The organism is Haemophilus haemolyticus, assembly GCF_001008205.1.
Lineage (GTDB): Bacteria > Pseudomonadota > Gammaproteobacteria > Enterobacterales > Pasteurellaceae > Haemophilus > Haemophilus haemolyticus_Q.
Map to the genome: position 1 here is coordinate 1 of NZ_LCTK01000029.1, position 57,016 is coordinate 57,016.

Here is a 57,016-nt window from a genome sequence, read left to right on the forward strand (position 1 = left end):
AGTAGAGTGCTTTTTTGTATAAATTAAAAAGAAAAATTAAGCAACGATACCAAATTGTTCTTTCATTAATGCTTCAAAATCAGTGCAACCACCAATTGGTTTTTCATCAATAAAGATTTGTGGTACGGTTTCTACTGGTTTGCCGACAGATTTTGATAAATCTTCTTTGGTAATGCCTTCTGCGTGAATATCCACATAACGATAGTCAAAATCAGCAACTTCGCCTTTTAATTTTTCAGCAAGATTTTTTGCACGCACACAGTAAGGGCAGCCAGGACGACCAAAAATAACAACGAACATAAGATTTCCTTTTTTGAGTTAAAAATTCTAGGCAATTCTACCTGATTTTTATCGTCTACATAAAGTGTTTTTATTCGTGTAATATACGGAACATCGTAGACAGTGAGTTAAATATTATGAAATTACTAATGCTTTGCCGCGAACCTCGTCTTTACAGTTGCCAACGCTTAAAAGAAGCTGCTGAACATCAAGGGCATGAGATGGATATTTTAGATCCGAATCGTTGCCTCTTAAAACTCTCGCAAAATACACCGCACTTTCAGATTTTTTATCAAGAAACTTCAGAATCGGATCCTTATTTATTGCCTGATTATGATGCTGTTTTGCCTCGATTTGGTACAACAAGTACACAAATTGGATGCTCAGTCTTACAGCATTTTGAAGGCAAAGGGACTTTTTGTTTAAATTCATCCCAGGCATTTTTAAATGCACGTGATAAGTGGAAAAGTTTGCAACTTTTGCTGAAGGCTGGTGTTCCTGTTCCCAATTCACTTTTAAGTGGCGGTGAAGTACAAGCTCAGACGACGATACCTCATATCAGTTCGCCGACAATTTTAAAAACACTAAATGGTTCACAAGGAATTGGGGTGATTTTGGCTGAAAAACCACAAAGTGCGGTGAGCATTATGGAAGCTTTTAAGCAAACCAATATATCTATGCTACAGCAAGATTTTATTGAAGAAGCGGGCAATGCGGATATTCGTTGTTTTGTAATTGCTGATCAAGTTGTAGCAACGATGCAGAGAATTGGTCAAGATGGTGAGTTTCGGGCGAATTGCCATCGTGGTGGAAAAACCGAAAAAATTACCCTAAGCGATGAAGAAAAGCAGCTAGCCATTCAAGCAACAAAAGCTATCGGTTTAGATGTGGCTGGCGTGGATTTAATTCGTTCGAAAAATGGATTATTGGTTTTAGAGGTAAATGCAAGTCCAGGTTTAGAAATGATTGAAAAAACAAGCGGGATTGATATTGCGTTACAGATGATAAATTATGTTGAAAAGCAGATTCATTTGAATAAGAAAAATAAATAAAATTTGATATTTTTATAGCCTTATTATTCATACCAATTTTTATACACATCTTCTAATAACCTCACTATCAAAAGTTCGGTCATTTTTCTTTGAGTTTTCTCAGAATATTAAAAAATTATCTAAAACCTGTTTTATATCAAAAAATCCACAGAATTTATAAGCCTATGTTCTTTATTTAGGCGTATTATATTACTCGGAATGAGTAATTCATTCTGGTTATCTAAAATAAGGACATTACTATGGCAATTAAAAAAGTGATTACTGTCTGTCCGTATTGTGCTTCAGGTTGTAAGATCAATCTATTGGTTGAGAACAACAAAATTGTGGGTGCTGAAGGTGCAAACGGTAAAACAAACGAACGGGAGCTTTGCCTGAAAGGATATTATGGCTGGGATTTCGTGCATGACACAAAAATCCTCACTCCTCGCCTAACTCAACCGATGATTCGCTACAAACGTGGCGAGCCGTTCACGCCTGTGAGCTGGGAAGAAGCAATTTCCTATTCTGCAAAACGTTTACAAGAAATTAGAGAAAAATATGGCAACGAGTCAATTATGGTAACGGGTTCTTCTCGTGGACCAGGTAACGAAGTGAATTTCGTTATGCAAAAATTTGCTCGTGCGGTATTAGGCAATAACAACATTGACTGTTGTGCACGTGTCTGACATGGCCCATCTGTAGCAGGTCTGCTCAAATCAGTGGGTAATGGCGCGATGTCTAACTCAATCGTTGAGATTGAAGACACTAAATGCGTATTTATCTTTGGCTATAATGCCTCAACGTCTCATCCTATTGTGGCGCGTCGTATTAACCACGCGAAAGCAAAAGGGGCGAAGATTATTGTTTGTGACCCTCGTAAAATTGAAACCGCTCGTATTGCTGATATTTATGCGCCACTTGCCAATGGTAGTAACGTCGCATTTTTGAATGCAATGATGAACGTGATTCTTGAAGAAGGATTACAAGATCAAAAATTTATTGATGAACATACCGAAAATTTCGATGCGTTCTATGAAACTGTAAAAGCTTATACACCTGAATCAACTCAACATATCACTGGCATTGAGCCTGAAATGTTGAGAGAAATTGCCCGCACTTATGCGAAAGCGGAAACTGCTACTATCTTATGGGGTATGGGCGTTTGCCAATTCCGTCAAGGTGTAGAAACTGTACGTGCGTTGGCAAGTTTAGCAATGCTTACTGGTAACTTAGGTAAACCAAATGTTGGTGTAAATCCTGTGCGTGGTCAAAACAACGTACAAGGCGCATGTGACATGGGGGCTTTATATAATACTTTACCTGGTTATCAAAGCTATGCGGATCCAGAAATCAACGCTAAATTTGCGAAAGCATGGGGCGTACCATCTATTCCAACCAAACCAGGTGTACCATTGAGTGAAGTGCCACATGCTGTGGCAGAAGGTAAACTCAAAGCATTCTATATTATGGGTGAAGATACTTTACAAACTGAACCTGATTTGAATGCCATGAAACAAACATTTAAAGATCTTGAGTTTATTATTGTTCAAGATATCTTTATGACTCAAACGGCAGCGGAAGCGGATGTGATTTTACCAGCAACATCTTGTGCAGAACACGAAGGTGTTTATAGTGCGGCTGACCGTGGTTTCCAACGTTTCTATAAAGCGGTGGATCCTGTTGGTGATGTGAAAGACGACTGGGAAATCATTAGTCTTATGGCACAAGCTTTGGGTTATCCAATGCATTACAACAACACCAAAGAAATTTGGGATGAGTTGCGTGAGCTTTGCCCAATTTATAAAGGTGCAACTTACGAAAAAATGGAAGGCTTGGGTTATATTCAATGGCCATGTACAGATGAAGGCCCTGAAGATCAAGGCACTACATACTTGTATAAAGGTCAAATTTTTGACCGTCCAAATGGTAAAGCAGAGTTCTTTGCTTGCGACTGGGAACCACCTATGGAAGAAGTCTCTGAAGAATATCCATTAGTGCTTTCTACCGTGCGTGAAGTTGGTCATTATTCTTGCCGTTCAATGACGGGTAACTGCCGTGCACTTGCTGCGTTGGCAGACGAACCAGGATTTGTTCAAATGAACGACCAAGATGCGAAAGCGTTAGGCATTAAGAATAATGAGCTTGTTTGGATTTCTTCATCTCGTGGTAAAGTTATATCTCGTGCGGATGTAAGTTCTCGTACTAATAAAGGTGCGTGTTATATGACTTACCAATGGTGGATCGGAAAATGTAACGAACTCACGGCTGAACATTTAAATCCGGGATCTCGTACTCCGGAATATAAATACAGCGCGGTGCGTATCGAAAAAATTGAAGATCAACGTTGGGCTGAGCACTATGTTGTAACTGAATATACTAAGCTTAAATCACGCTTAAAAGAAACCGCACTTGTGGCTTAATTATAATATTTATCATGATTAGGACAGGCTTTATGCCTGTCCTTTTTTGTGTCTAATGAAATATAATATTGGTAAGAATATTTGAAATGTTAAAAAGAGCGGTTTATTCAAAGGCAATTTCTTTAATACGCAATTCATCACCGCTTTGTCGTTGCAAGTGTATGCTGCCACAGTTTGGGCAAGAATCATGGGGAGCTTGTATCTCAACTAATTTTTGGCACTGCCAACACCAGGCTTGCGCTGCAATAGGAATGAGATGAAGTTTACAGCCTTCAGCAGCGGTACCTTGAAAGGTTATATCAAAACAAAATTCCAATGCGTCAGGTTCTACACAAGAGAGCGCGCCAATTTCCAGCCAAAGATCCGTGACTTTTTTTATATCGTGACTTTTACATTGTTGTTCTACTATTTCCAGCATATTTTGACAAAGAGACAATTCGTGCATAGTTTTTCCTTTTGTTTTTCTTCCTTAAAATAAATGCCTTTATCAATTCAAGATAAAGGCATTTCTCTAAAACATTGTCAATTTCAACCGCACTTTACGCGAGCATATTTACTACAGCAAATGAGACTTTTAATAGCGCAGCGTTGATTAAGTCGATAAAGAATGCACCGACCATAGGAACGATTAAAAATGCTTTGTGTGATGGCCCAAAACGGCTGGTAATGGCTTGCATATTTGCAACGGCTGTTGGCGTTGCACCTAAACCGAAACCACAGTGACCAGAGCTTAATACAACCGCATCATAATCTTTACCCATTGCGCGATAAGTAACATAGATAGCAAATATCGCCATAAAGATAACTTGTACTGCAAGGATGATTAATACATCTACCGCTAAGCCTGCAAGTTCCCAAAGTTTTAACGACATTAAGGCGATAGCTAAGAAGATTGATAAACCAACGCTACCTAATACATCAATAGCTGAATCAGCCACTTGGAAACGGAAGATATTGGTTAAAATATTGCGGATAATTACACCAGTAAATAAACACCATACGAATGTTGGTAATTGGAATGCGGTGCCTTTTGTTTGTGCATCTAAATATTGACCGATAAGCAAACAGATAGACATCATTGCAATAGTTTCAATTAACGAACGTGAAGTAATTTTACGTTTGTAAGTTGGATGTTCAAAAGCCTCTTGAATATCGTCTACTTCATCATTTTGAGGATTTTCACCTTGTTTTTGACGATTTAATAAGAAACGTGCAACAGGGCCACCGATGATACCACCAAAGACTAACCCAAAGGTTGCACAAGCCATCGCTATTTCAGTTGCACCTTGTAGATTAAATTGATGAACGAATGTATCAGCCCAAGCTGCACCCGTACCATGACCGCCAGTTAATGTGACAGAACCCGCTAATAAACCGTATGCTGGGTGGATACCTAATGCTAATGAACCTACGACACCAATAACATTTTGGCAAATAATTAGTAAACCAGCGACGAACAAAAATACGATAAGTGGTTTTCCGCCTTTAATTAAACGGGAAAAGTTTGCGCTTAAACCAATAGAAGTGAAGAACACTAACATCATGGTAGCTTGCAAATTCTTATCGAAGTTAAAGGATGTCCCGTCAACTTTATTCCAAATCAAAAGACCAATGGCAACAATAAAACCACCAACAACCGGCTCAGGAATGTTGAATGTTTTTAAGATGCTGATTCGTTTAACTAGAAAAAAGCCCAAAAGCAAGACTAAGCTTGCCAGTGCAAGGGTTTCATACGTGCTAAATGTATAGCTCATAAATTGGATCTCCCTATGTTATGTTTAAGTTATATGTTGTGTTGCGGTTCGATTACCACAATTTCAATATTGGTATGTAATCCGCGTGGTAATGTCGAACCTTTTCTGCCTCGTTCCGCACGGAACTTCTGCAGATCTTCCAGTTTTAATACAATTTTTCGTTTTCCGGAATGAAATTCAAGACTTGCTTGATCTGAAATGAGCAATAATTTCACTAACAATTCACTGCGCTCTTTTGCATTTGCTGCAGGAATTGTCACAATTTTATTGCCCTTACCTTTTGATAATGCCGGTAAATCTTTTGCCGGGAAAATCAACATTTTGCCAGCGGATGTCATAGCAACAACAAGTGCGGTAGCATTCGCCAGCGTCTTAGGCTCCATCACTTTGGCATTTTCCGGTAAAGAAATCAAGGCTTTTCCTGCTTTATTGCGTGCAATTAAATCTTCAAATTTACAAATAAAACCATAACCCGCATCAGAAGCCATCAATAATTCTTGCTGTTCACTCGCCATTATGACATATTCAATGGTCGCACCTGCTGGTAAATTTAGTTTACCTGTGAGTGGTTCACCTTGCGAACGCGCGGAAGGTAATGAAAGCGGATCAAGTGCATAACTCCGCCCCGTACTGTCAATGAATACAACGGCTTGATTACTCTTGCCACAAGCATGAGCTCGATAATTATCACCCGCTTTGTAGCTTAATGATTTAGGATCGATATCGTGTCCTTTTGCACAACGTACCCAGCCCATTTCTGATAAGATGACAGTGACAGGCTCTGCTGGCGTCATGTCACTTTCAGAGATCATTTTGGCTTCTTCACGTTCGACCAGTTGAGACATCCGTGGACTGGCATATTTTTTCGCATCTTCTTGAATTTCTTTTTTGATAAGCGTATTCAAACGGCGTTCTGATCCTAAAATTGCTTCTAAATTTAACCGCTCTTTTTCAAGTTCGTCTTGTTCAGCTTTGAGTTGGTTTTCCTCTAATTTCGCTAAATGACGTAAGCGTAAATTTAAAATTGCATCGGCTTGTTCATCGCTTAAATTAAAGCGTGCCATAAGCTCTGCTTTTGGATCATCTTCATTACGTATAATGTCGATAACCTCATCAATATTTAAAAAGGCTATCATCAAGCCTTCTAAAATATGCAAGCGAGAGAGTACTTTATCTAGGCGATATTGAAGGCGACGAGTTACGGTTGTGCGACGGAAAGTAAGCCATTCATTTAAGATTTCTAATAAGCCTTTTACCGCAGGTTTATGATCAAGCCCGATCATATTCATATTTACACGGTAGCTTTTTTCAAGATCTGTCGTCGCAAATAAATGTGCCATTAACGCATCAGTATCGACGCGATTTGAGCGAGGAACTAGCACAATTCGAATTGGATTTTCGTGATCGGCTTCATCACGAATATCTTCTAGCATTGGCAGTTTTTTTGCCGTCATTTGTTCGGCTATTTGTGCAATAACTTTGGATGGCGAAGATTGATGTGGAAGCGCTGAAATAATAATTTCACCCTCTTCTTTTTTCCAAGTTGCACGCATTTTTATTGAGCCACGACCTTGCTCATAAATTTTACGAATTTCTGATTTTGGCGAAATAATTTCCGCTTCTGTTGGAAAATCTGGGCCTTGAACAATTTCAAGTACATCATCTAATCCCGCTTTAGGATTATCTAGCAACATTACTGCCGCATCAGCAATTTCATTAATATTGTGTGGTGGAATATCTGTTGCCATACCCACTGCAATACCTGTTGTGCCGTTCAATAAAATATGAGGTAAACGAGCAGGTAAATATTGTGGTTCGGCCAAGGTTCCATCAAAGTTTGGTTGATAATCTACTGTTCCTTGTCCGAGTTCACTTAACAAGATTTCAGAGATTTTAGATAGGCGAGATTCTGTATAACGCATGGCAGCGAAGGATTTTGGATCATCTGGCGCCCCCCAGTTGCCTTGACCATCTACAAGCGGATAACGATAAGAGAAGGGTTGTGCCATTAACACCATCGCTTCATAACAAGCGCTGTCACCATGTGGATGGAATTTACCGAGTACATCACCGACGGTACGGGCAGATTTTTTGTATTTTGCCGTGGCATTTAAGCCAAGTTCAGACATTGCATATACAATACGGCGTTGAACGGGTTTTAAACCATCGCCGATAAAAGGCAGCGCACGATCCATGATGACATACATGGAATAGTTGAGATAAGCCCTTTCGGTGAAGGTGCGTAGAGGCATTTGCTCAATGCCCTCATAATTGATATTTGTCATTTTGGTTTCTGTTAATTGAATAGATTCTTAATTTATTAAAATTCGGATTTGCTGAGATTAATTTAGTCTAAACAGATAAATCAACCTGATCGCCTTTCGCTTGTAACCAATTTTTACGGTCTTCGGAACGTTTTTTCGCTAATAACATATCCATCAGTTCTAATGTATCCGCGCTTTGGTCTTCCTCTAAATCATAAGTTAATTGAACAAGGCGACGAGTATTAGGATCCATTGTTGTTTCACGTAATTGTGATGGATTCATTTCACCTAAACCTTTAAAACGTTGAACATTCGGTTTGCCTTTTTTATTTTTCAACCGATCTAAAATCGCCTCTTTTTCACTTTCATCTAATGCGTAGAAGACTTCTTTATTTAAGTCAATCCGATAAAGTGGTGGCATAGCCACATAAACGTGACCGTCTTGTACCAATTTTGGAAAATGACGTAAGAACAGGGCACAGAGTAGGGTGGCAATGTGAAGACCATCGGAATCAGCATCCGCTAGAATACATACTTTACCATAGCGAAGTTGTGATAAATCATTGCTGTCAGGATCGATCCCTAGGGCCACAGCGATATCGTGAATTTCTGTTGAACCTAATACTTGATCAGGTGAAACTTCCCATGTATTTAAGATTTTTCCACGTAACGGCAAAATCGCTTGATACTCGCGATCACGCGCTTGTTTTGCTGAGCCGCCCGCAGAGTCGCCCTCTACTAAAAATAATTCTGTTTTTTCTAAATCTTGTGAGCCACAATCAGCTAATTTTCCTGGTAATGCAGGGCCGCTAACGAGTTTTTTTCGTACCACTTTTTTTGCTGCGCGTAATCGGCGTTGTGCAGAACTAATGGCAATTTCTGCTAATTTTTCAGCATCTTGTACATTTTGATTTAGCCATAGACTGAACGCATCTTTTAAAACACCGCTGACAAACACCGCACTTTGGCGTGATGATAAGCGTTCTTTAGTCTGCCCTGCGAATTGCGCATCTTGCATTTTAAGGGAAAGAATGTAAGAACAACGATCCCAAATATCATCAGCGGTAAGTTTTACGCCGCGTGGTAATAGATTTCTAAATTCGCAAAATTCTCGAATGGCATCTAGTAAACCTTGACGTAAGCCATTCACATGTGTTCCACCTTGAATAGTCGGAATTAAGTTTACGTAGCTTTCGCCAATCAGTTCGCCACCTTCTGGCAACCAAAGTAATGCCCAGCTAACCGCTTCATTTGTTCCTTTAAATTCACCAACGAATGGTTTTTCCGGAAGGGTTTCAAAACCGTTAACTGCTTCGATAAGGTAATCGGAAAGACCATCTTCATATAACCAAATATCTTGAGTATTGTTTACTTTATCAATGAATTTGATTTCAAGCCCTGAGCAGAGGACTGCTTTCGCTCTTAATAAATGGCGTAGGCGGCTAACAGAAAATTTTGCGCTGTCAAAATATTTTGGATTCGGTTTGAAGTGAACTGTTGTTCCCGTTGTGCGTCTACCACAAGTCCCAATAACTTCCAATTCTTCTACTTTATTGCCGTTTTCAAAGGCAATTTTATACACTTCACCATTACGTTTGACTTGAATATCCACGCGTTCAGAAAGCGCATTCACCACAGAAATCCCCACACCGTGTAAACCACCGGCAAATTCATAATTTTTATTGGAGAATTTACCACCCGCATGTAGTTTAGTCAGGATTACTTCTACGCCAGAAACGCCTTCCGTAGGATGAATATCCACAGGCATACCGCGACCATTATCTGTGACTTCAATAGATTGATCTGGGTGTAAAATTACTTCAATTTTTGTGGCAAAACCCGCGAGGGCTTCATCCACGCTGTTATCAATAACTTCTTGTGCGAGGTGATTCGGACGAGTGGTGTCTGTATACATACCGGGGCGAATTTGCACCGGTTCGAGATCTTTAAGAACGGTAATTTCTTGAGCTGAATAATTGCTTGTCATGGTTAGAAGTCGTTAATTTTTTAAATTTGAGAAAATTCTATCAAAAAGTGCGGTGATATTCGACCGCACTTTTAATCGTATAAACTAGGCGTATTTTCATCTGGACGCGTTTTAAAACGGCGATGTAGCCACATGTATATTGTTATGTCCTTCATTATTTCCTTTTCAACGATTTGATTCATTCGCGCAGCAATCGTCGTTTCATCTTGTAAATCTGTAAAATCAACAGGCGCTGAAATACTCACGGTATAGCCTGAGCCATCTTTATTGCGTAATGGCGCAAATGGAATTACTTTGCTATTTGGTGAGGATTTCAATAAATAATAACTACCAGTGGTTGTGCAAGCATCGGGCACCGCAAAAAAGGGTACAAAAATGGCATTTTTTCTGCCGTAATCGTGATCAGGTGCATACCAAATCGTTTCTTCATTGCGTAAAGCTTTGATCATTCCGCGTAAATCTTTACGATCAAGCATATCTTTATTAGAACGTAAACGGCCTTGTGTTTGTAGCCAATCAAGCAAAGGATTATCATTTGGACGATAAACACCAATGCCGGGATGATGCAAACCAAGAATGCGTGCGCCAAGTTCTAGCGTTAGGAAATGAACACCGACGAGAACAATTCCATCTTTTTGATTTTCTTTTAGGTAATGTAACCCTTCAACTTTTGACCATTTTTTGATACGTGAATCCGACCAAAACCAAGCTATGCCAGTTTCGATAATTGCTATTCCTACTGAGCGGAGATTTTCTTGCAAAATTGCCTCACGCTCGTTTTCAGGCATATCAGGGAAACAAAGTTCAAGATTACGGCGTGCAATGGCAGCTCGACGTTTACCCACTTTTAAATGTGAAAACAGCCACCCGAGACCATTACCAATATGGCGCAAAATAGGGTAGGGAAGACATAAAATACTTCGCCAAATTGCCACGCCTAACCAAAACAGCCAGTATTTTGGGGCTAAAAAGTGCGGTTGAAATTGAGGGAGTTTTTCGTTTTTCATTGTTCTTTCCACGTAAGTTAGGGGCGTAGTTTATCGTAAATTTGAGTTGTGGTAAAATCACCACAATTTTGGTTATTCAAATAGAGAGATTTTAAAATGGCTCAATATTCAGCAGAATTTAAGCAAGCAAAAGTACTCGTATTAGGCGATGTGATGCTTGATCGTTATTGGTTCGGCGCAACCAATCGTATTTCACCAGAAGCACCAGTACCAGTGGTTCGTGTACAGGAAAATGAAGAGCGCGCGGGTGGTGCAGCAAATGTGGCGATGAATATTGCTTCACTTAATGTACCTGTTCAGTTAATGGGATTGATTGGACAAGATGAAACAGGTTCTGCACTTTCCCTCTTATTAGAAAAACAAAAAATCGATTGTAATTTTGTTGCATTAGAGACCCATCCAACCATTACTAAATTACGTATTTTATCTCGTCACCAACAGTTACTTCGCCTTGATTTTGAAGAAGATTTTAATAATGTAGATTGCAAGGATTTATTAGCGAAGTTAGAAAGTGCGGTGAAAAATTACGGTGCTTTGATTCTTTCTGATTACGGCAAAGGCACGCTTAAAGATGTTCAGAAAATGATTCAAATTGCACGCAAAGCGAATGTGCCTGTGTTAATTGATCCAAAGGGAACTGATTTTGAACGCTATCGTGGTGCGACATTATTGACACCAAATATGTCTGAATTTGAAGCTGTCGTGGGCAAATGCAATACAGAAGGGGAGATTATTGAGAAAGGTTTAAAATTAATTTCTGATATTGAATTAACTGCACTTTTGGTGACGCGTTCTGAAAAAGGGATGACATTATTACGCCCAAATCAAGAACCCTATCATTTGCCAACCGTTGCAAAAGAAGTATTTGATGTGACGGGAGCCGGTGACACTGTCATTAGCGTATTAGCAACTGCATTAGCAGATGGACGTTCTTTCGAAGAATCTTGTTACCTAGCCAATGTGGCCGCTGGGATCGTGGTGGGTAAATTGGGGACTTCAACGGTTTCGACCGTGGAACTTGAAAATGCGATTCATGCTCGTCCTGAAACAGGATTTGGCATTATGAGTGAAGCTGAATTAAAAGATGCTGTCACACAAGCTAAAGCGCGCGGTGAAAAAATTGTGATGACTAATGGCTGTTTCGATATTTTGCATCCAGGGCATGTTTCTTATTTAGAAAATGCACGAAAATTAGGCGATCGTCTAATTGTTGCAGTAAACAGCGACGATTCAGTTAAACGCTTAAAAGGTGATAGTCGCCCAATTAACAACCTTGAAACTCGTATGGCGGTACTGGCTGGTTTGGCATCCGTGGACTGGTTGGTGCCATTCACTGAAGATACACCACAACGTTTAATCGGCGATATTTTACCGGATTTATTGGTAAAAGGCGGCGATTACAAACCAGAAGAGATTGCAGGCAGTAAAGAAGTTTGGGCAAACGGCGGTGATGTTAAAGTGCTAAACTTTGAAAATGGTTGTTCAACAACAAATGTGATTGAAAAAATTAGGACATTAAAAGAGTAGACTGTAGGAAATAGAATTTTCTGTAAATATTGCATCTACGATTTTTTATGTTGTTATATAAATATAATTAGACATATTTTTACTGAATACTACTTTTTTAGAGATGTACATGGCTGAAATTTTAGAACAGCAAAATATAATTGAAGAACCTGAAGCACAATATCATTTGTTTTCAGAAAATAAGCACCTAGTGCAGAATACAGTAAGTTTTACCTTTATTGATCTTTTTGCTGGAATTGGTGGCTTTAGATTAGCAATGCAAAATTTGGGTGGAAAATGTGTTTTTTCTAGTGAATGGGATGAGCAAGCTCAAAAAACGTATGCTGCAAATTTTGGAGATATTCCTTACGGTGATATTACTTTAGAAGAAACAAAGGCTAGAATTCCTAAAGAATTCGATATCCTTTGTGCAGGCTTTCCTTGTCAGGCTTTTTCTATTGCAGGGAAAAGAGGCGGATTTGAAGATACCAGAGGAACGTTATTTTTTGATGTTGCTGAGATTATTCGTCGTCATCAACCGAAAGCCTTTTTTTTAGAAAATGTAAAAGGATTAATTAATCACGATAAAGGACATACGCTTAAAACTATTTTAAACACATTGAGAGAGGATTTAGGTTATTTTGTACCAGATCCTGAAATTGTAAATGCTAAAGATTTCGGTGTGCCACAAAATAGAGAACGAATCTATATTGTGGGATTTCATAAAGATACAGGGGTGAATTCATTTAATTATCCAAAGCCGACCAATCAGCCAGTGCGTTTTATTGATATTCGTGAAGATAAACCAGTTGCAACGAAATATTATTTATCAACCCAATATATTAATACATTACGGAATCATAAAGCTCGTCATGAAAGTAAAGGTAACGGCTTTGGATATGAAATTATTTCTGATAATGGAATAGCGAATGCAATTGTTGTTGGCGGCATGGGAAGAGAGCGTAATTTGATTATTGATCATCGAATTACTGATTTTACCCCAACAACTCGGATTAAAGGCGAAGTTAATCGAGAGGGGATTCGTAAGATGACTCCAAGAGAATGGGCCAGATTACAAGGTTTTCCTGATAGTTATGTAATTCCTGTTGCAGATGCCTCGGCATATAAACAATTTGGCAATTCTGTTGCTGTGCCAGCTATTCAAGCAACAGCAAAACAAATATTAAATGAATTAAACATAGGTAAATAATATGACTACTAAAGGACGAAAGGTTGTCACTATTATCAAACAAATAATAGAAGGATGTCCTATTAACAAAGAGTGGACTGCAAGTGAATTTATTTCTACTTATTGGGGTATTTATAAATCTGATTATAAAGAAGATAATTCGGTAAATGGGGGAGTATTTGAGCAATTACTTGTCCTTTCATTACTTAGGGAAGGAATCGGTCCCGTTTATGTTCAAGCAAAACTTGCTTTTGTACCAAATGTAATTCTTGATATTGTCCTCTATAATCGTAGAACGCCCATCACTATTAGTGCTAAAACGTCATTAAGGGAACGTTGGAAACAAGCTGATCTTGAGGCTGTTGCAACAAAATATGTTCATAGAGATGCAAAGTGTTATCTTTTAACGCTTTCCGAAAGTGAAGTCAAAACTAGACGAGCAGATAGAAATAGTTATATGGGAATTGATAAATTTATTCTTGCTCACACTACAGAGTATGATCAATTTATCAATGAGTTAAAACAAATTAAAATTTCAGAGAGTGAAACTATTAAAATTATTGAAACAGATCATCATGTTTATAATAAAGAAATAGCCAATGAAATGTATAGAATTTCACTATAGTGGTAATAATTTCTAGTTATATGCTTTCAAATTTTACAATTGATTCAAGACAAACAAATCAGAATGATGGGTTTTATCAGAATAAACCTTGCATTTAAGCCTATTCATCGCTAGAATGCAGGCTCCTTGTCATCGCTGAGTTAGAGATCGGCGAATGATGTATTAACAACACTACCTTTTAGGAGTAAAAAATGTCTCTAAGTACTGAAAAAAAAGCAGCAATCGTTGCTGAATTTGGTCGTGATGCGAAAGATACTGGTTCTTCTGAAGTTCAAATCGCATTATTAACTGCACAAATCAACCACTTACAAGCTCACTTTGCTGAGCACAAAAAAGACCACCATGGTCGTCGTGGTTTATTACGTATGGTTTCTCGTCGTCGTAAACTTTTAGACTACTTAAAACGTACTGATCTTGCTTTATATCAAAGCACTATCGCTCGTTTAGGTTTACGTCGCTAATTTTTATTACGATAGTAAAAAATCAAGCCCTCGAATATCGAGGGCTTTTTTTATAGTTTTATTTTAATTTTATAGGCGCTCTTCAGACTATCATCAAAATAAATAAAATATTTGGCTGATATATTAACTTGCCATCTTCTAATGTTCACATAATAAACATACATCTAATTTTAGTTGTTTGTTATGAAATTGCTGTAATGTACTACGGTGACTTACGCTGAGAATGATCATTTCGGGCAGATGCTCTTTAATTGTTTGGTAGAGTAAATTCTCGGTTGTTTCATCCAATGCTGAAGTCGTTTCATCGAGAAATACGACATCTGGTTTTGTGAGTAAAATACGAATAAACGCCACTCTTTGAAGTTCACTGGGCGATAAAATCGCTTACCAGTCATTTTTTACATTAAGTGCGTGTATGTATTTTCCAAGCGTACAATCCTTCATTGTTTGTTCCAATTCTGCGTGACTTGGATTGATATTTGGATAACAAATTGCTTCTCGTAAAGTACCCTGTGGCATATAAGGTCGTTGTGGCAGGAATAAACTTCCCATACATGGATGCTCTGCAATATCGACGATTTCAAAGGGATAGATTCCTACAATTGCTTTTAGCAGCGATGTTTTTCCTGTTCCAGATGCACCTTGAATCAATAGGGCATCTCCATTTTCTAAATTAATATTTAAATTATTGAGTAGAACATTACCTTGTTCATCTTTAATACCAAAGTTTTTTAAGGTGACACGATGAGAACAATGAAAAGGATGATGAACGTTTTGTTTATCTAATTCATCCATTTTTGTTATAAAACCATAAAGACGCTTTAACCGAGCTTGATAGAGTGTGAATTGCTCATAGAACAAGCGGAAGAATGAAAGTGCGGTCATTAATCGGTTAAATGCTTGGACTGTTTGATGCATATCTCCTAGTTTTATCTGACCAGAAAAAAACGTGGTGCTTGTAACATTAAAGGCAATAATTTAGCCACGCGAGTTACCCCAGAGTTGCAACTATTTAAGCCCAACATTTTTAATACAATGGACCAACGGTTATGGATAATTTGATGGAATTGATGTTGTAAGAAAGTTTGTTCTTTTGGCTCGCCATTATAAAAAGCAATGCTTTCTGCATTGTCTCGTACACGGATTAAGGAATAACGATAATCGCCATTGAGTTTTTCTTTTGTAAAATTTAACTTGATTAGTGGGCGGCCAATTCACACGGACATGAGTGTTGCAAAAATAATAAAGGCATAAATGAAGAAAACGACGCCTTTTTCAATATTAAATCCAAATAAAGTTAACACACCAGAAACTGACCATAAAATAATCGTAAATTCAATGGTCGTGAGCACCGATTTAATCATGCCTCGTACAATTCCGTACTGGTAATAAATTCTCTCGCATCTTGTTCAATACGTTGATCGATATTATCTGGTAAATCTCGTTCGTATTTTAGGCGATAGCATTTTTAAAAGGCTATAAAAAAACACCGCCTTTTGATGGTAAAGTGCGGTGTTTTTTAGAAGGTTTTATCAATATTTATAGATTTCGTTATATAAGCCACTCTCAAATTGTACTAATGCAGCTCGTTTGGTTTTGCTTTCCAAATCACCAGTTGAGTAGCCATTAATAAATTGAACAAAGGCCACTTTTTCCCCTCGAGCATTTGTCATAAAGCCGGCGAGGTTATAAACCCCTTTCAAAGAGCCAGTTTTAGCAATCACATTTTTGACTAATGGTGGGCTAATTAATCCACCTCGCCCACTGATCGTGCCATCTACACCTGCGATCGGAAAAGTTTCCATTAAATGCAATTTATCTTCGTTTTTGGCGATGTATTCTAAAACGGACAGCATCGTTTTAGGTGCCACAAGATTATGGCGAGACAGACCCGAACCATCGGCTAAAATACTGTTGCCAAAACGAATTCCTTGTTTTTGCAATATAGATTTAATCGCTAATGTGCCTAATTGAAAGGACGCTGGGCGTTTATAGTAATTGAATGCCACCGCTCGGAATAATGAATCGGCAATTTGGTTATCCGATTTTTTCATCATTTTTTTCAATAAATCTGGTAATGGTTTTGATAAATGTTTAGCTAATAGCTGACCTTGTTGTGGTTTTGGGGGCAGCATGACTTTGCCATTAAACTCAATACCTAATTGTCTTAATTGACGTTGAATAATCGCGGCAGAATAAGCATCCGTATCTTGCACGGCAAAGCTTAAACCAAAAGGTTTAGATTGACGGGCTAAACATCCTTTTACTTGATAGCGATTATTATCGTGTACAACAACATCGAGCTGACAATAAGGCGCTTCATTGCTATCCGCTACATAAACTTGTCCGAACACTTGAATTGGAAATTGTGCAGGTACATTGATTTTTACTGTTTCACCTGGATTTTGATTCGCATCTAGTTCCGCATAGAAACAGTTGTTATCAATATTTGCAGCGGATGGCGGAGAGTTGAAACACATGGTCAGATCGTTCCAAATCCAACCTAATCCTCGGTCGTGACTAGAAAAAACAGAGGTATCTAATACTAAATCGCCATTAATTTTTTTGATGCCTTGTTTTTTTAATTCTGCAAGTAAGCTATAAAGCTGACCACTTGTGAGATCAGGATCACCTGTGAAACGTACGATTAAGTGACCATCTAAATTCCCATTTTGAATTTTTCCATTACTCAAAAGAGCCGTCTCAAATTGGAATTGATCGCCTAATGCAAGTTTAGCGGCAACGGCAGTAAAAACTTTTTGTGTACTCGCAGGAAGCATAAAGGTTGAGCCATTATAATCCGCAATAATTTGGTTTTGATTTATATTTTTTGCGATGAAACCTACGCTAGAGCCTTCAGGTAATTGTTGTGTCAAGTCTAAAACGTTAATGTTTGCGAAGGTTGGAAGGCTAAAGCTTACGGAAAGTAAAAAGGATCCAAGTGTGGTGGAAATTGAAGATAATTTTTTCATATTAGGTTTGTTATGGTTGCTATTTTTTTTTAGACGAACAATAATAAGCCCCGAATGAAATTGAGTAAATCATTTTCTCATTTCAAGTTTATTTTTAATAATACTGCGGCAAAATTTTAGGATTTTGCCGTGGTTTTTGTTTTATTTAGTAAAAGGAAAAACAATGCAACAAATTCCAATGACTGTGCGTGGCGCAGAACAATTACGTGAAGAATTGGATTTCTTAAAAAATGTACGTCGTCCTGAAATTATTAAAGCGATAGCAGAAGCACGCGAGCACGGTGATTTAAAAGAAAATGCAGAATATCATGCGGCTCGTGAACAACAAGGTTTTTGTGAAGGCCGTATTCAAGAGATTGAAGGTAAACTTGGTAATGCTCAAGTGATTGATGTAACCAAAATGCCAAATAACGGTAAAGTTATTTTTGGTGCAACCGTTGTGCTTGTAAATACTGATACAGACGAGGAAGTTACTTATCGCATTGTGGGCGATGATGAAGCTGACATTAAATCTGGTTTGATTTCGGTTAATTCACCAATTGCGCGAGGTTTAATTGGTAAAGAATTAGATGATACCGTTAATATTACAACGCCTGGTGGTGTCGTTGAGTTTGATATTATTGAAGTGAATTATATTTAAATAAAAAAAGTGCGGTTGAAAATAACCGCACGTTTGTTGTTATTTTCGTGGAAGCTGAATTTTTGCTTCTTCGCTTGGGCGATAAAGCACCAAAATATGCCCGATAGTTTGTACTTGTGCTGCTTTAGTTTCACGCACAATCGCATCGATAATAAGTTGTTTTGTTTCACGATCTGCACCAGCAACTTTTACTTTAATGAGTTCGTGATGATTAAGTGCATTTTCAATTTCAGCAAGTACGCCTTCGGTTAAGCCATTTCCACCAAGCATAACCACTGGGTTAAGATGGTGCGCAAGACCTTTTAAAAATTGTTTTTGTTTGGTTGATAAGGTTGTCATAAGGATTCCTAATTAAAAAGAGCGGTTGATTTTCTCAATGTTTTTCACTGATTTCAATCAGCCTCGGCTTGAATTCGGCAGATTGTAACCAAATATAAGCAAAACTACTACCAAAAATAGAAGATTATGGGAAAGAAAAAACGTTCAGCGAGTTCTTCTCGCTGGCTAAATGAACATTTTAGTGATCAATTTGTGCAAAAAGCGCATAAGCAAAAGTTACGTTCACGCGCTTATTTTAAGATTGATGAAATTCAGCAAACGGATAAATTATTTAAACAAGGAATGACTGTGGTCGATCTTGGCGCTGCACCTGGCGGTTGGTCGCAATATGTGGTGGGACAAATCGGTGGTAAAGGTCGAGTGATTGCTTGTGATATTTTAGAAATGGATCCCATTGTAGGTGTTGATTTTCTACAAGGAGATTTCCGTGATGAAAATATTTTGAATGCTTTATTAGCGCGCGTAGGCGAAGATAAAGTTGATGTGGTAATGTCTGATATGGCACCAAATTTTAGTGGAATGCCATCAGTAGATATTCCACGCGCAATGTATTTGGTCGAGCTTGCTTTAGATATGTGTAAACAGGTCTTGGCAACCAAAGGAAGCTTTGTTGTTAAAGTTTTCCAAGGTGAAGGCTTTGATGAATATTTAAGAGAAATTCGTTCTTTATTTAATGTGGTGAAAGTGCGTAAGCCTGAAGCATCACGCGGACGCTCTCGTGAAGTATATATTGTGGCGACAGGCTATAAAGGCTAATTGCTTTGATAGCTTTTCATCGCTAATGATGTGTAGTATCTTGTAAAAAATTTTTTAACTTAGGAAAGGTAGGTTAGACTTTGAACGATATGGTCAAAAATCTGGTGCTTTGGGTGGTAGTAGCGGTCATTATGATGACAGCATACCAGAGTTTTAATTCCTCTTCGGTAGATAATTCTACTGATTATACAACCTTTGTTTACGATGTAAGCAACGGACAAGTGACAGAAGCACGTTTTGATGCCAATGAAATTACGGTAACGAAAACCGATGGTTCTAAATATTCAACCGTAATGCCACCACTTGAAGACAAAAAATTGCTTGATGATTTATTAAGCAAAAAAGTGAAAGTGGAAGGTACGCCATTTGAAAAACGTGGTTTCTTGTCCCAAATTTTAATTTCTTGGTTCCCAATGTTATTCCTTGTTGGCGTATGGGTATTCTTTATGCGTCAAATGCAAGGTGGTGGCGGTAAAGCGATGAGCTTTGGTAAAAGCCGCGCCAAAATGCTGAATCAAGATCAGATTAAGGTTACTTTTGCGGATGTTGCTGGTTGCGATGAAGCAAAAGAAGAAGTGGGTGAAATCGTTGATTTCTTGCGTGATCCTAATAAATTCCAAAACTTGGGCGGTAAAATTCCAAAAGGTATTCTGATGGTTGGTCCTCCAGGTACTGGTAAAACTTTACTTGCTCGTGCTATCGCAGGGGAAGCAAAAGTTCCATTCTTCACTATTTCAGGTTCTGATTTCGTAGAAATGTTTGTGGGTGTTGGTGCATCTCGTGTACGTGATATGTTTGAACAGGCTAAGAAAAATGCACCTTGCTTAATCTTTATTGATGAAATCGATGCAGTGGGTCGCCAACGTGGTGCGGGCTTAGGCGGCGGGCACGATGAACGTGAACAAACCTTAAACCAAATGCTGGTTGAAATGGATGGCTTTAGTGGTAATGACGGCGTAATTGTTATTGCCGCAACTAACCGCCCAGATGTGCTTGACCCAGCTTTAACTCGTCCAGGCCGTTTTGACCGACAAGTTGTTGTTGGTTTACCTGATGTGAAAGGTCGTGAGCAAATCTTAAAAGTGCATATGCGCAAAGTGCCTGTAGCACAAGATGTTGATGCAATGACATTAGCGCGTGGTACGCCTGGCTATTCCGGTGCAGATTTAGCAAACTTAGTGAATGAGGCTGCTTTATTTGCTGCTCGAGTGAATAAACGTATGGTAACCATGCTTGAGTTTGAAAAAGCGAAAGATAAGATCAATATGGGGCCAGAACGTCGTACCATGATTATGACGGATAAGCAAAAAGAGTCGACAGCTTATCATGAAGCAGGTCATGCGATTGTAGGTTATTTAGTTCCTGAGCATGATCCTGTACACAAAGTGACTATTATTCCTCGTGGTCGTGCGTTGGGTGTGACATTTTTCTTGCCTGAAGGTGATCAAATTAGTATTAGCCAAAAACAATTAGAAAGTAAGCTTTCTACCTTGTATGCGGGGCGTTTGGCAGAAGATTTGATTTATGGCGAAGAAAATATTTCGACTGGTGCGTCTAACGATATTAAAGTCGCTACTAATATTGCGCGCAATATGGTGACGCAATGGGGATTCTCTGACAAATTAGGTCCAATTCTTTATACGGAAGATGAAGGCGAGGTTTTCTTAGGTCGTTCAATGGCGAAAGCAAAACATATGTCAGATGAAACGGCTCATGCAATTGATGAAGAAGTTCGTGCGATTGTAAATCGTAACTATGCGAGAGCAAGACAGATTTTGACTGATAATATGGATATTCTTCATGCGATGAAAGATGCATTAGTCAAATATGAAACCATTGAAGAAGAACAAATCAAACAATTGATGAATCGTGAACCTGTGACACCTCCATCTGGATGGGAAGACCATACAGGGCAAGCTGCTTATGCAAATAGCAATAATGCTCAAAGTGGTGAAAATTCGGTAGATTCTAATTCCTAATCACCTCTCTAATCAACAAGGCCTTTCTTCGGAAAGGCTTTATTTTTCCCCCTAATGATTTTTTTCTTGAGCGTATTCCGCTATAATCGCCCGATTAAAATTAATCTAAAAATCCACCGCACTTTATGAAACTTTACGCAAATAATAAATGTCTTGATTTAAGTGTTCCTCAGATTATGGGAATCCTTAATTTTACTCCTGATTCTTTTTCTGATAGCGGACAGTTTTTTAGTTTGGATAAAGCGCTTTTTCAAGTTGAAAAAATGTTGGAAGAAGGTGCGGCAATTATTGATATTGGTGGTGAATCTACACGCCCTAATGCGGATGAAGTCTCTGAACAAGAAGAATTACATCGTGTTGTGCCAGTAGTGGAGGCGGTGCGAAGCCGTTTTGATTGCTGGATTTCTGTTGATTCCTCAAAAGCAGTTGTGATGCGTGAAGCCGCAAATGTTGGAATGGATTTGATTAATGATATTCGTGCTTTGCAAGAACCAAATGCGTTAGAAACGGCGGTAAAACTGGCTTTACCTGTTTGCATTATGCATATGCAAGGGCAACCTAGAACGATGCAGGTAAATCCTCATTATGAAAATGTCCTGCAAGATGTATTAGCTTTTTTACAGAAACGTACTAATGAATGTCTTTCTGCTGGTGTTAAAAAAGAAAACTTAATTTGGGACATGGGATTTGGTTTTGGTAAGTCTGTACAGCATAATTATCAATTATTACAAAATCTGAATGAATTTTGTCGGATAGGCTATCCAGTATTAGCGGGATTATCTCGCAAATCAATGATTGGCGCTGTGCTTGATAAACCCGTCGATAAGCGAGTGATAGGTAGTGCGGTAGGTGCGCTTATTGCAGCGCAAAAAGGTGCAAAAATTTTACGCGTACATGATGTTGCTGCAACATCGGATATGCTCAAAGTTTGGCAGGCAACAGAAAATGCCTGATGGTTTTATAACGATAAAAAATTAAAGGAATTTTATTATGGCAAATCGTAAATATTTTGGAACAGATGGTGTACGTGGAAAAGTGGGCACTTATCCAATCACACCAGATTTCGCATTAAAATTAGGTTGGGCCGCGGGAAAAGTGTTGGCTTCTCAAGGTTCGAAAATGGTTTTAATCGGTAAAGATACCCGAATTTCTGGATATATGTTGGAATCAGCCCTTGAAGCAGGTTTAGCCGCTGCGGGTTTATCTGCTGCATTTACTGGTCCTATGCCTACACCTGCTATTGCTTATTTGACCAGAACTTTCCGTGCTGAAGCGGGTATTGTGATCTCAGCATCTCATAATCCTTATTATGATAATGGCATTAAATTCTTTTCAGCAAAAGGTACTAAATTACCTGATGAAATTGAAGAAGCCATTGAAGCAATGTTAGAGCAACCTATGGATTGTGTGGAATCTGCTGAATTAGGTAAAGCAAGTCGTATTAATGATGCAGCAGGGCGCTACATTGAATTTTGTAAAGGTACATTCCCCGCTCATTTAGGCTTGGAAGGTTATAAGATCGTGGTAGATTGTGCAAATGGTGCAACCTATCATATTGCGCCTAACGTGTTGAGAGAGTTAGGTGCGGAAGTCATTGAAATTGGTACGGATCCAAATGGTTTGAACATTAATGAAAAATGTGGTGCAACTGATGTGACTGCATTGCAAGCTAAAGTAGTTGAAACGAAAGCTGACGTTGGCTTAGCTTATGATGGCGATGGTGACCGCATTATGATGGTCGATCATTTAGGAAATAAAGTCGATGGTGACCAAATTCTCTTTATTATTGCGCGTGAAGCATTGCGCTCAGGTCAATTAAAAGGCGGTGTCGTTGGCACATTAATGAGTAATATGAGTTTAGAGATCGCGTTGAAAATGCTTGGTGTTCCTTTCTTACGTGCAAATGTGGGTGACCGTTATGTATTGGAAAAAATGGTTGAAAATGATTGGACGCTTGGTGGTGAGAATTCTGGACATATTATCATTGCGGATAAGAATACAACGGGTGACGGTATTGTTGCATCATTGGCTGTATTGGCGGCGATGGCGCAGCATAAATTATCATTAAATGAATTAGCAAGTGCGGTTAAATTATTCCCACAAGTGTTAATCAATGTACGTTTTGCGGGAGGGGATAATCCACTTGAAAGTGACGCTGTAAAATCTGTTGCCGCAGACGTTGAAAAACGTTTAGAAGGCAAAGGTCGTATTTTATTGCGTAAATCAGGGACGGAACCACTTATTCGCGTTATGGTGGAATGCCAAGATGCTGCACTTGCACAACAATGTGCAGAAGAAATTGCAGAAGCAGTTAAATCTCATTAATTTTTTAACCGCACTTTATTTAGTGCGGTTTATTTTTATCAAGTACTTAGGAAAGCAAATGAATATTTTTATTATGCGTCATGGCGAGGCTGAAGTAATGGCTAATAGTGATAAAGCTCGTCGCTTAACTGCTTATGGTATTAAACAAGCTTTTTCTCAAGGAGAATGGTTAAAACAGCATTTAAGCACGCTAGTAATTAATTCACTAGATCGTATTTTAGTGAGCCCTTATGTCAGAGCTCAAGAAACCTTTCATCAAGTTAATCAAGCGTTTGATTTAGAGTTAGAAAATAAACTTGAAACTTGGGAGGGTATAACTCCTTATGGCCATGCTCATTCGGTCATTGATTATTTAGAAGTGCTGAAACATGATGGGGTTAAATCTGTATTGATTATTTCTCATTTACCTTTAGTTGGAGAAATTGTTGCTGAACTATATGGAAAACGAAATCCAATACCATTTTATCCTGCAACGATTGCTCAATTATTATGGGATGGTAATAAATCAGAAATATTGATGCATCAAGCATCTAGAGAAATTCATAAGATTGATTAAATCTAAAACATATATTCATATACATTTCTTTACAAAAAATAAAATTTTTCTATGGAACTTTTTTAAAATATATTTAATATCAATGTGTTAATGCTCTTTTTTACACTTATTTATTTATCAGAAATGTAAATTTTTGTATTAGCTATTTTCTTTTAATAAAATTTCCGTAAACTGCGCCACATCAAAGCAATAGGGCTTTGCCGTAATCAAGATTTATTCTATGGAGAAAATTATGAAAAAATTAACACTAGCATTAGTTTTAGGTTCAGCTTTAGCGGTAACTGGTTGTTTCGATAAAGAAGAAGCTGCACAAAAAGTTGACGCGGCTAAACAAGCGGCAACATCAATGGTTTCTGAAGCAAAAGGCGCAGCAACTAATGCTGTTGCTGATGTTAAAGATGCGGTTAAACAAGCTTCAACTGAAGTGAAAAACACTGCAGTAGAGAAAACTGCTGAAGTTAAAGATGCAGCAATGGCACAAGTTGAACAAGTAAAAGATGCTGCAGCAGCTAAAGTTAGCGAAATGAAAGATGCTGCAACCTCTAAAATTGATGCAATGAAAGACGCTGCATCATCAAAAATGGATGCAATGAAAGATACTGCTGCTTCTAAAATGACTGAAGTTAAAGATGCAGTTTCTGAAAAAGCAACTCAAGCAGCTGATGCTGTAAAAGAAGCTGCAAAATAATGCTTTAATCAATTTAATAAATGGTAAAATCCCTGTTAAAGAAATTTAATAGGGATTTTTTATTTAGGAAAACAAAATATGTTATGTGCAATTTATAAAAGTAAAAAGAAACCGGGAAGCTATCTGTATATCGCAAAAAGAGAGGATTTTTCTCAAGTGCCAGAAGTGTTACTGAGTCACTTTGGAAAACCAGAATTAGTCATGATGTTTAATTTACTTGGAAGCAAGCCGCTACATAATGTAGATAGTAATGAGGTATTGGAAAAAATTAAACAACAAGGATTTTATTTGCAAATACCAAAACAAGATGATGGTTTATTTAATAGCTTGAGTGAGATCAAATAAATTGTTTATTTTTGATACGAAAAAGAGAAAATTTGCGTTATCTCAAATTTTTAAAAGAAAAATTCTTTTAAAATCCACCGCACTTTTTAAAGGAGAGAAAAATGAGTAGCTTTTTTGTTGCGGGGACAGATACAAATGTGGGAAAAACCACGGCAACCCGCGCGATTATTCAAGCCTTGCAAAAACAAGGTGTGCAAGTGGTTGGCTATAAACCCATTGCTTGTTGCGGTGAGGAAAGTATTTACCCTGCGATGCAAGAAGAAAATACATCAGATTATGATAATTTAGCAAATTCAGATGTATTAACATTAATGGATTCAACCAAAGAAAATGTGTCCTACAAGGATATTAATAGTTATACCTTTAGCCATAGCGCACCGATGCTGACACAAGATAGGACGCGTATTAAGTTAGATAAAATTAATCATGATTTAACTCGATTAAATCAAAATTATCAGTCTGTGGTGGTTGAGGGCTCGTTTGGTTTAATGACTCCAATGGCGGAGGGAAAAAGTTTTGCTGATTGGGTTGCACAACGAAAAATGCCTGTGGTTCTTGTGGTTGGTATTAAAGATGGTTGTGTGAATCACGCGTTGTTAACTGTGCAAGCGATTCAACAGCTAGGTGTGCCGTTATTGGGCTGGATAGCTAACCGAGTTAATCCATTGTTAAGCCACTATGCAGAAATTGTTGATTTGCTTGTTGAGCATATTGATGCGCCGCTTTTAGGTAAAATTCCTTATTTGCATAAACCAGAAGAGCAAGAATTGGGACATTATTTGACGGATATTGATCGATTAATGTATATGCAAACAGAGTTAGTCAAATAATAAAGTGCGGTTAAAGTTTTTTATATTTAGATAAGGGCGTAAATAACGCCCTTATTTTATGGAAAAAAATATCTTATCTTTAAGTTATTCTGGTCTTACACCTAACATATGACAAATTGCATAAGTTAGTTCACTACGATTTAGCGTATAGAAATGGAAGTCATTCACGCCTTCGCGAGATAAAATTTTCACCATATCCATCGCCACACTTGCAGCTACAAGATTACGAGTAGTTTGATCATCGTCTAATCCTTCATAAGCGTTAACAAGCCATGCAGGAATTTTCACATTAGTGAAAGAAGCCATTTTTTGTAATTGCTTAAAGTTAGTTACGGGTAAAATGCCCGGCACGATTTCAGTATCAATACCAATTGATGCACAACGATCACGGAAACGTAGGTAGCTTTCAATATCAAAGAAAAATTGAGTGATAACATGATTTGCACCGGCATCAATTTTACGTTTTAAATTAATCAAGTCTGCTTGTGCTGATTTTGCTTCTGGATGAACTTCTGGATAAGCTGCTACAGAAATATCAAAATCAGCGACAGAACGGAGTAATTCCACAAGATCTGATGCATAAAATGATTTTTTAGCATATCCTTTTGGTTCGTCACCGCGTAACGCAACGATGCGACGAATACCACTGTCCCAGTAATCTTTAGCAATTTGTTTTAATTCTTCAGGCGTGGCATCAATACCAGTTAAATGCGGAGCAGCCTCTAAGCCAGTTTCTTGTTTGATTGCTTTTACAATACCATGAGTGCGGTCACGCTCGCCAGAGTTTGCACCGTAAGTAACAGAAACAAATTTGGGTTTTAACACTTTTAAACGATGAATAGAATCCCATAAAAGTGTTTCCATTTTTTCATTTTTTGGTGGGAAAAATTCAAAAGAAACATTAATTTTTTTATTGAAGTCAGCGATGTGCTGATTAAGCGTGTCAATTTCTTTAGCGTAGCTCATAAAAATTCCTATAGCTAGTATGATGATATTTTAGTTAACAATAAAATAACTTTATGCATGAGTCAATTTTAATAAATTCATTAAAAACATTAATTTAGCTAATGTAAATAGGTTTCAGCAAAAATACTAAAATATTGCATAAAAAATTAGCATTAATGAAATAAATATGTATAATACACCGACCCTGTAAATGTGCGAATTCCCATCGTACATTATTTTATCGAGATCTCACTCGAAGGGGTGGCGATTAAGATCAATGGTTGTGTTCGCAAGAACATTGGGTATCAAACTAATTTTTGGTAATTAATTAATGAAAACTTTTGTAGCAAAACCAGAAACGGTTAAACGCGACTGGTACGTAGTAGATGCGACAGGTAAAACTTTAGGTCGTTTAGCGACTGAATTAGCACGTCGTCTTCGTGGTAAACACAAGGCTGAGTACACTCCACACGTAGATACAGGTGATTACATCATCGTTATCAACGCAGACAAAGTGGCAGTAACTGGTCGTAAAGAAACAGATAAACTTTACTACTGGCACACTGGCTATGTAGGTGGTATTAAACAAGCGACTTTCAAAGAAATGATCGCTCGCCGTCCTGAAGCAGTGATTGAAATTGCGGTTAAAGGTATGTTGCCAAAAGGTCCATTAGGCCGTGCAATGTTCCGTAAATTAAAAGTGTACGCGGGTGCTGAACACCAACACGCTGCACAACAACCACAAGTATTAGATATTTAATCACGAGGTTTAGAAAATGGCAGAGAATCAAAACTACGGCACAGGTCGCCGCAAAAGCTCTTCAGCTCGTGTATTTATCAAACCGGGCAGTGGTAAAATCACTATCAACCAACGTGAATTAGACGTTTACTTCGGCCGTGAAACTGCGCGCATGGTAGTACGTCAACCATTAGAATTGGTTGAGTTAACTGATAAATTAGACCTATACATCACAGTTAAAGGTGGTGGTATTTCTGGTCAAGCGGGTGCAATCCGTCACGGTATCACTCGTGCATTGATGGAATACGATGAAACATTACGCCCAGCACTTCGTGCAGCTGGTTTCGTTACTCGTGACGCACGTCGCGTTGAACGTAAAAAAGTGGGTTTACACAAAGCACGTCGTCGTCCACAATACTCAAAACGTTAATTTTTATTTTCGTTTCGAAAAAGAAAAGCAGAGAGAAATCTCTGCTTTTTTGTTATCTAACTTATTGATTATAAAACAATAAAAAAGAATTATTTGGCAAATGACTTACGCTTTGTGGTAGAATACACACCCCTTGTAAAATATAGAATATTTTTGGATCTTCGGAGGAATAAATGTCCAGCGCATCAAGTAAACGTTCAGTAATGACCCTTTTTTCAAATAAAGATGATATTTACTGTCATCAGGTAAAAATTGTTTTAGCTGAAAAAGGTGTGCTTTATGAGAACGAAGAAGTTGATTTGCAAGCATTACCAGAAGATTTAATGGAATTAAATCCGTATGCTACGGTGCCAACGTTAGTTGATCGTGATCTTGTTTTGTTTAGTTCACGAATTATTATGGAATATCTTGACGAGCGTTTTCCGCATCCACCATTAATGCAAGTGTATCCAGTTTCTCGAGCAAAAGATCGTCTTTTGATGTTACGAATTGAACAAGATTGGTATCCAACTCTCAAGAAAGCAGAAAATGGTACAGAAAGTGAAAAAGCTGAAGCGCTTAAACAATTAAAAGAAGAACTTTTAGCGATTACACCAGTTTTTCAGCAAACGCCTTATTTCATGAATGAAGAGTTTGGTTTAGTAGATTGTTACGTTGTACCATTATTATGGAAATTAAAACATTTAGGCGTGGAATTTACAGGTCCAGGTAGTAAACCGATTAAGGGATATATGGATCGTGTATTTAGTCGAGATTCATTCTTGCAGTCTGTAGGTGAGGCTGCACCAAAAAATTTAATGGATGATAAATAATGGAATACAAAGCTTCTCCTAAGCGCCCTTATTTATTACGCGCCTATTATGATTGGCTAGTAGATAATAGTTTCACGCCTTATTTAGTTGTTGATGCGACTTACTTAGGTGTGAATGTTCCTGTCGAATATGTAAAAGATGGGCAGATTGTATTGAACTTGTCTGCTAATGCCACGGGCAATTTACAACTTACAAATGATTTCATCCAGTTTAATGCCCGATTTAAAGGTGTTTCTCGTGAATTGTATATTCCAATGGGCGCAGCGCTTGCGATCTATGCTCGTGAAAATGGTGATGGCGTTATGTTTGAGCCAGAAGAGGTTTACGATGAACTTAATTCTGAGCCAGATACTGAACAACCAACAGATTTTCATGAGGCTGTAGAGAATCCTAAAAAACGAGAAGAAAAAAAGAAAATAAAATCAGCTTCTCATTTAAGAATTGTTGATTAAGAAAAAACGCGATGAAGTTATCATCGCGTTTATTTTTATAAATTACCTTGTTTTTCAATAAAGTTAAGAATTTTATCTTCAATTCCTTTTGAATCTAATTCCAAATCTTTCAATGCCTCTTGTTGTGTCGCTTGTGGAATAAAATAATCTGGTAAACCAAGCTGTAAAAGTGCGGTTGATTTTCCTGATGAATTTAGCTCTTCCGCAACTGCAGATCCTGCTCCACCTTGAATTGCATTTTCTTCTAATGTGACCAAATAATCGTGAGTTTGAGCAAGCACATTAATCATTTTAATATCAATTGGTTTCACAAAACGCATATCGACAACAGTGGCATTAAGTTTTTCTGCTGCCTCTAACGCAGAAGGTAGCAGAGTACCAAAGTTTAAAATCGCAATTTTTTGACCTTCTCGAATTAAACGTGATTTACCGATAGGAAGCATTTCTAAAGGTGTTAGTTCAACACCAATGGCATTTCCGCGAGGATAACGCACAGCCGCAGGTTTTCCACATTGATAACCTGTATAGAGCATTTGACGGCATTCATTTTCATCACTTGGTGTCATGATGATCATATTTGGAATGCAACGCATAAAGCTAAGATCAAATGCCCCTTGGTGTGTTGGGCCATCAGCCCCTACGATACCTGCGCGATCAATTGCAAATAATACAGGGAGATTTTGAATCGCAACATCGTGAATTAACTGGTCGTAAGCACGTTGTAGAAATGTCGAGTAAATCGCAACTACAGGTTTATATCCGCCAATAGCGAGTCCAGTGGCAAACGTGACGGCGTGTTGCTCTGCAATCGCTACATCAAAATATTGTTCTGGGAAACGCTGAGAAAACTCCACCATGCCAGAGCCTTCACGCATTGCAGGTGTGATACCAATAATTTTGGAATCTTTTTCTGCCATTTCGCATAGCCAATCACCAAAAATTTTCGAATAAGTTGGCTTGGTATTGTGTTTAGGCAATTCACCACTGATTGGGTCAAATTTTGGTACGCCGTGGAAACCAATAGGATCTTTCTCTGCAGGTGCGTATCCTTTACCTTTTTTTGTTTTTATATGTAAGAATTGTGGACCTTTGAGATTACGCATATTCGTAAGTGTTGCCATTAATTCGTCAATGTTATGCCCGTCTACAGGGCCAATATAATTAAAACCGAGTTCTTCAAATAATGTACTTTCTGGCGAGAACATCACTCCTTTCATATGTTCTTCGGTTTTTTTCATAAAGTTTTTTACCGGTGGAACTTTATCAAGAATTTTTTTACTTCCATCTCGTAATGTGGAGTAGATAGAACCAGAGAAAATACGAGCAAGGTGATTATTCAATGCGCCAACATTTTCTGAAATAGACATTTCATTGTCATTTAAAATGACCAACATATCAGTGTGAACAGAACCTGCATGATTCAGTGCTTCAAAAGCCATTCCTGCAGTAATTGCCCCGTCTCCGATTACGCATACGGTTTTTCTACCTGCATTTTCTCGTTCTGCGGCGACAGCAATACCTAATCCAGCACTAATAGAAGTAGAGGAGTGGCCAACGCTTAATACATCAAATTCACTCTCTTCACGCCAAGGGAAAGGATGAATACCGTTTTTTTGGCGAATTGTGGACATTTGATCTCGACGACCGGTTAAAATTTTGTGTGGATAAGCTTGATGTCCAACATCCCAAATTAATTGATCAAATGGTGTTTTATACACGTAATGTAGTGCAACGGTTAGCTCTACAGTGCCTAAACCTGACGCTAAATGCCCGCTAGTTTGACTAACAGATTCTAAAAGATAACCGCGTAATTCTTGGCAGAGTTGTGGTAGCTGGTCTTTATTTAAAAGACGCAAATCTTCTGGTGAATTAATCAAAGATAATAAGGGGTAATTGTTCATATAGTTAGTCATTTTAAAAACGTTATAATTTTTGACCGCACTTTGTGAGCATTGATGCGGTTGGTATTAACTTTTTCTACTAATAATGAATTCAGCTAATGCACGAAGTGCGGTCGTATCAAAAGGAATTTTTTCTAATTCAGACAAAGCACTTTGATATAGATCTTGCGCTTTTTGTTTTGCGCCACTTAATCCAAGTAATTTTGGATATGTGCTTTTATCTAAATCAAGATCGGCGCCGACTTGTTTGCCAATTTCTGCGCTATCACCCTCAATATCTAAAATATCATCTTGAACTTGAAAGGCTAAGCCAATGGCTTCCGCATATTGCGTTAAGGATTGTTCTAAGGTTTTGTCGCCAAAATGCGGAGAACAAATAAAACCTAATTTTAATGCAGCAATCAGCAATGCGCCCGTTTTGTTACGATGAATTAATTCTAATTCGCTTAAACTAATTTGTTTATGCTCAGAAATAAGATCTAAACTTTGCCCTAAACACATTCCTTGCACACCCGCGCCTTGTGCTAAAATTTGAACTAAAGCCAGTTTTTGTTCAGAAGAAATATTTGGCGTTTTAGTTAATATTTCAAAAGCAAAACTTTGAAGGGCATCGCCCGCAAGAATAGCTGTAGCTTCATCAAATTGGATATGACAAGTAGGGTGTCCACGACGTAGATTGTCATCATCCATTGCGGGTAAATCATCGTGAATTAAGGAATAGGCATGAATGGCTTCAATAGCGGCAGCGGCGTAATCTAAGGTTTGTTTCTCTGCACCAAGCATTTGACCTGTTGCGTAAACTAAAAAAGGCCTAACCCGTTTGCCACCAAGTAATAATGCGTATTTCATCGCGTCAAGCAAAGGTGCATTATAACTTTCAATACCCTCAAGTTGAGTTTCTAGAAAGCGATTAATACGAGTTTGAACCTGTTGTAATTCTTCAGAAAAGTTATCCATTAAGCATTCCCTTCATAATCATTTAGTGGGGCATCTTCTGTTTTTTGCAATAAGATCTGAATGCGTTGTTCTGCTTGTTGTAAACGTTCTTGCCCTAGCTTGGCTAATTGCACACCTTGTTCAAATTCTTTTAACGCTTCTTCTAACGGTAGATCGCCATTTTCTAAATGTGTAACAATATTTTCTAACTGCGCTAACGTTGTTTCAAAATCTTGTGAAGATGCGGGTTTACGCGCCATGGAATTATCCTTTTTCACGGTAAAAATTGCTTGCCATTGTACTGTATTTTACTTGAGTTGTTAAAAAATTATTTCAAGCTAGGACCAGTGGACTTTTAACTATCTTTGCGTAAAATACTCGCCACTTTAAATACCCAAGAAATACCTAAGCTATTTATATGAAATTTATCGTTAAACTTTTTCCTGAAATCATGATTAAGAGCGAAACTGTTCGTAAACGTTTCGCAAAAATTTTAACCTCTAATATCCGCAATATTTTACAGAAATATGATGAAGAAGCCGCTGTCGTACGTCACTGGGATTACATTGAAGTGCGGTCAAAAAATGAAGAGAATCGTGAAGAATTAATCGCCTTGTTACAACGTATTCCTGGTATTCATCATTTTTTAGAAGTTGAAGAAAAACCGTTTACCGATTTACATCATATTTTTGAATTGACGCTTGCTGATGTCTCGCAACAACTTCAAGGCAAAACTTTTTGTGTTCGAGTAAAACGTAAGGGAAAACATAAATTTAGTTCGATTGAAGCTGAACGTTATATCGGCGGTGGATTAAATCAACATATTGAAAGCGCAAAAGTGCGGTTAAAAAATCCAGATGTGACTGTTCGTATTGATATTGAAGATGACAAAATGATGTTAGTTAAAGCACGTCACGCAGGGATTGGCGGTTATCCGATTGGGACGCAAGAGGATGTGCTTTCTTTGATTTCGGGGGGATTTGATTCTGGTGTATCGAGTTATATGCTAATTCGTCGTGGTTCCCGAGTTCATTATTGTTTCTTTAATCTTGGTGGCGCAGCCCATGAAATTGGCGTAAAACAAATGGCTTATCATATTTGGCAACGCTATAGCTCTTCACATAAAGTACGCTTTATTGCGATTAACTTTGAAGGAGTTGTCGGTGAGATTTTAGAGAAAGTCGATAACGGCCAAATGGGCGTTGTATTAAAACGGATGATGGTTCGAGCCGCAAGTAAAGTCGCTCAACATTTTAATATTGAAGCGATTGTGACAGGGGAGGCATTAGGGCAAGTTTCTAGCCAAACTTTAACCAATTTACGCTTGATTGATGAAGCCGCTGATGCCTTAGTATTACGTCCGTTAATTACGCATGATAAAGAACAAATTATCGCGATGGCGAAAGAAATTGGTACTGACGATATTGCAAAATCTATGCCGGAATTTTGTGGGGTAATTTCAAAAAATCCTACGATCAAAGCGGTTCGTGAAAGAATTCTAGAAGAAGAAGGGCATTTTAATTTTGAGATTCTTGGAAGTGCGGTGCAAAATGCGAAATATTTAGATATTCGCCAGATCGCAGAAGAAATAGAAAAAGAAGTCGTGGAAGTCGAGGCAATTTCTGTATTGAGTGAAAATGAAGTGATTTTGGATATTCGTAGCCCAGAAGAAACGGATGAAAATCCATTTGAATCAGATACACATGACGTCATTCAAATGCCGTTCTACAAACTTTCTTCTCAATTTGGTAGTCTTGATCAAAGTAAAAATTACGTGTTGTATTGTGAACGTGGTGTGATGAGCAAATTACAAGCCTTATATTTGAAAGAAAATGGTTTTTCAAATGTGCGTGTATTTGCAAAAAACATTCATTAATTAGGATATAAAATATGCGTAATCAAACTAAACGGCATCTTGAACAGCTCCAAATTACCATGCAGCAGCTTAATTTATGGCAAACGATGCCCCCTGCTGCAGAGGCCTTTTTAAGTGAAGAACCTTTTTCAATTGATACGATGTCTGCCGAAGAGTGGCTACAGTGGGTATTTATTCCACGCATGCAGGCATTGTTAGAAAGTGGTTCAGCCTTGCCAAATAAAATTGCTATTTCTCCTTATATTGAAGAAGCAATGAAGGAATTTGATGAGTTACAAAAACTATTAACTCCTTTGGTTGCTTTAGAAGAACTTCTGAACAAGAACGAATGTTAGAAATTTTATATCAAGATGAGTTTCTCGTTGCGGTGAATAAGCCTGCTGGTATGTTAGTTCATCGTAGTTGGTTAGATCCTCATGAAACTCAATTTGTGATGCAAACGTTACGAGATCAAATTGGTCAACATGTATTTCCTATTCATCGTTTAGATCGACCGACATCTGGCGTGTTGTTATTTGCATTGAGCAGTGAAATTGCGAACCTAATGTGTGAACAGTTTGAACAAAAGTGCATTCAGAAATCTTATTTGGCTGTAGTACGAGGGTATCTACAGGGAAAAGAGCGGATAGATTATCCACTAAAAATTCAATTGGATAAAATTGCAGATAAATTTTCTCAAGAAGATAAAGAGCCTCAAGAAGCTATTACTGATTATGAAGGATTAAAAATAGTCGAAATGCCTTATCCTGCTGGGCGTTATCAAACGGCGCGTTATTCTTTAGTTAAATTAATCCCTCATACAGGCAGAAAACACCAATTACGTCGTCATATGAAACATATTTTTCACCCAATTTTAGGTGATTCGCAATATGGTGATTTGCATCAAAATCGTGCGTTAACCTTGCATCTTGGCTGTTCTCGGTTATTTTTACATTCTGATAGTTTGTCTTTTATTCATCCAAAAACGAAAGAGAAAATAACAATTACAGCAGGATTAGATGAACAATGGCATCAATTAATGAATCAATTTGGATGGAAAAATGTTTGATATTAACTTAACACACGAACAGCAACAAAAAGCAGTTGAACAAATTCAAGAACTTATGGCAAAAGGGATTAGTAGCGGAGAAGCGATTCAAATAGTGGCGAAAGCACTACGAGAAATTCATAAAAATGATAAAAAAACTCCAGAAAATTAAATTTTTTGTGATCTACTTATCATTTTTGAATATTGCTCATTGCATAACCGCTCAAAATATTTGAGTATAACGTCCATACGAGGTGATAAGGCGAGAGTCTTGTTGATTTATTGTTTTAGTAGGCGAAGCCTAGAGAGGTCTTTTATGGAAATTGGTGTTGTGAAATGGTTCAATAATGCAAAAGGATTTGGTTTCATTTCCGCAGAAGGCGTGAATGCCGATATTTTTGCACATTATTCAGTGATTGAAATGGACGGTTATCGTTCATTAAAAGCGGGTCAAAAAGTGCAATTTGAAGTTATCCACGGAGACAAAGGATCTCATGCCACGAAAATAATTCCACTTGTGGATAATCAAGAGTAATAATGCGAATACTCTAAATTTTTTCTCTATTAGTCCTAACTCAAAAAGACAAGAATTGCAGCTTGTCTTTTTTATTTTAATAAATTTTTTAAACTGGTTTTCATTGCAGCCATTTGATTTTCAAATTGTGCTTTACTTTCTCTTTCGTCAATCATATAGGTAATTGTTTCCGAAAGCGTCATCTTCATTTTGCGAGAATATTTAGAAAGACGTAGCCAAACCGCATATTCCAAATCAATGGATTTTTTCTTTGTATGTTGTTTTTCACCATTAAAAAAGCGTTTACGGCGGGCACGAATGGCTTGATCAAGCTTAATTGGTAAGGCCGGAGAAAGATGATTCTTAATCCATTCTTCAATTTTTTCTGGATAATTTTGGGATTCTAATAATTCTTGTGCTTTGGCTTCTTGCAAACTGCGTTCTTCATAACGCGTGATATTTTCCCCTTCGCGATGTTTACGAATTAGGTAAATCCATTTCCAATTTGCTTCTTGATTTTCGAGTTTTTGATATTTCATTTTTTATCATTGAGTGACGTGGTAACTGCATTAATATACGTGTTTTTATGCTGATTTTCTAGTGGATTTTCACAAGGCCATTAAATATGCGATAATGTGGTCAATTTTTCTAGAAAGAGACTAGCCGTGAGTTCATTATTTTCTCAACAACAAGCTATTGAGCAATCTTTAAATTGGCAGGCATTACAACCTGATTTGGCAATTCAAGATTTTCCTTTAGAACCAGTGGATTTCTGGGTATTACAACCGAATGCCACACAGGCTATCGATTTATTTTTACGCCATCCAACGCGTTCCTTATTGATGATGAAAGTAGGTGAGCCAGTTGAATATGCGGAGTTATTGCAAAATTTTATATCGCAAAACCATCATAAAGCGCGGTCAATTTTCGGTGTGAATTATGTGATAGAGCAGGGCGACTCTTTTTCTTTTCCTCATGTTTATGCTGAGCCAGCAAAATCTTTAGATGATAATTTTGCCAGTCAAGGTGAGGCGTTAAGCGCATTGTATTGCGATCAATTCCAGCTTTTCGGTAGTTTTCGGATTCATCCAAGTTCACAAGATATTCAATTAGTACCAGGATTAGTGCATAAAGCTAATGGTGGTGTTTTGATTTTAAGTGCGGCAACATTGTTATCTCAATTTGATTTGTGGGGGCGATTAAAACAAATTCTGCAAACCCAAACTTTTGATTGGTATTCAGTCCATCCATTTAAAAATTTACCTTGTGATATACCAGGCTATTCCCTGAACTTAAAAGTGATTGTACTTGGTAATCGTACTGAATTAGCCACTTTGGCTGAGTTAGAAGAAAACCTTTATTCTTTTGCCGATTATGCCGAAATTGAAAGTTATATTTCTGTGGCTGAAGTGGAGGAACAAAAAACTTGGGCGGGTTATGTACAACAAATGGCTCAAGAGCAAAATATTGAGCTAGATTTTTCGGCGTTAAATAAACTCTATCAATTATTAGTTCGTGAAAGTGAAGATCGCTTTTTAATTAACGCATCACCTCTTAAATTAAAAGAAATATTACAGGATGCTTCAACTTTTGCTGAAAAAATAGCATTAAGTGCGGAGGATTTTGAGGATATTTTTCAACAAAAATTGGCGCAATATGGTTTCCTAAAAGAACAAACTTATGCCGATATTTTAAATGAGCAAGTTTATGTTGAAACTCAAGGGGAAATTGTTGGGCAAATTAATGGCCTTTCAGTAATTGAATATCCTGGTACACCAGTATGTTTCGGCGAGCCTTCGCGTATTAGTTGTATTGTACAATTCGGCGAAGGGGAAGTGATCGATGTTGAAAGAAAAAATGAACTAGCGGGAAATATTCATGGTAAAGGCATGATGATTGCGCAAGCTTGCCTTTCCAATATATTAGATTTTCCATCGCAATTGCCATTTTCTGCCTCATTAGTGTTTGAACAGTCTTATGGTGAAATTGATGGTGATAGTGCATCTCTGGCGATTTTCTGTGTGCTAGCAAGTGCTTTGGCGGATTTGCCTTTGCCTCAAAATATCGCAATTACAGGATCGATTGATCAATTTGGACTTGTTCATTCTGTTGGTGGGGTGAATGATAAGATTGAAGGTTTTTTTACTATTTGCCAACGTCGTGGTTTGACCGGAAAACAAGGTGTAATTATTCCAATGACGACCATTCAGCAACTGAGTTTATCTGATGAAGTGAAAAGTGCGGTAAAAAATGGTGAATTTTTTATTTATCCTGTAGAAGATATTTATCAAGCTTGCGAATTATTATTTAATCGTGATTTGCTAGATGAAAACAAAGATTATACAGAAAAAACTGAGCCTTTATCTCGTCTCATTCAACGTCGAATTGAGGGGAGAGCTGATTTAGAAAGGAAAGGTTTTTGGAATTTCTTCCGCCTTTAATAGATAAAAGCGAACATTTGTTCGCTTTTATTTCTTTTATAATCTATCAAAGTGACTGCTCCGACAAGTTTTGCGAACAAGTGTTAGCCATTTACACTTTGCTATGTTCTCTTTAGAATGTTTTATATCAGTTTAAAACTGAATTCATCATATATAAAGGAACCTAAAATGCAAAACACTTGTACACCTAATAAAAAAAGTAGCTATTCTTATGATGATTTGCTCGCGTCAGGTCGCGGCGAATTATTCGGCAAAGAAGGGCCACAATTACCCGCTCCAACCATGTTGATGATGGATCGCATTATTGAAATGAATGAGGAAACAGGTGCTTTTAGCAAAGGGTATATTGAAGCTGAACTTGATATTAAACCTGAATTGCCGTTCTTTGGTTGTCATTTCATTGGCGATCCAGTGATGCCTGGTTGTTTAGGATTGGATGCTATGTGGCAGCTTGTTGGGTTTTATTTAGGCTGGATTGGCGGCAAAGGAAAAGGGCGAGCATTAGGGGTTGGCGAAGTAAAATTCACAGGACAAATTTTGCCAACGGCTAAAAAAGTGGTGTACCGAATTCATATGAAACGAGTAATTAATCGTAAACTAGTTATGGGAATGGCTGATGGTGAAGTTGAAGTAGATGGTCGCGTTATTTATACTGCAACAGATTTAAAAGTTGGATTATTCCAAGATACCTCAGCATTTTAATTTTTCTTTATTAATTCATACAAAAGAGCGGTGAAAATTTTTCTTAGATTTTCACCGCTCTTTTTTTATCCTTCTATTAATAAGCAACGTTCAATTACATCATATAAATGTCATTGGAACATGCTAGTCTCTAAGGAAAGTTGTCCTTTTTCTATACGGATTTCTTTAGCAAATTTTTTTATAAGCACATCACGCATATTGTTTTTATCTAATGTATAAACCGGCATATGTTCCAGTAATTTAGCGACATTCTCATTTAAAAAAGGCATGATTGCTTGCATTTGTTGCATATATTGCTGTGGTTCTCCTGACCAACGTAAAATACGCATTTTCTTTAAATAAACCGCACCTTCTTCAGGGTTATAATAAGGAACTGTATCAAAGGTCAGATTTAATTTTCCAGGCAATTTTTTATTGCCAAATTGAAATAAACCTTCTAAAGTACCGCTCATTTCTACGCGTTTATCATTAGTTTGCCCAATTTGGGTACTCAAATTTCTTACTTGATAATCAAGAAAAAATAATCCTGGTAGGCCAAATTTATCTGCAATAGCTCCTTTCTCTTGTAGATATTGATTGATTTGAGATTCAGTTATTGAAAAAGGTGAGGCCGATATATTAGGGGATACTGCTAAAATAGATGTTAACGTAAGAAATAATAATTTATTTTTTTTCATATCTAATTTTTAATTCAATTAAAAGCAAAAGAAAAATGGTGGACAAATATACCACAAATAGCCATGGAGTGATGTAGTAATGAGCCCTGAATTTAAAGAATATGTTAATCAATTAGTTATAGCACATCGTGATGAAAGAATTTATCCTTTTCAATATGAAGGCAAGAAATTTTGGTTGAAGCAACCTGAAAAATTGAAAGGGATTTGGTTATTATTGAAACCGTATCCGAAGAAATCTTTTAAAAATGAACTACAAACTTTGTTAAATCTTGCTGAAAAAAATGCACCTGTTCCAATAGTCTCTTATCATGATGAGGATTTTTTTGTTTTAGAAGATGCGGGAGCCACTGTATCACAATGGCTATGTGATAAGAAGATAGATGATCAGCAAAAATTTTCGATTATTTATGATGCTTGTCTTGCTTTGATTGATTTACATGATAAAAATCTGGTACATGGTCGTCCTGCTATTCGAGATATTACTTGGGATAAGGGAAAAGTTACTTTTCTTGATTTTGAATCTCGTTCAAGTAGTCAAAATCAAAATTGGTTAATCGTTCGAGATATGCTATTTTTCTTTGATAGTTTATGTCGAGAAGAAGATATTTCAGACGATTTTATTCAAAAAGTTGCCTTGTATTATCAAGCAAATTGTAAGGCAGAAAATTGGCATAATATGATTATATATTTGCAGCGTTTTCGCTGGATTTACTATCTTTTGTTACCTTTTAAACCTCTTGCAAAGACAGACTTAATTGCAGTTTATCGCTTATTTGAAATTTTATTAATAAAGGAAAAATGATGAAGAAAACACTTTTTATTATTGTATTATCAAGCATATTAGCTGCTTGTGCTGTAGGTGGTGGTGTTAGCGCTGGTGGCGGAAGTAACGGCGTTGGATTAGGACTAGGGATTGGCTCTGGTATTCGATTCTAGTGATGATGAAAAGTGCGGTAAGTTTTAGCAAAGTTTTTAAGGAATCTAGTAAAACTTCTTGCATTTTAAATTTTTATCACTATAATGCACCCCATATTTCGGACGCGGGGTGGAGCAGCTTGGTAGCTCGTCGGGCTCATAACCCGAAGGCCGTCGGTTCAAATCCGGCCCCCGCAACCAATAATAAGTTCAGTAAAAGAACCCCAGTATTGGGGTTTTTTTCTATAAGAAATTTAATAAAAACTGGGCTTAGGTTCCTGTGAACCTAACCCTTTTTTTATGCCTAAAATTTTTTGTAGAAGTTTTTAGATTAATTAAAAGAAGTTATTTTGACTAAAAACTGACACTACAGTATAGGAGTAGAAATTGGCTACATTAGAACAAAATTTACAAGAAATGCTACAAGGCGCAGTAGAGGATTTAGGCTGTGAACTTTGGGGTATTGAATGTCAACGTGCAGGCCGTTTTATGACTGTGCGTCTATTTATTGATAAAGAAGGTGGCGTAACTGTCGATGATTGTGCTGATGTAAGTCGCCAAGTGAGTGCAATTTTAGACGTGGAAGATCCAATTGCGGACAAATACAATCTAGAAGTGTCGTCACCAGGTTTAGATCGTCCACTATTTACCTTGCCACAATTTGAACGCTATATTGGGCAAGATATCGCAGTGCATTTGCGAATTCCAGTGATGGAACGCCGTAAATGGCAAGGTAAGTTAGATCGTATTGAAAACGATATGGTTATTTTAATTGTTGATGGACAGGAACAGGTTTTAGTCTTTGGTAACATTCAAAAAGCGAATGTTGTTGCAAAATTTTAAAAGGAGCAAAAGAAAAAATGAGTAAAGAGATTTTACTGGCGGCAGAAGCCGTATCCAATGAAAAGTTATTACCACGTGAGAAAATTTTTGAAGCGTTAGAAAGTGCAATTGCGCTCTCTACCAAGAAAAAATATGAATACGAAACTGATATTCGTGTATCAATCAACCCAAAAACAGGTGATTTTGATACTTTCCGTCGTTGGTTAATCGTTGATGAAGTCAAAGTGCCAACGAAAGAAATCACTTTAGAAGCGGCACAATTTGAAGATCCAAATCTTCAACTAGGCGATTATATAGAAGATCAAATCGAATCTATCGCATTTGATCGTATTGCAATGCAAACTGTACGCCAAGTAATCAGCACTAAAATCCGTGAAGCTGAGCGTGCAAAAGTTGTAGAACAATTCCGTGCTGAAGAAGGCAAAATTGTCACAGGTACTGTGAAAAAAGTAAGTCGTGACAGCATCATCTTAGATCTTGGCAACAAAGCAGAAGCGATGATTGCTCGTGAAGATATGTTGCCACGTGAAAATTTCCGTCCTGGTGACCGTGTGCGTGGTGTGCTTTATAAAGTAAATCCTGAAGGCAAAACTGCACAATTATTTGTGACGCGCTCTAAACCAGAAATGTTGATCGAATTATTCCGTATTGAAGTGCCTGAAATTGGCGAGGAAATGATTGAAATTCGTGGTGCAGCTCGTGATCCTGGTTCTCGCGCTAAAATTGCAGTGAAATCAAACGATAAACGTATTGACCCAGTTGGTGCTTGTGTGGGTATGCGTGGTGCGCGTGTTCAAGCCATTACCAATGAACTTGGTGGTGAGCGCGTAGATATCGTGCTTTGGGATGATAATCCGGCACAATTCGTGATCAATGCAATGGCACCAGCTGATGTGTCTTCTATCATCGTTGATGAAGATAATCATTCTATGGATATTGCCGTTGAAGCCGCTAACCTTGCGCAAGCAATTGGTCGTAATGGTCAAAACGTACGTTTAGCAACACAATTAACGGGTTGGACACTAAACGTGATGACTACTGATGACTTAAATGCAAAACATCAAGCAGAAGATAACAAAGTTTTAAACTTATTTATGAACGCATTAGAACTTGATGAAGAATTTGCTCAAATCCTTGTAGAAGAAGGCTTCACAAGTTTAGAAGAAATTGCTTATGTGCCAATGAATGAATTGACAGCAATCGATGGTTTAGAAGATGAAGATCTTGTCGAAGAACTTCAAACTCGTGCTAAAAATGCGATTACCGCCGCAGCGGTTGCTGAAGAAGAAGCATTGAAAAAAGCGAATATTGAAGATCGCTTATTGAATTTAGATGGCATGAATCGCCATGTGGCATTCAAATTAGCTGAAAAACAAATTACTACTCTCGAAGAACTCGCCGAACAGGGTGTAGATGATTTAGCAGATATTGAAGAATTAACAGCAGAACAAGCAGCAGATTTAATTATGGCTGCACGTAATATCTGTTGGTTTGGCGAAGAATAAGGAGAGTAGTAATGACTGAAGATGTTAAGGCTGATGCGCCAAAGAAATTAAGCATTCAACGCAGAACAAAAACAACAGTGAGCAGCACCACAACTGGCGGTAAAAGCAAAGAAGTACAAGTAGAAGTACGTAAAAAACGCACAGTAAAAACTGATATTGCTCAACAAGAAGAAGCAAAATTAAAAGCACAGCAAGAAGCGGAAGCGAAAAAAATTGCTGAGCAAAAAGCAGCAGAAGAAAAAGCTCGTTTAGAAGCTGAAAAAGTAGCAGCGAAGAAAGAAGCTGATGAAAAAGCAAAAGCTGAAAAAGCGAAAGTAGAAACAGCTAAGCTGGCAAAAAGTGCGGTAGATTCTAAAGCAAAATCTATTGATCCTGAAAAAGAGAAACGCAAAGCAGAAGAAGCAGAACTTCGTCGTAAAGCTGAAGAATTAGCTCGTCAAAAAGCAGAAGAACAAGCTCGCCGTGCAGCAGAAGAAGCGAAACGTTATGCTGAAGCAGATGATTCAGACAATGAATCTTCTTCAGAAGACTATTCTGATTACAACTTAAGTTCAAGATATGCACTTGAAGCTGAAGATGAAGAAGATCGCCGTAACGAAAATCGTGGCCGTGGCAAAAATAAAGTAGCGAAAGCGAAAAAAGGCGGTCGTGACGATGAAAATAGCAAAAACTCGAAAAACGAGCGCGAATCTAATCGTAAAAATCAAAAAGATGCTAAGTTTGGTAAAGGTAAAAACGGCAAAAAAGGTGCCGCACTTCAACAAGCCTTTACTAAACCAGTTCAAGCTGTAAAAGCGGATGTTGTCATTGGTGAAACTATTACCGTTGCTGAATTAGCGAACAAGATGGCTGTAAAAGCGACTGAAATCATCAAAACGATGATGAAGATGGGCGAAATGGTTACTATTAACCAAGTTATAGACCAAGAAACCGCTCAATTAGTAGCGGAAGAACTTGGTCATAAAGTAATTCTTCGCAACGAAAATGAGCTTGAAGAAGCAGTATTAGGCGATCGCGATGTAAACGCAGAAAAAGTAACGCGTGCGCCAGTTGTAACCATCATGGGTCACGTTGACCATGGTAAAACCTCTTTACTTGACTATATTCGTAAAGCGAAAGTTGCTGCAGGTGAAGCGGGTGGTATTACCCAACATATCGGTGCGTATCACGTAGAAATGGATGATGGCAAAATGATCACCTTCTTAGATACTCCGGGACATGCTGCGTTTACTTCTATGCGTGCACGTGGTGCAAAAGCAACAGATATCGTTGTTCTTGTTGTTGCTGCCGATGATGGTGTGATGCCTCAAACTATCGAAGCGATTCAACACGCAAAAGCAGCGGGTGCACCTTTAGTGGTTGCAGTAAATAAAATCGATAAACCAGAAGCAAACCCAGACCGTGTTGAGCAAGAATTATTACAACATGATGTCATTTCTGAAAAATTCGGTGGTGATGTGCAATTCGTTCCAGTATCTGCGAAGAAAGGTACAGGGGTTGATGATTTATTAGATGCAATCTTACTTCAATCTGAAGTGCTTGAATTGACTGCTGTAAAAGACGGCATGGCAAGTGGCGTAGTCATTGAATCTTACTTGGATAAAGGTCGTGGCCCTGTGGCAACTATCTTGGTTCAATCAGGTACACTACGTAAAGGTGACATCGTACTTTGTGGTTTTGAATATGGCCGTGTGCGCGCAATGCGTGATGAAAATGGAAAAGAAGTGGATGAAGCAGGTCCTTCAATTCCAGTTGAATTATTAGGTCTTTCAGGCGTGCCTGCAGCGGGTGATGAAGCAACCGTTGTACGTGATGAGAAAAAAGCACGTGAAGTGGCGTTATATCGTCAAGGTAAATTCCGTGAAGTGAAATTAGCTCGTCAGCAAAAAGCGAAACTTGAAAATATGTTTAGCAATATGTCTGAAGGCGATGTGGCTGAATTGAACGTCATTGTGAAAGCGGACGTACAAGGCTCTGTGGAAGCGATTGTTCAAGCGTTAAATGAGCTTTCTACCAATGAAGTAAAAGTTAAAGTTGTTGGTTCTGGCGTAGGTGGTATAACTGAAACTGATGCAACTTTAGCTGCAGCATCTAATGCCATTATTGTTGGCTTTAACGTTCGTGCTGATGCATCTGCTCGTCGTGTCATTGAAGCGGAAAACATTGATTTACGTTACTACTCAATCATCTATGAATTGTTGAATGAAATTAAAGCAGCAATGAGCGGTATGTTAGAGCCTGAATTTAAACAAGAAATTATTGGTTTAGCTGAAGTTCGTGATGTATTCCGTCATCCGAAATTTGGTGCAATCGCAGGCTGTATGGTGACCGAGGGTGTAGTGAAACGTAACAACCCAATCCGTGTATTACGTGACAACGTCGTTATCTTTGAAGGGGAATTAGAATCTCTTCGCCGTTTCAAAGACGACGTATCTGAAGTTCGTAACGGTATGGAATGTGGTATCGGCGTGAAAAACTACAACGATGTAAAAGTCGGTGACCAAATCGAGGTGTTTGAAGTAGTTGAAGTTAAACGTTCAATTTAATTTATAGCAATTGTATTGCTGTTTTAGGGTAAATGTAATTTGCCCCTATTACAATTGCTATAAGCGGTTGGATTTCGCAAAATTCGACCGCTTTAACTTTTCTATTATTTTATTAAAACAACAAATAGGATGCTGGCGAATGAAGTTTAATGATTTGGATTTATCTCAATGGCAAGCGCTTGATATTAATACTGATAGTCTTTGGATGATTCCAACAAGAGATAAAACAGGAAAGCATAAAAATGTGTATCACGGAAACTTTATTCCCCAGATTCCTAATCAATTGATTCGTAGATACACAAAAGAGAATGAATGTGTTTTTGAGCCTTTTATGGGCAGTGGGACAACATTATTTGAGTGTGAAACGTTAAACAGAGAATATATTGGCTTTGATCTTAATCCTCATATTATTGACTATGTGAGAGAAAATGCTGATAAAGAAAAAATAAATGATTTCTATATTGCAAATTGTAACTCAATGGATGAGATATCCGTCGACGAACATTTTAAAGAATATGGAAAAACAGCACAATTTTTACTGATGCATCCACCTTATATGGATATTGTGAAGTTTACAGATAATCCTAACGATCTTTCTCAATGTGATAGTATCAATGAGTTTGTGCGAAAGTTTAAACTTGTTTGTGAGAATAGTTTAAAATACCTTGATAAAGGTCGATATTTTGCTTTAGTGATTGGGGATGTATATAAAAATAGTGAAATTCTACCACTTGGTTTTTATTGTATGGATATGATAAAACGAACTTTTAAAGTTAAATTAAAAGGTATCGTAGTGAAAAATATTGAAGGAAATAGAGGGAAGCTTAATTCTAGAGGTATTTGGCGCTATCGGGCATTAAGTAGCGATTACTATATTTTCAAACATGAATATATTATGGTTTTTAAAAAAGAGTTTTGAGTATGAAAATCACAAAAACAGAACTATTTTTAAGATTAGCCAAGCCAAATGAACAAGGTATTTCTCGTTGGGTTAATGTAAGTGAATTTGTTGGTGAATATAAAGATTTAAAATTAGGTAATGGTGGAAGTTGGTGTCGTGCAAGTTCTCCATTAGCAAGAGATTATATTGTTGAATTTGATAAAAGTCGTACATCTGGTAATTCTATTGATGCAATTAGGCTCAATGGTTTTAATCAAGAAAAGCATTTTAAACAACATATTCGAAAAGATATTAAAGATACATTCAAAACGAAAAATTGTGTGATGTTGGGGATAAATGGAAAATCCGAAAATACCAAGATTGAAATTGATCATAAAGATGGCAGAAAAAACGATCATCGTGTCAGTGATACTAAAACGCAAAAATTAGAAGATTTTCAACCGCTTTGTAAGGCTGCTAATGATGCTAAACGTCAAATTTGCAAAGAGTGCAAGGCAACCAATAAGCGTTGGAGCGCTAAGAATATTTTAGGTAATCCTTATGCGTTTTATCAAGGTGATGAAAATTATTCGGAAGAATTGGGATGTGTTGGGTGCTATCAATATGATCCAGTAGAATATCGAAAAAGCAGTGTGAAACGAATTTCTGCTGAAGCAGCTAAACATACATCAGACTACATTTTTAATAAATTATATTCAGAAGAGAACGAATGAATTATATCGGTTCAAAACTAAAACTTTCTAACTGGCTAGAGGCAGAAATCACTAATGTTGTTGGTGATTCTCTTTCTAATAAAGTGTTTTGTGATTTATTTGCAGGAACAGGGATTGTTGGTAGAAAATTTAAAACAAATGTAAAGCAAGTGATTGTGAATGATATGGAATATTACAGTTATGTTTTAAATAGAAATTATATTGGCAATCATCAAACAATTTCAAAAGCCGATGAATTATTACAAGAATTAGAAAATTTACTACCGAAAGAAGGCTTTATTTATCAAAATTATTGTTTAGGCTCAGGCTCAGAACGTCAATATTTTAGTGATGAAAATGGTAAAAAAATCGATTCAATTCGAATGCAAATCGAAGAATGGAAGAATACGCACTATATCGATGAAGACACTTACTATTTCCTCTTAGCAACTTTGTTGGAAAATGCAGATAAGGTAGCAAATACGGCATCGGTTTATGGAGCTTTTTTGAAAAATCTTAAAAGATCCGCACTAAAGCCGTTATCACTTGAGCCAGCATTATTTGAGATTAACTGTAATGATCACCAAGTTTATCAAATGGATGCAAATCAGCTAATAAAAAATATTTCAGGGGATATTTTATACCTTGATCCACCCTATAATACCCGTCAATATGGTGCAAACTATCATATGTTAAATACCATTGCGCTTTATGATAATTTTACTCCTAAAGGAAAGACTGGATTAAGAGAATATAATCGTTCGAAATATTGTTCAAAATCAGATGTGACTTCCGAATTTGAGACTTTGATTAGAGAAGCGAACTTTAAATATATTTTTTTAAGTTATAATAATGAAGGTTTGATGTCAGTTGAGCAAGTAAGAGATATTTTTGAACGTTACGGAAAATATGATTTAGTTCAAACAGAATATCAGCGTTTTAAAGCGGATAAAACTGAAAACCGTAAGCATAAGGCTGATTCAACATTTGAATATTTACATATTTTAGAGAAATTAAATTAAAAAGGATGAAACAATGGCTCGAGAATTTAAACGTAGCGATCGCGTCGCTCAAGAAATACAAAAAGAAATAGCAGTCATTTTACAACGTGAAGTGAAAGATCCCCGTATTGGGATGGTGACCGTTTCTGATGTGGAAGTGTCGAGCGATTTATCTTACGCAAAAATTTTCGTGACTTTTTTATTTGATCACGATGAAACGGCAATAGAGCAAGGCATGAAAGGCTTAGAAAAGGCATCGCCTTATATTCGTTCATTACTAGGCAAAGCGATGCGTTTACGTATCGTGCCAGAGATTCGCTTTATTTACGATCAATCCTTAGTGGAAGGGATGCGTATGTCAAATCTTGTGACCAATGTTGTGCGTGAAGATGAGAAAAAACACGTTGAGGAAAGCAACTAATGTCTAGACCTCGTAAACGCTGGCGTGATGTTGATGGTGTGTTTTTGTTGGATAAGCCACAAGGCATGTCATCAAATGACATTATGCAAAAGGTGAAGCGTTTATTTCAAGCGAACAAAGCGGGGCATACTGGCGCGCTCGATCCGTTGGCTACGGGAATGTTGCCGATTTGCTTGGGTGAAGCAACTAAGTTTTCACAATTTTTGCTTGATGCAGATAAGCGTTATCTTGTTACGGCAAAATTAGGCGAACGTACCGATACTTCCGATGCGGAAGGGCAAGTCGTGGAAACCCGTGAAGTTCGTGTTGAAACTCAGCAAATTTTGACCGCACTTGAACAATTTCGTGGTGATATTTTGCAAGTGCCGACAATGTTTTCCGCACTAAAACATAACGGTAAACCGCTTTATGAATATGCACGACAAGGTATTACAGTTGAGCGTGAGGCGCGTCCAATTACGATTTTTGAATTTAATTTTATTGAATATCACGCACCTTATTTAACCTTAGAAGTGCATTGTTCAAAAGGCACTTATATTCGCACCTTAGTAGATGATTTGGGTGAAGTGTTAGGTTGTGGCGCGCATGTGACAACGTTACGTCGTACAGCCGTAGCGGATTACCCCGTAGCAGAAATGATGCCAATCGATGAGTTACAACTGCTCGCTGAAAGTTTTCCATTAAGTGAATTAGATCGTCTATTACTGCCAACTGATACCGCTGTAAGTAAATTGCCCACTTTGCATTTGGATACAGAGCAGAGTAAAGCCATTGGTTTTGGTCAGCGAGTGAAATTTGCTAATGAACAGCAATTAAGCGGTCAAGTGCGGTTATTTTCAGCGGAGAATTTGTTCTTAGGTGTGGCATTAATCGACGGGAATATTATTCGCCCACAACGGTTAATTACACAATCAGCATAACTTAATTGCCTTTCTTATAAAATTCTAGTAATCTCATCTGTAATTAATTTTTTACAATATGTGTAAACTAAATGTTGCAGGTGAGTTTTATGGAAGCCCTTAAGGATTTACGTTCTGAAATTGATTCGCTTGATCGCGAACTTATCCAACTTTTTGCTAAACGTCTTGAATTGGTTTCTCAAGTTGGTAAAGTTAAACATCAACATGGATTACCTATTTATGCGCCAGAGCGTGAAATAGCAATGCTCCAAGCGCGTCGTTTAGAAGCTGAAAAAGCAGGCATTTCAGCAGATCTGATTGAAGATGTCCTACGCCGTTTTATGCGCGAATCTTATGCCAATGAAAACCAATTTGGCTTTAAAACCATCAATCCTGATATTCACAAAATTGTTATTGTGGGCGGTTATGGCAAATTAGGTGGCCTATTTGCCCGCTATTTACGTGCATCTGGCTATCCAATTTCTATTTTAGATAGCGAAGATTGGATGGTGGCTGAAAGTATTTTAACGAATGCTGATGTCGTGATCGTTTCCGTTCCCATCAATATTACTTTGGAAACGATTGAGCGACTAAAACCTTATTTAACAGAAAATATGTTGCTTGCAGATTTAACCTCTGTTAAGCGTGAACCGCTGGCGAAAATGCTTGAAATCCATTCTGGTGCTGTTTTAGGTTTACATCCAATGTTTGGGCCAGATATTGCAAGTATGGCAAAACAAGTGGTTGTGCGTTGTGATGGCCGTTTCCCCGAACGTTACGAATGGTTACTTGAGCAAATTCAAATTTGGGGCGCCAAAATTTATCAAATCGATGCCACAGAACACGATCACAATATGACTTATATACAAGCCTTGCGCCATTTTTCAACTTTCGCGAATGGTTTACACCTTTCCAAACAGCCCGTTAATCTTGCTAATTTATTGGCGCTTTCTTCTCCTATTTATCGCTTAGAACTTGCGATGATCGGTCGTTTATTTGCGCAAGATGCAGAGCTTTATGCAGATATTATTATGGATAAACCAGAAAATTTAGCGGTAATCGAAACACTAAAACAAACTTACGACGAAGCCTTAGCTTTCTTTGAAAATAATGATCGTGAGGGTTTTATTGAGGCTTTCCACAAGGTGCATGACTGGTTTGGCGATTATTCCGAACAATTCTTAAAAGAAAGCCGTCAACTATTGCAGCAAGCAAATGATTTGAAGCAAGGGTAAAAAGTGCGGTGAAATCTCACCGCACTTTTCTTTTATTGTCTCGCCAATCTTAAATTTTCAGGTAAATTCTCAAAATTAGAACGGAATGGATTAATGTCTAATCCACCACGACGAGTATAGCGTGCGTAAACAGTGAGTTTTTCTGGTTTTGCGTAGTGCATTAAATCACAAAAAATACGTTCGACACATTGTTCGTGGAATTCATTGTGTTGACGGAACGATACAATGTAACGCAATAATTTTTCGTGATTGATTTTTTTACCAATATAGTGAATATGTAACGTTCCCCAGTCTGGCTGATTAGTGATGAGGCAGTTAGATTTCAACAAATGGCTGACTAATTTTTCTTCGACAATTTCATCCGATACACAATCTTTCAGCCAATCAGCGCTAAATTCGTAGCTAGTAATTTCAATATCTTGTTCATCAATGCAATCGCCTTGTAAGTGATCAATTTTTTGAGAATCATAAACATCCACTGGATTTAACCGCACTTTTACATCGCCTTGCGCACATTCGCTTAAATCGCGTTGCATGGTTTGTTGAACGGTATTGAAGTCGGCAAATTTGCTTTGGTTGAAGCTATTTAAATAAAGTTTAAAACTTTTTGATTCAATCAAATTTTGGCTTTGATAATCCAGATAAATATCTGCGATAGCCACTTGTGGCAAGCCTTTTTCGTTGAGCCACGAGATTTCATAAGCCGTCCAAATATCGGCACCAATGGTAAAAGGCTGGTTTTGGGTAATGCCCAATCCATCACGGTTTAACGCGCGTGGCACTGGCTGTAATAAAGTACGGTCATATTGAGAGGCGTATTCTGTTTTTTGACCGAGTTTTAAGGATTTTAAGCTGTTGTCTTGGTAATTCATCTTTTCTCCGATTAGGTGTTCGAGTTTTGCAAATTTCGACACTTTATAAATTAATTACAAAAAATTCCACGATAGGTTCGAAACTAATCGACAGGTATCGCATTTAAAATGCAAGGTATCAAAAATTGGGTCTTTTAACATCCAATTTGCACCACAAGAAGGGCAGCAACGGGATTTTTCAGATTCTAAAGATTGCCCACCTACACGATATAAATAATAGTAAGTCGGTATGCCGGTTTCTTTTTCTATTTCTTGTGCTAAATAGTGCCCATGTTTTGAAAGTGTGCTTTGATGATCCGAAATTTCTGCCAAAGATTGTTGTTCTAATACCGCACCATTCATTTGTAGTTGATCGCAGGCTTGCCAATTTTCTTGCCATTTAATCAGATCTTGGCTTAAGTGCGGTTGATTTTGCAACTGTTTATACAAAGGGATAGGAGCGAAATTTTCTCCACTATGAATCGGTGAGCAACTTTGTAAATGGGTTGTGTAAAGCACTTGCCAAGCGGGAGATACATTTTCTGCCGTTTGATCTGAATTGAGATCATCGCCCACAAGTTGAAAACCATCAAAAATTACACCGCACTTTTCTGCTTCTTGTAATGCGCGATTCACTTCTGCGTTATTATTTTGCGGGAAAAGACTATCTTGCTCAGGGCAAATGACACGCATAGCAAAGCCTTGTGCGCCATCTTCTTCCGCTAAATATAAAGGGATTTCACGTCCGATAATTTGCCCGTTATACCGCCATTGATCGATCACTGCATTGAGTAAACGACTTTGTGATTCAATATTATTTTCGAGCGCAGTCAGGCGAAAATAGGTTTCGATTAAATACATAAATTTTTTAATTGCTGTCCGATTTGGTTTAAGCCGTTTAAACGTGTTTCGCTTAAACGTTGTGAAATGCCGAGCTCGCTAAAAAAGGCAGTAATATCAAATTTATTCAATTCATCCGCTGTTTTGCCATTGATTTGATTGAGTAAAATCCAAAGTAAGCCATTCATAATTCTGGCTTCACTAAATCCGTTGAATTGAAAAGTGCGGTCATTTTTAGGCATAATTTGAAACCACATTTGTGCTTCGCAGCCAGTAATAGAGTGCATTTGAGCGAGTTCATCGTCGCTTGGGCGAGATAAATTTTTGCCAGCTTGAATAATCAGGCGATAGCGATCTTCCCAATTTTTAGTTTGTTTTAATTGTTCTATCATTGTAATAAATCCAGTGCTTTATCTAAGGCGGTAAAAAATGCCTCCACATCTTCCTGCGTATTATAAGGCGCAAAAGACAGGCGTAATGTGGTGCGTTCGCCTAAGCGTGCTAAATAAGGTTGAGCACAATGTTCGCCGACTCGGAGCGCAATATTTTGTTCGCTCAAAAGTGTAGAAAGATCAGAACAGTCAATGCCTTCAAATACAAAACAAACGACAGTGCTTGCTTGAGGAGAATTGAATAATCGGCAATGCTCGTAAGATTTTAACCGCACTTTGACGGATTCAGCCAAGGATATAGTGTGCTGTTCTGCTGTGGTAAAATCCCATTTTTGTAGCCAATTCAGTATGGCATTAAAGCCAATAACCCCAGCAATATTAGGTGTGCCAGCTTCTAAACGATAAGGCAATTCGGCAAAAGTAATACGATCATTTGATACACGATCAACCATTTTTCCACCGAAAAAGAGCGGTTGAAGTTGAGAAAGTGCGGTCAATTTTCCTGTTAAAACACCAAGCCCATTTGGGCCATAAATTTTATGGGCAGAAAATGCGAGAAAGTCTGCATCTAAATCTTGTAAATCGATTTTAATATGGCTAATCGCTTGTGCAGCATCTACTAAAACCAACGCACGACTATGTTTTCTAATAAGTTGAATCAGGCGTTTAATCGGCTGTTCAGTGCCTGTGACATTTGAAACAAAATTCAGCGCAACGAGTTTGGTTTTTTCAGAAAGAGCAGAAATAAGTGCATTTTCATCAATTAGCCAATTATCTAAAATCGGTAAAACTCGAATTTTTGCACCGCACTTTTGTGCCGTTTCGTACCAAGTGACAAAATTAGCATGATGATCTGCTTGGCTAATCAGAATTTCATCTTCTGCGTTTAATTGCGGTAGCAATCCATTTGCCACTAAGTTTATCGCGTGAGTTGTACCCGAAGTCCAAATAACAGCGCGTTTATCTCCTGCATTAATCAATTCTTTAACCTGTGTGCGAGCCTGTTCATATTGCGCTGTTTGGGCCGCATCATATTGACTGCGATGCACTGAACCTGCAGATGCATAAAATTCGACGGTGCGATCAATTAATACTTGAGGTTTCAACGAGGTGGCAGCGTTATCTAAATAAACAACCGCATCTTCACGTTGGAAATAAGGAAATTCTTGACGGAAAGTTTGATAATCAAAAGCCATATTGATTTTTCTCTTGTCTGCGCCATTGGCTCGGTTCGATAGGATGATTATCTGCCCAAAGACCAATTCCTTTGGCTTGTGCATTTTCTTGCGCTTGAAGATAAATCAGATCATGGGAATATTGCTTATAGGCCCATGCCATACCTTGTTTAACCATTTCTAAATTAATATTTTTATCTTGATAATAAACAATCGCCAATGTGCGTTGATAGCGATCTTGGCCTTTTAAAGAAAGACGCACATCACGAAGATAGACCATATCAGACAACGCTTTTTTAGATTTTTGTCCAAAAGCTTGTTTTTTCTCTGGCGCATCAATTTCAGCTAGCCGCACTTTGATTTGTCGATTATTTTTAGCAAGGCAGGTAAGTGTATCGCCGTCACTAATGCCAACGACACGGCAAGTATTTTCTTCACTAGAGCACGCCGAAAGTGCGGTAAAAATTAGTAATAGAATAGCAAATAGCGATTTTCGATTTATCATTTTGCAAGGTTCTTGATCTAAGTCTGGTTATTTTACCGAAAAAAACTGGTCAATTCAGAAAAAAAAAGCGTAAAATAATTTTGAAACATTATGAAAATAGTTGAAAAAAGGTTGTATATGATTCAAAAATCATTTTTATTGGCCCGTTCGTTGGTCATTTTGTACATTATGTTATATCTCGGAAATCTTATCGCTCATTATGTGCCTGCCGGTGTGCCTGGGAGTATTTGGGGATTGTTATTGCTCTTTTTAGGTTTAACGACACGATTAATTCATTTAGATTGGATTTATTTAGGCGCGAGCTTATTGATTCGTTTTATGGCGGTGCTTTTTGTGCCGGTAAGTGTTGGAATCATTAAATATTCAGATTTATTAATAGAACAAGTGAATATTTTATTGATTCCTAATGTTGTTAGCACTTGCGTAACGTTGGTCGTCATGGGCTTGTTAGGGAATCATTTATTCCATTTACAATCTTTTACACACAAGCGTAAAAAAGTGGTTAAGCGCCGTGAGAATCAAGCCAAACAAATGAATGAATCAGCTTAATATAGTGGGAAAGTTTTATATGCAGCAGTACATTATTTATCTTTATACATTTTTGACAATTTTCGGATTTTGGCTTGCACTACAAATTAGCAAACGTTGGAAATCAATGATTTTTAATACTTTTATTTTAACGGTATTAATTTTGGTTGTGATTTTAGTGATAGGCAAGATTCCTTATGATGATTATATGGCAGGAAATGCGCCTATTAATAATCTACTTGGTTTGAGTATCGTTGCTCTTGCATTACCTCTTTATGAACAACTTCGCCAAATTGCCAAACAATGGAAGATTATTTTATCTATTGTGGTGATCGCGTCTTTTTTCTCGATGTTAAGCGGAGCGGTGTTAGCGCTCATACTTGGTGCATCGCCTGAAATGGTGGCCACGGTATTACCAAAATCAATCACCACACCAATCGCGATGGAAGTTTCGCATAATCTAGGCGGGATTCCAGCCGTAACCGCCGTTGGGGTCGTTGTTGCAGGTTTGCAAGGCTCTGTATTTGGTTATTTAGTGTTGAAAAAATTAAACGTTAAACATCAAGAAGCCATTGGGCTTTCTGTTGGTTCGGTTTCTCACGCACTTGGTACAGTAAGCTGTATGGAAACTAATCCAACTGCAGGCAGTTACAGTTCTATTTCTCTCGTGCTTTGTGGAATTATTAGTTCTATTCTTGCTCCATTTGTATTTAAGCTGATTTATTTCTTTGCTTAAATATCAATAAAAATTCAACCGCACTTTATTCATTCTAGATTTTGTTTGTTCTAGATAAAGTGCGGTTGTTTTTTGTGCTAAATGATTAGATAATGCAGAAAAACGAAATAAAACAAAGCCATATGAAACCACTTATCATTGATTCTTCTTGGACAGAACGTTTTCTTCCCGATCCTCCACGCGAAAAAGATAATCGCCCACCATTTCGTCGCGATCGCGGGCGGATTCTACATTCTGCCGCCTTTCGTTGTTTACAAGCGAAAACTCAAATTCACGCGATTGGTGAAAATGATTTTTATCGCACTCGCTTAACTCACTCTTTAGAAGTCGCCCAGATTGGCAGCAGTCTCGTTGCACAACTTAAATTTTTAGAAACCTTTGAAAGCCTTTCTCAAGCATTAAATATTGATAAAAACGAGTTGCAAAAACAATTAAAACCTTTATTGCCGAGTAACGATCTTATTGAGAGTTTGTGTTTTGCTCATGATATTGGGCATCCGCCTTTTGGGCATGGTGGCGAAACGGCATTAAATTATATGATGGCAGAGCAGGGCGGATTTGAAGGCAATGCACAAACCTTTAGAATTTTAACGAAACTTGAGCCTTACACTGAAAACGCAGGGATGAATCTAACGCGTCGAACACTATTGGGTGTAGTGAAATATCCCACGTTGTTAGATGTGGCCTCGCCTCAATATGCAGAACTTAATTTTTCTCGCAATATTGATCCGCGTTTTGTGCGTATTCATGATTGGATTCCGGGAAAAGGCATTTTCCGCGATGATTTAAAAATGTTTAATTGGTTGCTGGAAAATCTTTCTGAAAATGACCGCACTTTATTCTGTCAATTTAAAAAAGTGCGGGAAAATCCAGCTGAATCTTTACATACTCGGTTTAAATCGCTGGATTGCAGCATTATGGAATTGGCAGATGATATTGCCTATGGTGTGCATGATTTAGAAGATGCGATTGTGACTGGCGTGGTAAATCCTCATCAATGGCAAGCAGCACATGCTACATTGAAACAAATTCCATCAGCTTGGTTGCATGAAAATATTGATTCAATTAGCCAACGACTTTTCTCGGATAAACATTTTGAACGCAAACAGGCGATTGGCGCATTAGTGAACTTTTTTATTACTAATGTGCGGTGGAAATTAACGGCAAATTTTGATGAACCTTTGTTACGTTATAACGCGGAATTGCCACCAGAAGTGATTGCTGCACTTGGTGTATTTAAAAAGTTCGTTTGGGATTATGTTATTCGCAATGTGGCTACTCAACGAATCGAATATAAAGGGCAGAGAATGCTGACAGAAATGTTCCAGATTTTTGAATCTGATCCAGAGCGTTTATTACCGCGAAATACTGCAAATCGTTGGCGTAATGCACCAGACGAAGGGAAGAAACGGATTATTTGCGATTATATTGCAGGCATGTCGGATGCACACGCATTGCGGGTATATCAACAACTTTGATTTAAGAGAGAATCCCATCGAATTGATGGGATTTTTTATGCCAAACCGTATAGAATAGTGCGGTTAATTTTCACTGAATTTTTATGGGGCAGCTGTGGCATTAATTAGTTTAACCAATGGATATCTTTCCTTTAGTGATGCACCTTTG

General features: G+C 37.7%; 60 protein-coding genes, 1 tRNA gene and 1 pseudogene (1 of these 62 cut by a window edge). 42 read left to right on the forward strand and 20 right to left on the reverse strand.

Annotated features, from left to right (window positions below; genetic code table 11):
• Window positions 1–36 precede the first annotated feature (36 nt).
• Window positions 37–300 carry a GrxA family glutaredoxin gene (locus tag AAX18_RS05860; RefSeq protein WP_005628952.1) on the reverse strand — a complete coding sequence of 88 codons (264 nt, stop codon included), beginning with the start codon at window positions 298–300 and terminating at the stop codon, window positions 37–39.
• A 116-nt stretch (window positions 301–416) separates the two neighbouring features.
• On the opposite strand from AAX18_RS05860, the gene AAX18_RS05865 reads away from it, so the two are divergent.
• Window positions 417–1,331 (forward strand): RimK family alpha-L-glutamate ligase, encoded by a 915-nt coding sequence (locus AAX18_RS05865; protein WP_005628948.1) that lies wholly within the window; start codon window positions 417–419, stop codon window positions 1,329–1,331.
• A gap of 245 nt (window positions 1,332–1,576) precedes the next feature.
• Window positions 1,577–3,730: a formate dehydrogenase subunit alpha gene (gene fdhF / locus AAX18_RS05875; protein WP_080948128.1), complete on the forward strand. Its 2,154-nt coding sequence runs from the start codon at window positions 1,577–1,579 to the stop codon at window positions 3,728–3,730.
• 103 nt (window positions 3,731–3,833) lie between these two features.
• Here the strand turns inward: fdhF and hypA are convergent, their stop codons facing one another.
• The 5 genes from hypA to htrB all read right to left on the reverse strand — a co-directional run bounded on the left by hypA (window position 3,834) and on the right by htrB (window position 10,742).
• Entirely contained in the window at window positions 3,834–4,175 is a 342-nt protein-coding gene (gene hypA / locus AAX18_RS05880; RefSeq protein ID WP_005628941.1) for a hydrogenase maturation nickel metallochaperone HypA, read from the reverse strand.
• Between the two features lie 94 nt (window positions 4,176–4,269).
• Window positions 4,270–5,484 (reverse strand): sodium/glutamate symporter, encoded by a 1,215-nt coding sequence (gene gltS / locus AAX18_RS05885; RefSeq protein ID WP_046953264.1) that lies wholly within the window; start codon window positions 5,482–5,484, stop codon window positions 4,270–4,272.
• 29 nt (window positions 5,485–5,513) lie between these two features.
• Window positions 5,514–7,769, reverse strand: coding sequence for a DNA topoisomerase IV subunit A (gene parC, locus AAX18_RS05890; RefSeq protein ID WP_046953265.1), 2,256 nt, complete (start codon window positions 7,767–7,769; stop codon window positions 5,514–5,516).
• 67 nt (window positions 7,770–7,836) lie between these two features.
• Window positions 7,837–9,735 carry a DNA topoisomerase IV subunit B gene (gene parE / locus AAX18_RS05895; protein WP_005628935.1) on the reverse strand — a complete coding sequence of 633 codons (1,899 nt, stop codon included), beginning with the start codon at window positions 9,733–9,735 and terminating at the stop codon, window positions 7,837–7,839.
• A gap of 71 nt (window positions 9,736–9,806) precedes the next feature.
• The gene (gene htrB / locus AAX18_RS05900) at window positions 9,807–10,742 is read right to left on the reverse strand and encodes a lipid A biosynthesis lauroyl acyltransferase HtrB (protein WP_046953266.1); all 936 of its coding nucleotides are present in this window, start codon (window positions 10,740–10,742) and stop codon (window positions 9,807–9,809) included.
• A 96-nt stretch (window positions 10,743–10,838) separates the two neighbouring features.
• On the opposite strand from htrB, the gene hldE reads away from it, so the two are divergent.
• The 4 genes from hldE to rpsO all read left to right on the forward strand — a co-directional run bounded on the left by hldE (window position 10,839) and on the right by rpsO (window position 14,523).
• Window positions 10,839–12,269, forward strand: coding sequence for a bifunctional D-glycero-beta-D-manno-heptose-7-phosphate kinase/D-glycero-beta-D-manno-heptose 1-phosphate adenylyltransferase HldE (gene hldE, locus AAX18_RS05905; protein ID WP_046953267.1), 1,431 nt, complete (start codon window positions 10,839–10,841; stop codon window positions 12,267–12,269).
• 109 nt (window positions 12,270–12,378) lie between these two features.
• Window positions 12,379–13,458: a DNA cytosine methyltransferase gene (locus tag AAX18_RS05910; protein ID WP_005628927.1), complete on the forward strand. Its 1,080-nt coding sequence runs from the start codon at window positions 12,379–12,381 to the stop codon at window positions 13,456–13,458.
• Window position 13,459: 1 nt separating this feature from the next.
• Window positions 13,460–14,062 carry a PDDEXK family nuclease gene (locus AAX18_RS05915; protein WP_046953268.1) on the forward strand — a complete coding sequence of 201 codons (603 nt, stop codon included), beginning with the start codon at window positions 13,460–13,462 and terminating at the stop codon, window positions 14,060–14,062.
• A 191-nt stretch (window positions 14,063–14,253) separates the two neighbouring features.
• Window positions 14,254–14,523, forward strand: coding sequence for a 30S ribosomal protein S15 (gene rpsO / locus AAX18_RS05920; RefSeq protein WP_005628925.1), 270 nt, complete (start codon window positions 14,254–14,256; stop codon window positions 14,521–14,523).
• 138 nt (window positions 14,524–14,661) lie between these two features.
• On the opposite strand, the pseudogene AAX18_RS09005 reads toward rpsO, so the two are convergent.
• Both AAX18_RS09005 and dacB read right to left on the reverse strand, forming a co-directional pair.
• A pseudogene (locus AAX18_RS09005) lies at window positions 14,662–15,991 on the reverse strand (ABC transporter ATP-binding protein/permease); the annotation flags it as partial.
• A gap of 64 nt (window positions 15,992–16,055) precedes the next feature.
• Complete coding sequence (dacB, locus tag AAX18_RS05930) at window positions 16,056–17,495, reverse strand: serine-type D-Ala-D-Ala carboxypeptidase (RefSeq protein ID WP_005628919.1); 1,440 nt, start codon at window positions 17,493–17,495, stop codon at window positions 16,056–16,058.
• A 163-nt stretch (window positions 17,496–17,658) separates the two neighbouring features.
• Here dacB and greA point away from each other — a divergent pair, with 163 nt between their 5' ends.
• A complete protein-coding gene (gene greA / locus AAX18_RS05935) occupies window positions 17,659–18,135 on the forward strand; it encodes a transcription elongation factor GreA (RefSeq protein WP_005628917.1) in 477 nt (158 codons plus the stop codon).
• A 39-nt stretch (window positions 18,136–18,174) separates the two neighbouring features.
• Here greA and yhbY read toward each other — a convergent pair whose 3' ends face one another.
• Complete coding sequence (yhbY, locus tag AAX18_RS05940) at window positions 18,175–18,474, reverse strand: ribosome assembly RNA-binding protein YhbY (protein ID WP_005628915.1); 300 nt, start codon at window positions 18,472–18,474, stop codon at window positions 18,175–18,177.
• A gap of 126 nt (window positions 18,475–18,600) precedes the next feature.
• Here yhbY and rlmE point away from each other — a divergent pair, with 126 nt between their 5' ends.
• From rlmE to bioD, 8 genes are all read left to right on the forward strand, one after another.
• Complete coding sequence (gene rlmE / locus AAX18_RS05945; protein WP_005628913.1) at window positions 18,601–19,230, forward strand: 23S rRNA (uridine(2552)-2'-O)-methyltransferase RlmE; 630 nt, start codon at window positions 18,601–18,603, stop codon at window positions 19,228–19,230.
• Between the two features lie 89 nt (window positions 19,231–19,319).
• Entirely contained in the window at window positions 19,320–21,209 is a 1,890-nt protein-coding gene (gene ftsH / locus AAX18_RS05950; protein WP_046953269.1) for an ATP-dependent zinc metalloprotease FtsH, read from the forward strand.
• A 125-nt stretch (window positions 21,210–21,334) separates the two neighbouring features.
• Window positions 21,335–22,162 carry a dihydropteroate synthase gene (gene folP, locus AAX18_RS05955; RefSeq protein ID WP_046953270.1) on the forward strand — a complete coding sequence of 276 codons (828 nt, stop codon included), beginning with the start codon at window positions 21,335–21,337 and terminating at the stop codon, window positions 22,160–22,162.
• A gap of 37 nt (window positions 22,163–22,199) precedes the next feature.
• Window positions 22,200–23,534: a phosphoglucosamine mutase gene (gene glmM, locus AAX18_RS05960; RefSeq protein WP_046953271.1), complete on the forward strand. Its 1,335-nt coding sequence runs from the start codon at window positions 22,200–22,202 to the stop codon at window positions 23,532–23,534.
• A gap of 58 nt (window positions 23,535–23,592) precedes the next feature.
• Window positions 23,593–24,090, forward strand: coding sequence for a phosphohistidine phosphatase SixA (gene sixA, locus AAX18_RS05965; RefSeq protein ID WP_005644808.1), 498 nt, complete (start codon window positions 23,593–23,595; stop codon window positions 24,088–24,090).
• Between the two features lie 220 nt (window positions 24,091–24,310).
• Window positions 24,311–24,778: a hypothetical protein gene (locus tag AAX18_RS05970; protein WP_046953272.1), complete on the forward strand. Its 468-nt coding sequence runs from the start codon at window positions 24,311–24,313 to the stop codon at window positions 24,776–24,778.
• A gap of 78 nt (window positions 24,779–24,856) precedes the next feature.
• Entirely contained in the window at window positions 24,857–25,123 is a 267-nt protein-coding gene (locus AAX18_RS05975) for a YcgL domain-containing protein (RefSeq protein ID WP_005631587.1), read from the forward strand.
• Window positions 25,124–25,224: 101 nt separating this feature from the next.
• Complete coding sequence (bioD, locus tag AAX18_RS05980) at window positions 25,225–25,953, forward strand: dethiobiotin synthase (RefSeq protein WP_046953273.1); 729 nt, start codon at window positions 25,225–25,227, stop codon at window positions 25,951–25,953.
• Window positions 25,954–26,037: 84 nt separating this feature from the next.
• Here the strand turns inward: bioD and metF are convergent, their stop codons facing one another.
• A complete protein-coding gene (gene metF / locus AAX18_RS05985) occupies window positions 26,038–26,919 on the reverse strand; it encodes a methylenetetrahydrofolate reductase (protein WP_046953274.1) in 882 nt (293 codons plus the stop codon).
• A gap of 310 nt (window positions 26,920–27,229) precedes the next feature.
• On the opposite strand from metF, the gene rplM reads away from it, so the two are divergent.
• From rplM to AAX18_RS06005, 4 genes are all read left to right on the forward strand, one after another.
• Window positions 27,230–27,658, forward strand: coding sequence for a 50S ribosomal protein L13 (rplM, locus tag AAX18_RS05990; RefSeq protein ID WP_005628896.1), 429 nt, complete (start codon window positions 27,230–27,232; stop codon window positions 27,656–27,658).
• A 16-nt stretch (window positions 27,659–27,674) separates the two neighbouring features.
• The gene (gene rpsI / locus AAX18_RS05995; protein WP_005631594.1) at window positions 27,675–28,067 is read left to right on the forward strand and encodes a 30S ribosomal protein S9; all 393 of its coding nucleotides are present in this window, start codon (window positions 27,675–27,677) and stop codon (window positions 28,065–28,067) included.
• Window positions 28,068–28,240: 173 nt separating this feature from the next.
• On the forward strand, window positions 28,241–28,879 hold the full coding sequence (gene sspA, locus AAX18_RS06000) for a stringent starvation protein SspA (protein WP_005628891.1): 639 nt from the start codon (window positions 28,241–28,243) through the stop codon (window positions 28,877–28,879).
• On the forward strand, window positions 28,879–29,331 hold the full coding sequence (locus AAX18_RS06005; protein WP_005628889.1) for a ClpXP protease specificity-enhancing factor: 453 nt from the start codon (window positions 28,879–28,881) through the stop codon (window positions 29,329–29,331). The genes sspA and AAX18_RS06005 overlap by 1 nt, the downstream gene beginning before the upstream one ends.
• Window positions 29,332–29,366: 35 nt before the next feature.
• On the opposite strand, the gene dxs is transcribed toward AAX18_RS06005, so the two are convergent.
• Genes dxs through xseB form a run of 3 tightly spaced genes read right to left on the reverse strand, consistent with a single transcriptional unit; the run spans window position 29,367 to window position 32,428 of the window.
• Entirely contained in the window at window positions 29,367–31,244 is a 1,878-nt protein-coding gene (gene dxs / locus AAX18_RS06010; protein ID WP_080948124.1) for a 1-deoxy-D-xylulose-5-phosphate synthase, read from the reverse strand.
• Between the two features lie 54 nt (window positions 31,245–31,298).
• The gene (gene ispA, locus AAX18_RS06015) at window positions 31,299–32,189 is read right to left on the reverse strand and encodes a (2E,6E)-farnesyl diphosphate synthase (RefSeq protein ID WP_046953275.1); all 891 of its coding nucleotides are present in this window, start codon (window positions 32,187–32,189) and stop codon (window positions 31,299–31,301) included.
• Window positions 32,189–32,428 (reverse strand): exodeoxyribonuclease VII small subunit, encoded by a 240-nt coding sequence (gene xseB / locus AAX18_RS06020; RefSeq protein ID WP_005628882.1) that lies wholly within the window; start codon window positions 32,426–32,428, stop codon window positions 32,189–32,191. Before xseB ends, ispA begins: the two co-directional genes overlap by 1 nt.
• Before the next feature lie 158 nt (window positions 32,429–32,586).
• On the opposite strand from xseB, the gene thiI reads away from it, so the two are divergent.
• The 5 genes from thiI (at window position 32,587) to cspD (ending at window position 35,606) form a co-directional block, all read left to right on the forward strand.
• The gene (gene thiI, locus AAX18_RS06025; RefSeq protein ID WP_046953276.1) at window positions 32,587–34,044 is read left to right on the forward strand and encodes a tRNA uracil 4-sulfurtransferase ThiI; all 1,458 of its coding nucleotides are present in this window, start codon (window positions 32,587–32,589) and stop codon (window positions 34,042–34,044) included.
• A gap of 14 nt (window positions 34,045–34,058) precedes the next feature.
• The gene (locus tag AAX18_RS06030; RefSeq protein WP_005628878.1) at window positions 34,059–34,379 is read left to right on the forward strand and encodes a YqcC family protein; all 321 of its coding nucleotides are present in this window, start codon (window positions 34,059–34,061) and stop codon (window positions 34,377–34,379) included.
• Window positions 34,373–35,092: a tRNA pseudouridine(65) synthase TruC gene (truC, locus tag AAX18_RS06035; RefSeq protein WP_046953277.1), complete on the forward strand. Its 720-nt coding sequence runs from the start codon at window positions 34,373–34,375 to the stop codon at window positions 35,090–35,092. The genes AAX18_RS06030 and truC overlap by 7 nt, the downstream gene beginning before the upstream one ends.
• Window positions 35,085–35,243, forward strand: coding sequence for a YoaH family protein (locus AAX18_RS06040; protein WP_005628875.1), 159 nt, complete (start codon window positions 35,085–35,087; stop codon window positions 35,241–35,243). The genes truC and AAX18_RS06040 overlap by 8 nt, the downstream gene beginning before the upstream one ends.
• Window positions 35,244–35,387: 144 nt before the next feature.
• On the forward strand, window positions 35,388–35,606 hold the full coding sequence (gene cspD / locus AAX18_RS06045) for a cold shock domain-containing protein CspD (RefSeq protein WP_046953278.1): 219 nt from the start codon (window positions 35,388–35,390) through the stop codon (window positions 35,604–35,606).
• A 71-nt stretch (window positions 35,607–35,677) separates the two neighbouring features.
• Here cspD and matP read toward each other — a convergent pair whose 3' ends face one another.
• Window positions 35,678–36,124 (reverse strand): macrodomain Ter protein MatP, encoded by a 447-nt coding sequence (matP, locus tag AAX18_RS06050; RefSeq protein ID WP_005628871.1) that lies wholly within the window; start codon window positions 36,122–36,124, stop codon window positions 35,678–35,680.
• A 126-nt stretch (window positions 36,125–36,250) separates the two neighbouring features.
• On the opposite strand from matP, the gene AAX18_RS06055 reads away from it, so the two are divergent.
• Entirely contained in the window at window positions 36,251–38,026 is a 1,776-nt protein-coding gene (locus AAX18_RS06055; RefSeq protein WP_046953279.1) for an AAA family ATPase, read from the forward strand.
• Between the two features lie 168 nt (window positions 38,027–38,194).
• Complete coding sequence (fabA, locus tag AAX18_RS06060; protein WP_005631615.1) at window positions 38,195–38,728, forward strand: bifunctional 3-hydroxydecanoyl-ACP dehydratase/trans-2-decenoyl-ACP isomerase; 534 nt, start codon at window positions 38,195–38,197, stop codon at window positions 38,726–38,728.
• A gap of 110 nt (window positions 38,729–38,838) precedes the next feature.
• On the opposite strand, the gene AAX18_RS06065 is transcribed toward fabA, so the two are convergent.
• On the reverse strand, window positions 38,839–39,405 hold the full coding sequence (locus AAX18_RS06065) for a DUF1439 domain-containing protein (protein ID WP_046953280.1): 567 nt from the start codon (window positions 39,403–39,405) through the stop codon (window positions 38,839–38,841).
• A gap of 79 nt (window positions 39,406–39,484) precedes the next feature.
• On the opposite strand from AAX18_RS06065, the gene AAX18_RS06070 reads away from it, so the two are divergent.
• The 12 genes from AAX18_RS06070 to tyrA all read left to right on the forward strand — a co-directional run bounded on the left by AAX18_RS06070 (window position 39,485) and on the right by tyrA (window position 50,363).
• Window positions 39,485–40,207, forward strand: coding sequence for a BUD32 family EKC/KEOPS complex subunit (locus AAX18_RS06070; RefSeq protein WP_046953281.1), 723 nt, complete (start codon window positions 39,485–39,487; stop codon window positions 40,205–40,207).
• A complete protein-coding gene (locus AAX18_RS09045; RefSeq protein ID WP_005628603.1) occupies window positions 40,207–40,341 on the forward strand; it encodes a hypothetical protein in 135 nt (44 codons plus the stop codon). Before AAX18_RS06070 ends, AAX18_RS09045 begins: the two co-directional genes overlap by 1 nt.
• Before the next feature lie 103 nt (window positions 40,342–40,444).
• Window positions 40,445–40,521: transfer RNA gene (locus tag AAX18_RS06080), tRNA-Met, on the forward strand.
• Between the two features lie 186 nt (window positions 40,522–40,707).
• Window positions 40,708–41,163 carry a ribosome maturation factor RimP gene (rimP, locus tag AAX18_RS06085; RefSeq protein ID WP_046953282.1) on the forward strand — a complete coding sequence of 152 codons (456 nt, stop codon included), beginning with the start codon at window positions 40,708–40,710 and terminating at the stop codon, window positions 41,161–41,163.
• A gap of 17 nt (window positions 41,164–41,180) precedes the next feature.
• Entirely contained in the window at window positions 41,181–42,668 is a 1,488-nt protein-coding gene (nusA, locus tag AAX18_RS06090; protein ID WP_046953283.1) for a transcription termination factor NusA, read from the forward strand.
• A gap of 11 nt (window positions 42,669–42,679) precedes the next feature.
• On the forward strand, window positions 42,680–45,214 hold the full coding sequence (gene infB, locus AAX18_RS06095) for a translation initiation factor IF-2 (protein WP_046953284.1): 2,535 nt from the start codon (window positions 42,680–42,682) through the stop codon (window positions 45,212–45,214).
• A 139-nt stretch (window positions 45,215–45,353) separates the two neighbouring features.
• Entirely contained in the window at window positions 45,354–46,133 is a 780-nt protein-coding gene (locus AAX18_RS06100) for a DNA methyltransferase (protein WP_046953285.1), read from the forward strand.
• A 2-nt stretch (window positions 46,134–46,135) separates the two neighbouring features.
• Complete coding sequence (locus AAX18_RS06105; RefSeq protein ID WP_046953286.1) at window positions 46,136–46,828, forward strand: restriction endonuclease NlaIII; 693 nt, start codon at window positions 46,136–46,138, stop codon at window positions 46,826–46,828.
• The gene (locus AAX18_RS06110; protein ID WP_046953287.1) at window positions 46,825–47,829 is read left to right on the forward strand and encodes a DNA adenine methylase; all 1,005 of its coding nucleotides are present in this window, start codon (window positions 46,825–46,827) and stop codon (window positions 47,827–47,829) included. Before AAX18_RS06105 ends, AAX18_RS06110 begins: the two co-directional genes overlap by 4 nt.
• A gap of 13 nt (window positions 47,830–47,842) precedes the next feature.
• Window positions 47,843–48,229, forward strand: a complete 387-nt coding sequence (gene rbfA / locus AAX18_RS06115; protein WP_005628626.1) for a 30S ribosome-binding factor RbfA — start codon at window positions 47,843–47,845, stop codon at window positions 48,227–48,229.
• Window positions 48,229–49,149 (forward strand): tRNA pseudouridine(55) synthase TruB, encoded by a 921-nt coding sequence (truB, locus tag AAX18_RS06120; RefSeq protein WP_046953288.1) that lies wholly within the window; start codon window positions 48,229–48,231, stop codon window positions 49,147–49,149. Before rbfA ends, truB begins: the two co-directional genes overlap by 1 nt.
• Window positions 49,150–49,238: 89 nt before the next feature.
• Complete coding sequence (tyrA, locus tag AAX18_RS06125) at window positions 49,239–50,363, forward strand: bifunctional chorismate mutase/prephenate dehydrogenase (RefSeq protein ID WP_046953289.1); 1,125 nt, start codon at window positions 49,239–49,241, stop codon at window positions 50,361–50,363.
• Window positions 50,364–50,395: 32 nt separating this feature from the next.
• Here tyrA and queF read toward each other — a convergent pair whose 3' ends face one another.
• The 5 genes from queF to AAX18_RS06150 are packed head-to-tail and all read right to left on the reverse strand — an operon-like array spanning window position 50,396 to window position 54,126.
• Entirely contained in the window at window positions 50,396–51,235 is an 840-nt protein-coding gene (queF, locus tag AAX18_RS06130) for an NADPH-dependent 7-cyano-7-deazaguanine reductase QueF (protein WP_046953290.1), read from the reverse strand.
• Between the two features lie 54 nt (window positions 51,236–51,289).
• Window positions 51,290–52,075, reverse strand: coding sequence for a Zn-ribbon-containing protein (locus tag AAX18_RS06135; protein WP_046953291.1), 786 nt, complete (start codon window positions 52,073–52,075; stop codon window positions 51,290–51,292).
• The gene (locus AAX18_RS06140) at window positions 52,066–52,446 is read right to left on the reverse strand and encodes a SufE family protein (RefSeq protein WP_005628635.1); all 381 of its coding nucleotides are present in this window, start codon (window positions 52,444–52,446) and stop codon (window positions 52,066–52,068) included. Before AAX18_RS06140 ends, AAX18_RS06135 begins: the two co-directional genes overlap by 10 nt.
• Entirely contained in the window at window positions 52,443–53,642 is a 1,200-nt protein-coding gene (locus AAX18_RS06145; RefSeq protein WP_046953292.1) for a cysteine desulfurase, read from the reverse strand. The genes AAX18_RS06140 and AAX18_RS06145 overlap by 4 nt, the downstream gene beginning before the upstream one ends.
• The gene (locus tag AAX18_RS06150; RefSeq protein ID WP_046953293.1) at window positions 53,632–54,126 is read right to left on the reverse strand and encodes a thermonuclease family protein; all 495 of its coding nucleotides are present in this window, start codon (window positions 54,124–54,126) and stop codon (window positions 53,632–53,634) included. Before AAX18_RS06150 ends, AAX18_RS06145 begins: the two co-directional genes overlap by 11 nt.
• A gap of 117 nt (window positions 54,127–54,243) precedes the next feature.
• Here AAX18_RS06150 and AAX18_RS06155 point away from each other — a divergent pair, with 117 nt between their 5' ends.
• From AAX18_RS06155 to AAX18_RS06170, 4 genes are all read left to right on the forward strand, one after another.
• Window positions 54,244–54,675, forward strand: coding sequence for a CidA/LrgA family protein (locus AAX18_RS06155; RefSeq protein ID WP_046953294.1), 432 nt, complete (start codon window positions 54,244–54,246; stop codon window positions 54,673–54,675).
• Between the two features lie 19 nt (window positions 54,676–54,694).
• Entirely contained in the window at window positions 54,695–55,390 is a 696-nt protein-coding gene (locus tag AAX18_RS06160; protein ID WP_046953295.1) for a CidB/LrgB family autolysis modulator, read from the forward strand.
• A gap of 92 nt (window positions 55,391–55,482) precedes the next feature.
• A complete protein-coding gene (locus AAX18_RS06165; RefSeq protein ID WP_046953296.1) occupies window positions 55,483–56,868 on the forward strand; it encodes an anti-phage deoxyguanosine triphosphatase in 1,386 nt (461 codons plus the stop codon).
• Window positions 56,869–56,962: 94 nt separating this feature from the next.
• Window positions 56,963–57,016, forward strand: partial view of an ABC transporter ATP-binding protein gene (locus AAX18_RS06170; RefSeq protein ID WP_046953297.1) — the 5' end (the start) only. It continues 1,890 nt past the right edge of the window; the window shows 54 of its 1,944 coding nt (coding positions 1–54); its start codon is at window positions 56,963–56,965; its stop codon lies beyond the right edge, outside the window.

Bases quoted from the DNA above. Each gene is read 5' to 3' on its own strand.
- htrB (WP_046953266.1), bottom strand. From the start codon at position 10,742: ATGAAAAACGAAAAACTCCCTCAATTTCAACCGCACTTTTTAGCCCCA.
- rpsI (WP_005631594.1), top strand. From the start codon at position 27,675: ATGGCAGAGAATCAAAACTACGGCACAGGTCGCCGCAAAAGCTCTTCA.
- AAX18_RS05910 (WP_005628927.1), top strand. From the start codon at position 12,379: ATGGCTGAAATTTTAGAACAGCAAAATATAATTGAAGAACCTGAAGCA.
- rlmE (WP_005628913.1), top strand. From the start codon at position 18,601: ATGGGAAAGAAAAAACGTTCAGCGAGTTCTTCTCGCTGGCTAAATGAA.
- AAX18_RS06030 (WP_005628878.1), top strand. From the start codon at position 34,059: ATGCGTAATCAAACTAAACGGCATCTTGAACAGCTCCAAATTACCATG.
- AAX18_RS06150 (WP_046953293.1), bottom strand. From the start codon at position 54,126: ATGATAAATCGAAAATCGCTATTTGCTATTCTATTACTAATTTTTACC.
- fabA (WP_005631615.1), top strand. From the start codon at position 38,195: ATGCAAAACACTTGTACACCTAATAAAAAAAGTAGCTATTCTTATGAT.
- parC (WP_046953265.1), bottom strand. From the start codon at position 7,769: ATGACAAATATCAATTATGAGGGCATTGAGCAAATGCCTCTACGCACC.
- hldE (WP_046953267.1), top strand. From the start codon at position 10,839: ATGGCTCAATATTCAGCAGAATTTAAGCAAGCAAAAGTACTCGTATTA.
- AAX18_RS05865 (WP_005628948.1), top strand. From the start codon at position 417: ATGAAATTACTAATGCTTTGCCGCGAACCTCGTCTTTACAGTTGCCAA.
- metF (WP_046953274.1), bottom strand. From the start codon at position 26,919: ATGAGCTACGCTAAAGAAATTGACACGCTTAATCAGCACATCGCTGAC.
- AAX18_RS05975 (WP_005631587.1), top strand. From the start codon at position 24,857: ATGTTATGTGCAATTTATAAAAGTAAAAAGAAACCGGGAAGCTATCTG.
- sixA (WP_005644808.1), top strand. From the start codon at position 23,593: ATGAATATTTTTATTATGCGTCATGGCGAGGCTGAAGTAATGGCTAAT.
- AAX18_RS06070 (WP_046953281.1), top strand. From the start codon at position 39,485: ATGAGCCCTGAATTTAAAGAATATGTTAATCAATTAGTTATAGCACAT.
- rbfA (WP_005628626.1), top strand. From the start codon at position 47,843: ATGGCTCGAGAATTTAAACGTAGCGATCGCGTCGCTCAAGAAATACAA.
- sspA (WP_005628891.1), top strand. From the start codon at position 28,241: ATGTCCAGCGCATCAAGTAAACGTTCAGTAATGACCCTTTTTTCAAAT.
- greA (WP_005628917.1), top strand. From the start codon at position 17,659: ATGCAACAAATTCCAATGACTGTGCGTGGCGCAGAACAATTACGTGAA.
- AAX18_RS05915 (WP_046953268.1), top strand. From the start codon at position 13,460: ATGACTACTAAAGGACGAAAGGTTGTCACTATTATCAAACAAATAATA.
- AAX18_RS06100 (WP_046953285.1), top strand. From the start codon at position 45,354: ATGAAGTTTAATGATTTGGATTTATCTCAATGGCAAGCGCTTGATATT.
- AAX18_RS06165 (WP_046953296.1), top strand. From the start codon at position 55,483: ATGCAGAAAAACGAAATAAAACAAAGCCATATGAAACCACTTATCATT.
- AAX18_RS06160 (WP_046953295.1), top strand. From the start codon at position 54,695: ATGCAGCAGTACATTATTTATCTTTATACATTTTTGACAATTTTCGGA.
- parE (WP_005628935.1), bottom strand. From the start codon at position 9,735: ATGACAAGCAATTATTCAGCTCAAGAAATTACCGTTCTTAAAGATCTC.
- thiI (WP_046953276.1), top strand. From the start codon at position 32,587: ATGAAATTTATCGTTAAACTTTTTCCTGAAATCATGATTAAGAGCGAA.
- bioD (WP_046953273.1), top strand. From the start codon at position 25,225: ATGAGTAGCTTTTTTGTTGCGGGGACAGATACAAATGTGGGAAAAACC.
- AAX18_RS09045 (WP_005628603.1), top strand. From the start codon at position 40,207: ATGAAGAAAACACTTTTTATTATTGTATTATCAAGCATATTAGCTGCT.
- AAX18_RS06140 (WP_005628635.1), bottom strand. From the start codon at position 52,446: ATGATAGAACAATTAAAACAAACTAAAAATTGGGAAGATCGCTATCGC.
- folP (WP_046953270.1), top strand. From the start codon at position 21,335: ATGAAACTTTACGCAAATAATAAATGTCTTGATTTAAGTGTTCCTCAG.
- AAX18_RS06005 (WP_005628889.1), top strand. From the start codon at position 28,879: ATGGAATACAAAGCTTCTCCTAAGCGCCCTTATTTATTACGCGCCTAT.
- AAX18_RS06105 (WP_046953286.1), top strand. From the start codon at position 46,136: ATGAAAATCACAAAAACAGAACTATTTTTAAGATTAGCCAAGCCAAAT.
- hypA (WP_005628941.1), bottom strand. From the start codon at position 4,175: ATGCACGAATTGTCTCTTTGTCAAAATATGCTGGAAATAGTAGAACAA.
- glmM (WP_046953271.1), top strand. From the start codon at position 22,200: ATGGCAAATCGTAAATATTTTGGAACAGATGGTGTACGTGGAAAAGTG.
- matP (WP_005628871.1), bottom strand. From the start codon at position 36,124: ATGAAATATCAAAAACTCGAAAATCAAGAAGCAAATTGGAAATGGATT.
- gltS (WP_046953264.1), bottom strand. From the start codon at position 5,484: ATGAGCTATACATTTAGCACGTATGAAACCCTTGCACTGGCAAGCTTA.
- infB (WP_046953284.1), top strand. From the start codon at position 42,680: ATGACTGAAGATGTTAAGGCTGATGCGCCAAAGAAATTAAGCATTCAA.
- xseB (WP_005628882.1), bottom strand. From the start codon at position 32,428: ATGGCGCGTAAACCCGCATCTTCACAAGATTTTGAAACAACGTTAGCG.
- ispA (WP_046953275.1), bottom strand. From the start codon at position 32,189: ATGGATAACTTTTCTGAAGAATTACAACAGGTTCAAACTCGTATTAAT.
- queF (WP_046953290.1), bottom strand. From the start codon at position 51,235: ATGAATTACCAAGACAACAGCTTAAAATCCTTAAAACTCGGTCAAAAA.
- tyrA (WP_046953289.1), top strand. From the start codon at position 49,239: ATGGAAGCCCTTAAGGATTTACGTTCTGAAATTGATTCGCTTGATCGC.
- AAX18_RS06145 (WP_046953292.1), bottom strand. From the start codon at position 53,642: ATGGCTTTTGATTATCAAACTTTCCGTCAAGAATTTCCTTATTTCCAA.
- AAX18_RS05860 (WP_005628952.1), bottom strand. From the start codon at position 300: ATGTTCGTTGTTATTTTTGGTCGTCCTGGCTGCCCTTACTGTGTGCGT.
- truC (WP_046953277.1), top strand. From the start codon at position 34,373: ATGTTAGAAATTTTATATCAAGATGAGTTTCTCGTTGCGGTGAATAAG.
- AAX18_RS06110 (WP_046953287.1), top strand. From the start codon at position 46,825: ATGAATTATATCGGTTCAAAACTAAAACTTTCTAACTGGCTAGAGGCA.
- dxs (WP_080948124.1), bottom strand. From the start codon at position 31,244: ATGACTAACTATATGAACAATTACCCCTTATTATCTTTGATTAATTCA.
- rpsO (WP_005628925.1), top strand. From the start codon at position 14,254: ATGTCTCTAAGTACTGAAAAAAAAGCAGCAATCGTTGCTGAATTTGGT.
- AAX18_RS06065 (WP_046953280.1), bottom strand. From the start codon at position 39,405: ATGAAAAAAAATAAATTATTATTTCTTACGTTAACATCTATTTTAGCA.
- yhbY (WP_005628915.1), bottom strand. From the start codon at position 18,474: ATGACAACCTTATCAACCAAACAAAAACAATTTTTAAAAGGTCTTGCG.
- cspD (WP_046953278.1), top strand. From the start codon at position 35,388: ATGGAAATTGGTGTTGTGAAATGGTTCAATAATGCAAAAGGATTTGGT.
- nusA (WP_046953283.1), top strand. From the start codon at position 41,181: ATGAGTAAAGAGATTTTACTGGCGGCAGAAGCCGTATCCAATGAAAAG.
- rplM (WP_005628896.1), top strand. From the start codon at position 27,230: ATGAAAACTTTTGTAGCAAAACCAGAAACGGTTAAACGCGACTGGTAC.
- AAX18_RS06040 (WP_005628875.1), top strand. From the start codon at position 35,085: ATGTTTGATATTAACTTAACACACGAACAGCAACAAAAAGCAGTTGAA.
- truB (WP_046953288.1), top strand. From the start codon at position 48,229: ATGTCTAGACCTCGTAAACGCTGGCGTGATGTTGATGGTGTGTTTTTG.
- dacB (WP_005628919.1), bottom strand. From the start codon at position 17,495: ATGAAAAAATTATCTTCAATTTCCACCACACTTGGATCCTTTTTACTT.
- AAX18_RS05970 (WP_046953272.1), top strand. From the start codon at position 24,311: ATGGAGAAAATTATGAAAAAATTAACACTAGCATTAGTTTTAGGTTCA.
- AAX18_RS06135 (WP_046953291.1), bottom strand. From the start codon at position 52,075: ATGTATTTAATCGAAACCTATTTTCGCCTGACTGCGCTCGAAAATAAT.
- ftsH (WP_046953269.1), top strand. From the start codon at position 19,320: ATGGTCAAAAATCTGGTGCTTTGGGTGGTAGTAGCGGTCATTATGATG.
- AAX18_RS06155 (WP_046953294.1), top strand. From the start codon at position 54,244: ATGATTCAAAAATCATTTTTATTGGCCCGTTCGTTGGTCATTTTGTAC.